The 54,650-nt window shown below is 62.7% G+C and carries 60 protein-coding genes, 1 other RNA gene and 2 pseudogenes (1 of these 63 only partly in view); 34 read left to right on the top strand and 29 right to left on the bottom strand.

From position 1 onward, the window contains the following. The 6 genes from E5X88_RS08040 to E5X88_RS08015 all read left to right on the top strand — a co-directional run. Positions 1-614, top strand: the 3' portion of a protein-coding gene (locus tag E5X88_RS08040; protein WP_292160045.1) for an ABC transporter ATP-binding protein. 115 nt of this gene lie to the left of the window's left edge; 614 of the gene's 729 nt are visible here — the last part of the coding sequence; its start codon lies off the left edge, out of view; its stop codon occupies positions 612-614. Positions 615-631: 17 nt separating this feature from the next. Further along, a complete protein-coding gene (locus E5X88_RS08035) occupies positions 632-979 on the top strand; it encodes a DUF6867 family protein (protein WP_126035568.1) in 348 nt (115 codons plus the stop codon). 139 nt (positions 980-1,118) lie between these two features. Further along, a complete protein-coding gene (locus E5X88_RS08030; protein WP_292160044.1) occupies positions 1,119-2,237 on the top strand; it encodes a branched-chain amino acid ABC transporter substrate-binding protein in 1,119 nt (372 codons plus the stop codon). A 176-nt stretch (positions 2,238-2,413) separates the two neighbouring features. Continuing rightward, a complete protein-coding gene (pyc, locus tag E5X88_RS08025; RefSeq protein WP_292160042.1) occupies positions 2,414-5,872 on the top strand; it encodes a pyruvate carboxylase in 3,459 nt (1,152 codons plus the stop codon). Positions 5,873-6,034: 162 nt separating this feature from the next. Next, entirely contained in the window at positions 6,035-6,295 is a 261-nt protein-coding gene (locus tag E5X88_RS08020) for a DUF2312 domain-containing protein (RefSeq protein WP_023719653.1), read from the top strand. Positions 6,296-6,345: 50 nt separating this feature from the next. Further along, positions 6,346-6,801, top strand: coding sequence for a hypothetical protein (locus E5X88_RS08015; RefSeq protein ID WP_292160040.1), 456 nt, complete (start codon positions 6,346-6,348; stop codon positions 6,799-6,801). A 22-nt stretch (positions 6,802-6,823) separates the two neighbouring features. Here E5X88_RS08015 and E5X88_RS08010 read toward each other — a convergent pair whose 3' ends face one another. After that, positions 6,824-7,333: an arsenate reductase ArsC gene (locus E5X88_RS08010; protein ID WP_292160038.1), complete on the bottom strand. Its 510-nt coding sequence runs from the start codon at positions 7,331-7,333 to the stop codon at positions 6,824-6,826. Between the two features lie 217 nt (positions 7,334-7,550). Between E5X88_RS08010 and E5X88_RS08005 the strand changes: the two genes are divergently transcribed. Beyond that, on the top strand, positions 7,551-7,895 hold the full coding sequence (locus E5X88_RS08005; RefSeq protein WP_292160036.1) for a hypothetical protein: 345 nt from the start codon (positions 7,551-7,553) through the stop codon (positions 7,893-7,895). Positions 7,896-7,956: 61 nt separating this feature from the next. Here E5X88_RS08005 and msrB read toward each other — a convergent pair whose 3' ends face one another. From msrB to E5X88_RS07970, 7 genes are all read right to left on the bottom strand, one after another. Further along, positions 7,957-8,361, bottom strand: coding sequence for a peptide-methionine (R)-S-oxide reductase MsrB (gene msrB / locus E5X88_RS08000; RefSeq protein WP_292160034.1), 405 nt, complete (start codon positions 8,359-8,361; stop codon positions 7,957-7,959). A gap of 110 nt (positions 8,362-8,471) precedes the next feature. After that, positions 8,472-9,269: an MBL fold metallo-hydrolase gene (locus tag E5X88_RS07995; protein WP_292160032.1), complete on the bottom strand. Its 798-nt coding sequence runs from the start codon at positions 9,267-9,269 to the stop codon at positions 8,472-8,474. Between the two features lie 32 nt (positions 9,270-9,301). Continuing rightward, positions 9,302-10,492: a VWA domain-containing protein gene (locus E5X88_RS07990; protein ID WP_292160030.1), complete on the bottom strand. Its 1,191-nt coding sequence runs from the start codon at positions 10,490-10,492 to the stop codon at positions 9,302-9,304. 10 nt (positions 10,493-10,502) lie between these two features. Beyond that, positions 10,503-10,907 carry a type II toxin-antitoxin system HicB family antitoxin gene (locus tag E5X88_RS07985; RefSeq protein ID WP_292160028.1) on the bottom strand — a complete coding sequence of 135 codons (405 nt, stop codon included), beginning with the start codon at positions 10,905-10,907 and terminating at the stop codon, positions 10,503-10,505. 11 nt (positions 10,908-10,918) lie between these two features. Continuing rightward, complete coding sequence (locus E5X88_RS07980; protein ID WP_292160026.1) at positions 10,919-11,113, bottom strand: type II toxin-antitoxin system HicA family toxin; 195 nt, start codon at positions 11,111-11,113, stop codon at positions 10,919-10,921. A gap of 63 nt (positions 11,114-11,176) precedes the next feature. Continuing rightward, positions 11,177-11,623 carry a GNAT family N-acetyltransferase gene (locus E5X88_RS07975; RefSeq protein ID WP_292160024.1) on the bottom strand — a complete coding sequence of 149 codons (447 nt, stop codon included), beginning with the start codon at positions 11,621-11,623 and terminating at the stop codon, positions 11,177-11,179. A gap of 113 nt (positions 11,624-11,736) precedes the next feature. After that, the gene (locus E5X88_RS07970; protein ID WP_292160021.1) at positions 11,737-12,576 is read right to left on the bottom strand and encodes a MoxR family ATPase; all 840 of its coding nucleotides are present in this window, start codon (positions 12,574-12,576) and stop codon (positions 11,737-11,739) included. Positions 12,577-12,727: 151 nt separating this feature from the next. On the opposite strand from E5X88_RS07970, the gene ssrS reads away from it, so the two are divergent. The 4 genes from ssrS to E5X88_RS07950 all read left to right on the top strand — a co-directional run bounded on the left by ssrS (position 12,728) and on the right by E5X88_RS07950 (position 15,316). Further along, positions 12,728-12,883: non-coding RNA, 6S RNA (gene ssrS, locus E5X88_RS07965), on the top strand. A gap of 99 nt (positions 12,884-12,982) precedes the next feature. Further along, positions 12,983-13,570, top strand: a complete 588-nt coding sequence (locus E5X88_RS07960; protein ID WP_292160019.1) for a 5-formyltetrahydrofolate cyclo-ligase — start codon at positions 12,983-12,985, stop codon at positions 13,568-13,570. An 82-nt stretch (positions 13,571-13,652) separates the two neighbouring features. After that, positions 13,653-14,477, top strand: coding sequence for a YmdB family metallophosphoesterase (locus tag E5X88_RS07955; RefSeq protein ID WP_292160016.1), 825 nt, complete (start codon positions 13,653-13,655; stop codon positions 14,475-14,477). A 71-nt stretch (positions 14,478-14,548) separates the two neighbouring features. Then, a complete protein-coding gene (locus E5X88_RS07950) occupies positions 14,549-15,316 on the top strand; it encodes a TerC family protein (protein WP_292160014.1) in 768 nt (255 codons plus the stop codon). A gap of 29 nt (positions 15,317-15,345) precedes the next feature. Here the strand turns inward: E5X88_RS07950 and E5X88_RS07945 are convergent, their stop codons facing one another. The 4 genes from E5X88_RS07945 to E5X88_RS07930 form a co-directional block, all read right to left on the bottom strand. Continuing rightward, entirely contained in the window at positions 15,346-15,813 is a 468-nt protein-coding gene (locus E5X88_RS07945; protein ID WP_292160012.1) for an SRPBCC family protein, read from the bottom strand. A gap of 26 nt (positions 15,814-15,839) precedes the next feature. Continuing rightward, positions 15,840-16,202, bottom strand: a complete 363-nt coding sequence (locus tag E5X88_RS07940; protein ID WP_292160010.1) for a hypothetical protein — start codon at positions 16,200-16,202, stop codon at positions 15,840-15,842. Positions 16,203-16,264: 62 nt separating this feature from the next. After that, positions 16,265-16,660 carry a VOC family protein gene (locus E5X88_RS07935; RefSeq protein ID WP_292160007.1) on the bottom strand — a complete coding sequence of 132 codons (396 nt, stop codon included), beginning with the start codon at positions 16,658-16,660 and terminating at the stop codon, positions 16,265-16,267. 25 nt (positions 16,661-16,685) lie between these two features. Beyond that, entirely contained in the window at positions 16,686-17,168 is a 483-nt protein-coding gene (locus tag E5X88_RS07930; RefSeq protein WP_292160005.1) for an SRPBCC domain-containing protein, read from the bottom strand. 51 nt (positions 17,169-17,219) lie between these two features. Here E5X88_RS07930 and E5X88_RS07925 point away from each other — a divergent pair, with 51 nt between their 5' ends. The 3 genes from E5X88_RS07925 (at position 17,220) to E5X88_RS07915 (ending at position 18,916) form a co-directional block, all read left to right on the top strand. After that, positions 17,220-17,543, top strand: a complete 324-nt coding sequence (locus tag E5X88_RS07925) for a helix-turn-helix domain-containing protein (RefSeq protein ID WP_292160003.1) — start codon at positions 17,220-17,222, stop codon at positions 17,541-17,543. 237 nt (positions 17,544-17,780) lie between these two features. Beyond that, complete coding sequence (locus tag E5X88_RS07920; RefSeq protein WP_292160001.1) at positions 17,781-18,530, top strand: YebC/PmpR family DNA-binding transcriptional regulator; 750 nt, start codon at positions 17,781-17,783, stop codon at positions 18,528-18,530. A gap of 59 nt (positions 18,531-18,589) precedes the next feature. Next, positions 18,590-18,916, top strand: coding sequence for a SelT/SelW/SelH family protein (locus tag E5X88_RS07915; protein WP_292159999.1), 327 nt, complete (start codon positions 18,590-18,592; stop codon positions 18,914-18,916). A gap of 38 nt (positions 18,917-18,954) precedes the next feature. Here E5X88_RS07915 and E5X88_RS07910 read toward each other — a convergent pair whose 3' ends face one another. Both E5X88_RS07910 and E5X88_RS07905 read right to left on the bottom strand, forming a co-directional pair. Further along, positions 18,955-19,428: a DUF1772 domain-containing protein gene (locus E5X88_RS07910; protein WP_292159997.1), complete on the bottom strand. Its 474-nt coding sequence runs from the start codon at positions 19,426-19,428 to the stop codon at positions 18,955-18,957. 1 nt (position 19,429) lies between these two features. Beyond that, positions 19,430-20,263, bottom strand: coding sequence for an NAD(P)H-binding protein (locus E5X88_RS07905; protein WP_292159995.1), 834 nt, complete (start codon positions 20,261-20,263; stop codon positions 19,430-19,432). Between the two features lie 112 nt (positions 20,264-20,375). Between E5X88_RS07905 and E5X88_RS07900 the strand changes: the two genes are divergently transcribed. Beyond that, complete coding sequence (locus tag E5X88_RS07900) at positions 20,376-21,017, top strand: TetR/AcrR family transcriptional regulator (protein ID WP_292159993.1); 642 nt, start codon at positions 20,376-20,378, stop codon at positions 21,015-21,017. 130 nt (positions 21,018-21,147) lie between these two features. On the opposite strand, the gene rpmE is transcribed toward E5X88_RS07900, so the two are convergent. Then, positions 21,148-21,369, bottom strand: coding sequence for a 50S ribosomal protein L31 (gene rpmE, locus E5X88_RS07895; RefSeq protein WP_006327661.1), 222 nt, complete (start codon positions 21,367-21,369; stop codon positions 21,148-21,150). Positions 21,370-21,572: 203 nt separating this feature from the next. Between rpmE and E5X88_RS07890 the strand changes: the two genes are divergently transcribed. After that, positions 21,573-23,375 carry an ABC transporter transmembrane domain-containing protein gene (locus E5X88_RS07890; RefSeq protein WP_292159991.1) on the top strand — a complete coding sequence of 601 codons (1,803 nt, stop codon included), beginning with the start codon at positions 21,573-21,575 and terminating at the stop codon, positions 23,373-23,375. A 16-nt stretch (positions 23,376-23,391) separates the two neighbouring features. Here E5X88_RS07890 and E5X88_RS07885 read toward each other — a convergent pair whose 3' ends face one another. Together E5X88_RS07885 and E5X88_RS07880 are read right to left on the bottom strand one after the other, a co-directional pair. Then, on the bottom strand, positions 23,392-25,386 hold the full coding sequence (locus E5X88_RS07885) for a DUF3857 domain-containing protein (protein ID WP_292159989.1): 1,995 nt from the start codon (positions 25,384-25,386) through the stop codon (positions 23,392-23,394). A 161-nt stretch (positions 25,387-25,547) separates the two neighbouring features. Continuing rightward, entirely contained in the window at positions 25,548-27,032 is a 1,485-nt protein-coding gene (locus tag E5X88_RS07880; RefSeq protein ID WP_292159987.1) for a carboxypeptidase M32, read from the bottom strand. Positions 27,033-27,240: 208 nt separating this feature from the next. Between E5X88_RS07880 and E5X88_RS07875 the strand changes: the two genes are divergently transcribed. Then, positions 27,241-27,594 (top strand): DUF1304 domain-containing protein, encoded by a 354-nt coding sequence (locus tag E5X88_RS07875; protein ID WP_292159985.1) that lies wholly within the window; start codon positions 27,241-27,243, stop codon positions 27,592-27,594. Between the two features lie 78 nt (positions 27,595-27,672). On the opposite strand, the gene E5X88_RS07870 is transcribed toward E5X88_RS07875, so the two are convergent. The 9 genes from E5X88_RS07870 to E5X88_RS07830 all read right to left on the bottom strand — a co-directional run bounded on the left by E5X88_RS07870 (position 27,673) and on the right by E5X88_RS07830 (position 35,666). After that, complete coding sequence (locus E5X88_RS07870) at positions 27,673-28,104, bottom strand: hypothetical protein (RefSeq protein WP_292159983.1); 432 nt, start codon at positions 28,102-28,104, stop codon at positions 27,673-27,675. Between the two features lie 269 nt (positions 28,105-28,373). Further along, positions 28,374-29,405 (bottom strand): peptidoglycan -binding protein, encoded by a 1,032-nt coding sequence (locus tag E5X88_RS07865; protein ID WP_292159981.1) that lies wholly within the window; start codon positions 29,403-29,405, stop codon positions 28,374-28,376. 1 nt (position 29,406) lies between these two features. Continuing rightward, a complete protein-coding gene (locus E5X88_RS07860) occupies positions 29,407-30,432 on the bottom strand; it encodes a MotA/TolQ/ExbB proton channel family protein (RefSeq protein WP_292159979.1) in 1,026 nt (341 codons plus the stop codon). 113 nt (positions 30,433-30,545) lie between these two features. After that, a complete protein-coding gene (locus E5X88_RS07855) occupies positions 30,546-31,235 on the bottom strand; it encodes a hemolysin III family protein (protein ID WP_292159977.1) in 690 nt (229 codons plus the stop codon). A 98-nt stretch (positions 31,236-31,333) separates the two neighbouring features. After that, complete coding sequence (locus tag E5X88_RS07850; RefSeq protein ID WP_292159975.1) at positions 31,334-32,134, bottom strand: inositol monophosphatase family protein; 801 nt, start codon at positions 32,132-32,134, stop codon at positions 31,334-31,336. Positions 32,135-32,174: 40 nt separating this feature from the next. Further along, positions 32,175-32,741, bottom strand: a complete 567-nt coding sequence (gene efp, locus E5X88_RS07845) for an elongation factor P (RefSeq protein ID WP_145711109.1) — start codon at positions 32,739-32,741, stop codon at positions 32,175-32,177. 169 nt (positions 32,742-32,910) lie between these two features. Further along, complete coding sequence (locus E5X88_RS07840; RefSeq protein ID WP_292159971.1) at positions 32,911-33,942, bottom strand: tetratricopeptide repeat protein; 1,032 nt, start codon at positions 33,940-33,942, stop codon at positions 32,911-32,913. Between the two features lies 1 nt (position 33,943). Further along, the gene (locus E5X88_RS07835; protein ID WP_292159968.1) at positions 33,944-34,591 is read right to left on the bottom strand and encodes a thiamine phosphate synthase; all 648 of its coding nucleotides are present in this window, start codon (positions 34,589-34,591) and stop codon (positions 33,944-33,946) included. A gap of 133 nt (positions 34,592-34,724) precedes the next feature. Then, complete coding sequence (locus tag E5X88_RS07830) at positions 34,725-35,666, bottom strand: DMT family transporter (RefSeq protein ID WP_292159967.1); 942 nt, start codon at positions 35,664-35,666, stop codon at positions 34,725-34,727. Between the two features lie 133 nt (positions 35,667-35,799). Here E5X88_RS07830 and E5X88_RS07825 point away from each other — a divergent pair, with 133 nt between their 5' ends. Together E5X88_RS07825 and E5X88_RS07820 are read left to right on the top strand one after the other, a co-directional pair. Then, positions 35,800-36,249 carry an Lrp/AsnC family transcriptional regulator gene (locus E5X88_RS07825; RefSeq protein WP_292159965.1) on the top strand — a complete coding sequence of 150 codons (450 nt, stop codon included), beginning with the start codon at positions 35,800-35,802 and terminating at the stop codon, positions 36,247-36,249. Positions 36,250-36,340: 91 nt separating this feature from the next. Then, positions 36,341-37,111, top strand: coding sequence for a sulfite exporter TauE/SafE family protein (locus E5X88_RS07820; protein WP_292159963.1), 771 nt, complete (start codon positions 36,341-36,343; stop codon positions 37,109-37,111). Positions 37,112-37,272: 161 nt separating this feature from the next. Here the strand turns inward: E5X88_RS07820 and E5X88_RS07815 are convergent, their stop codons facing one another. Further along, entirely contained in the window at positions 37,273-37,824 is a 552-nt protein-coding gene (locus tag E5X88_RS07815; protein WP_292159960.1) for a DUF2269 family protein, read from the bottom strand. A 350-nt stretch (positions 37,825-38,174) separates the two neighbouring features. Here E5X88_RS07815 and E5X88_RS07810 point away from each other — a divergent pair, with 350 nt between their 5' ends. The 5 genes from E5X88_RS07810 (at position 38,175) to ruvB (ending at position 41,786) form a co-directional block, all read left to right on the top strand. Then, positions 38,175-38,579, top strand: coding sequence for a hypothetical protein (locus E5X88_RS07810; protein WP_292159958.1), 405 nt, complete (start codon positions 38,175-38,177; stop codon positions 38,577-38,579). 364 nt (positions 38,580-38,943) lie between these two features. After that, on the top strand, positions 38,944-39,474 hold the full coding sequence (locus E5X88_RS07805; RefSeq protein ID WP_292159955.1) for a DUF1465 family protein: 531 nt from the start codon (positions 38,944-38,946) through the stop codon (positions 39,472-39,474). Positions 39,475-39,561: 87 nt separating this feature from the next. Then, a complete protein-coding gene (gene ruvC, locus E5X88_RS07800) occupies positions 39,562-40,071 on the top strand; it encodes a crossover junction endodeoxyribonuclease RuvC (protein WP_292159953.1) in 510 nt (169 codons plus the stop codon). 10 nt (positions 40,072-40,081) lie between these two features. Further along, positions 40,082-40,702, top strand: coding sequence for a Holliday junction branch migration protein RuvA (ruvA, locus tag E5X88_RS07795; protein ID WP_292159951.1), 621 nt, complete (start codon positions 40,082-40,084; stop codon positions 40,700-40,702). 43 nt (positions 40,703-40,745) lie between these two features. After that, positions 40,746-41,786: a Holliday junction branch migration DNA helicase RuvB gene (gene ruvB, locus E5X88_RS07790; RefSeq protein ID WP_292159948.1), complete on the top strand. Its 1,041-nt coding sequence runs from the start codon at positions 40,746-40,748 to the stop codon at positions 41,784-41,786. Between the two features lie 10 nt (positions 41,787-41,796). Here ruvB and E5X88_RS07785 read toward each other — a convergent pair whose 3' ends face one another. Then, entirely contained in the window at positions 41,797-43,059 is a 1,263-nt protein-coding gene (locus E5X88_RS07785) for a cellulase family glycosylhydrolase (protein ID WP_292159945.1), read from the bottom strand. A 133-nt stretch (positions 43,060-43,192) separates the two neighbouring features. Here E5X88_RS07785 and ybgC point away from each other — a divergent pair, with 133 nt between their 5' ends. The 10 genes and pseudogenes from ybgC (at position 43,193) to ftsH (ending at position 53,655) form a co-directional block, all read left to right on the top strand. Continuing rightward, positions 43,193-43,666, top strand: a complete 474-nt coding sequence (ybgC, locus tag E5X88_RS07780) for a tol-pal system-associated acyl-CoA thioesterase (protein WP_292159942.1) — start codon at positions 43,193-43,195, stop codon at positions 43,664-43,666. Between the two features lie 306 nt (positions 43,667-43,972). Further along, the gene (gene tolQ, locus E5X88_RS07775) at positions 43,973-44,683 is read left to right on the top strand and encodes a protein TolQ (protein WP_292159940.1); all 711 of its coding nucleotides are present in this window, start codon (positions 43,973-43,975) and stop codon (positions 44,681-44,683) included. A gap of 11 nt (positions 44,684-44,694) precedes the next feature. Next, positions 44,695-45,147, top strand: a complete 453-nt coding sequence (gene tolR, locus E5X88_RS07770; RefSeq protein ID WP_292159937.1) for a protein TolR — start codon at positions 44,695-44,697, stop codon at positions 45,145-45,147. Positions 45,148-45,154: 7 nt separating this feature from the next. After that, positions 45,155-46,312 carry a TonB family protein gene (locus E5X88_RS07765; RefSeq protein ID WP_292159934.1) on the top strand — a complete coding sequence of 386 codons (1,158 nt, stop codon included), beginning with the start codon at positions 45,155-45,157 and terminating at the stop codon, positions 46,310-46,312. A 40-nt stretch (positions 46,313-46,352) separates the two neighbouring features. Further along, on the top strand, positions 46,353-47,663 hold the full coding sequence (gene tolB / locus E5X88_RS07760) for a Tol-Pal system beta propeller repeat protein TolB (protein ID WP_292159931.1): 1,311 nt from the start codon (positions 46,353-46,355) through the stop codon (positions 47,661-47,663). A 36-nt stretch (positions 47,664-47,699) separates the two neighbouring features. Beyond that, positions 47,700-48,331: pseudogene (locus E5X88_RS07755) on the top strand (four helix bundle protein). Between the two features lie 69 nt (positions 48,332-48,400). Continuing rightward, positions 48,401-48,907: a peptidoglycan-associated lipoprotein Pal gene (gene pal, locus E5X88_RS07750; protein WP_292159926.1), complete on the top strand. Its 507-nt coding sequence runs from the start codon at positions 48,401-48,403 to the stop codon at positions 48,905-48,907. 201 nt (positions 48,908-49,108) lie between these two features. Beyond that, positions 49,109-50,209, top strand: coding sequence for a tol-pal system protein YbgF (ybgF, locus tag E5X88_RS07745; RefSeq protein ID WP_292159923.1), 1,101 nt, complete (start codon positions 49,109-49,111; stop codon positions 50,207-50,209). Continuing rightward, positions 50,206-51,603 (top strand): tRNA lysidine(34) synthetase TilS, encoded by a 1,398-nt coding sequence (gene tilS / locus E5X88_RS07740; protein WP_292160091.1) that lies wholly within the window; start codon positions 50,206-50,208, stop codon positions 51,601-51,603. Before ybgF ends, tilS begins: the two co-directional genes overlap by 4 nt. Positions 51,604-51,726: 123 nt before the next feature. Beyond that, positions 51,727-53,655: an ATP-dependent zinc metalloprotease FtsH gene (ftsH, locus tag E5X88_RS07735; RefSeq protein WP_292159920.1), complete on the top strand. Its 1,929-nt coding sequence runs from the start codon at positions 51,727-51,729 to the stop codon at positions 53,653-53,655. A 432-nt stretch (positions 53,656-54,087) separates the two neighbouring features. On the opposite strand, the pseudogene E5X88_RS07730 reads toward ftsH, so the two are convergent. Further along, positions 54,088-54,630, bottom strand: a pseudogene (locus tag E5X88_RS07730) (hypothetical protein); the annotation flags it as partial. Positions 54,631-54,650 lie beyond the last annotated feature (20 nt).

Here is a 54,650-nt window from a genome sequence, read left to right as displayed (position 1 = left end):
GCGCCAATGGCGCTGGCAAGTCGACGCTGATGATGACCATTTTTGGTGCTCCGCGGGCGCGGGCGGGCACAATTACCTTCGCCGGCACTGACATCACCCAGTTGCCAACCCATGAGATCGCGCGCATGCGCATCGCCCAGTCGCCGGAGGGCCGGCGCATCTTCCCGCGCATGACGGTGATGGAAAACCTGCAGATGGGCGCCAGCCTCGACAACCTCAAGCATTACGACGAGGACGTCGAGAAGGTGTTCACGCTGTTTCCGCGCCTGAAGGAACGCATTGCCCAGCGTGGCGGCACGCTGTCGGGCGGCGAGCAGCAGATGCTGTCGATCGGACGGGCGCTGATGGCGCGGCCGAAACTGCTCCTGCTCGACGAGCCGTCGCTGGGCTTGGCGCCGCTGATCGTCAAGCAGATCTTCGACGCCATCCGCGAACTGAACCGCACGCAGGGGCTGACCGTGTTCCTGGTCGAGCAGAACGCCTTCGGCGCGCTGAAGCTCGCCACGCGCGGCTATGTCATGGTCAACGGCAATGTGACGATGAGCGGCACCGGCAAGGAGCTGCTCGCCGATCCGGAAGTGCGCGCCGCCTATCTTGAAGGCGGTCATCACTGAGTTCAGGAGTCTTCATCATGCAGGGCATTCTCTACGAGGAACCCTCGGTCTGGCAGTTCTTCTTCGTCACCTGCCTGCTTGGCGGCTGGGCGGCATGGATGACGGGCAAGGCCTGCGCCCAGACATGGCGCAGTTTCCTCCAGCTGTTCGCCTATATGCTCGGCCTTGGCATCGCCGTAAGGTTCATCCATCACGCGCTGTTCGGCGGCACGATGTTCTCGCTGCAGTACTACATCGTCGACACGATAGTCCTGATGATATTGGGCTTCATCGGCTATCAATACACGCGCACCAACCAGATGGTGACACAGTATAACTGGCTCTACGAAAGAGCATCGCTTTTGAGCTGGAAACCAAAAGGTTGATGTTCACCATTAACGCCGTTTCAAGGATGAATTGGCGTGACAAGTGCCTGAAAATCGGCAAAGTACGCTTTCTGCGAGTAAAAGTGGGCATCGCATGAAAGCATCATCCACGCCCACTCTGTAAATGGGAGCGTTTTACATGAGAAAGTCACTTTTGTCCGCCGTCGCCCTGACCGCGCTTGTCGCGTTCAGCGGCAGCGCGTGGGCTGACATCCTGGTCGGCGTTGCCGGTCCGATCACCGGTCCGAACGCCGCCTTCGGCGCGCAGTTGCAGAAGGGCGCCGAGGCGGCCGTCGCCGACATCAATGCGGCCGGCGGCATCAACGGCGAGCAGATCAAGCTCACGGTCGGCGACGACGTCTCCGATCCGAAGCAGGGCATTTCGGTCGCCAACAAGTTCGTCGGCGACGGCGTCAAGTTCGTGGTCGGCCACTTCAACTCGGGCGTTTCGATCCCGGCGTCGGAAGTCTACGCGGAAAACGGTATCCTCGAGATCACGCCGGCCGCGACCAACCCGCAGTTCACCGAGCGCGGCCTGTGGAACACGTTCCGTACCTGCGGACGCGACGACCAGCAGGGCAGCATCGCCGGCGCCTATCTCGCGTCGAACTTCAAGGATGCCAAGATCGCGGTGATCCACGACAAGACGACCTACGGTCAGGGTCTTGCCGACGAGACCAAGAAGGCGATGAACGCTGCCGGCGTGACGGAAGTCATGTACGAAGGCGTCAATGTCGGCGACAAGGACTTCTCGGCGCTGATCGCCAAGATGAAGGAAGCCGGCGTTTCCATCATCTATTGGGGCGGTCTGCACACTGAAGCCGGTCTGATCATCCGCCAGGTGGCTGACCAGGGCCTCAAGGCTACGCTGGTTTCCGGCGACGGCATCGTGTCGAACGAATTGGCTTCGATCGCGGGTGACGCGGTTGCTGGCACGCTGAACACGTTCGGCCCGGATCCGCGGCTGATCCCGGCGAACAAGGAACTCGTCGAGAAGTTCCGTGCGCAGGGCTTCGAGCCGGAGGCCTACACGCTCTACTCCTACGCCGCCATGCAAGCCATCGCGGCAGCAGCGACGGCCGCCAAGTCGAACGATCCGCAGGAAGTTGCCAAGGCTCTCAAGGCCAACGGCCCGTTCAAGACCGTGCTGGGCGATCTTTCCTATGACGAGAAGGGCGATCCGACGCTGCCCGGCTACGTCATGTATGAATGGAAGAAGGGCGACGACGGCAAGTACACCTACGTTCAGAAGATGTAAGCCTGTCGACGACGACAATTCCGGAATGCCCGGCGCCTTGCGCCGGGCATTTTTCATTTGACGACAAAGAATCGATTTAAATCGGTTTAAGCTCTGCCCGATTTTGTTTGCGCTGCAGCATTTTCGCGTTAATCATGGCGCCAGTTCCCTTCCCATCAGCGTCCGGAGCCTTGTCCTTGGCAATCACGAAGATCCTTGTCGCCAACCGGTCCGAAATCGCCATCCGCGTCTTCCGCGCGGCTAACGAACTCGGCCTCAAAACCGTTGCGATTTGGGCCGAGGAGGACAAATACTCGCTGCACCGCTTCAAGGCCGACGAAAGCTACCAGGTCGGGCGCGGGCCGCACCTGACCAGGGATATGGGGCCGATCGAAAGCTATCTGTCGATCGAGGAAGTGATCCGCGTCGCCAGGCTTTCGGGCGCCGATGCCATCCATCCGGGCTACGGGCTGTTGTCGGAAAGCCCTGAATTCGCCGAAGCCTGCGCCCAGGCCGGCATCATTTTCATCGGACCCAAGCCGGATACGATGCGCAGGCTCGGCAACAAGGTCGCCGCGCGTAACCTGGCGATCGAGGTTGGCGTGCCGGTAGTTCCCGCCACCGAGCCGTTGCCGGACGACATGGAGGCGGTGAAGGCACTCGCCAAGACGATCGGCTATCCGGTGATGCTGAAGGCATCGTGGGGCGGCGGCGGCCGCGGCATGCGCGCCATCCGCTCGGAAGCCGATCTCGCCCGCGAGGTGACGGAGGGCAAGCGCGAGGCGAAGGCCGCCTTCGGCAAGGACGAGGTCTATCTCGAAAAGCTGATCGAGCGCGCCCGCCATGTCGAGGTGCAGGTGCTGGGCGACACGCACGGCAATGCCGTGCACCTGTTCGAGCGCGACTGCTCCATCCAGCGCCGCAACCAGAAGGTGGTGGAGCGCGCGCCGGCGCCATATCTCGAAATGTCGCTGCGCGAGGAACTCTGCGGTTATGCGCTGAAGATCGCCCGCAGGACGAGCTATATCGGCGCCGGCACGGTCGAGTTCCTGCAGGATGCCGACACCGGCAAATTCTACTTCATCGAGGTCAACCCGCGCATCCAGGTCGAGCACACCGTCACCGAGCAGGTGACCGGCATCGACATCGTCAAGGCGCAGATCCACATCCTCGATGGTTTCGCCATCGGCACGCCGGAATCGGGCGTGCCGGCGCAGAAGGACATCCGGCTAAACGGCCACGCGTTGCAGTGCCGCATCACCACCGAGGATCCGGAGCAGAATTTCATCCCGGATTACGGTCGCATCACCGCCTACCGCGGCGCGACCGGTTTCGGCATCCGCCTCGACGGCGGCACCGCCTATTCGGGCGCGGTCATCACCCGCTTCTACGACCCGCTGCTGGAGAAGATCACCGCCTGGGCGCCGACGCCGCACGAGGCGATCCAGCGCATGAACCGGGCGCTGCGCGAGTTCCGCATCCGCGGCGTGGCGACCAACCTCACCTTCCTCGAGGCGATCATCAATCACCCGAGCTTCGCCGACAATTCCTACACGACCAAGTTCATCGACACGACGCCGGAACTGTTTGCGAGCGTGAAGCGGCAGGACCGGGCGACCAAGCTGCTCAACTATTTGGCCGATGTCAGTGTCAACGGCCATCCCGAGACGCGCGGCCGGCCGCAGCCGAAGGCCGATGCGGCGGCACCCATGGTGCCCTATCTCAACGGCAATATGCCCAATGGCAGCAAGCAGAAGCTCGACGCGCTGGGGCCGGAGAAATTCGCCGCCTGGATGCGCGCGCAGAGGGAGGTGTTGGTCACCGACACGACGATGCGCGACGGGCATCAATCCCTGCTCGCGACGCGCGTACGCACATACGACATCGCCGGCATTGCCGGCACCTATGCGCGTGCGCTGCCGCAGCTTTTGTCGCTCGAATGCTGGGGCGGCGCGACCTTCGACGTCGCCATGCGCTTCCTCACCGAAGATCCATGGGAGCGGCTGGCGCTGGTACGCGAGGCGGCGCCCAATTTGTTGCTGCAAATGCTTTTGCGCGGCGCCAACGGCGTCGGCTACACCAACTATCCCGACAATGTCGTCCAGCACTTCGTCAAACAGGCAGCAAGCGGCGGCATCGACCTGTTCCGCGTCTTCGACTGTCTGAACTGGGTCGACAATATGCGCGTCGCCATGGACGCGGTCGGCGCCGAGGGCAAGCTGATCGAAGCGGCGATCTGCTACACTGGCGACATACTTGACCCGGCCCGAGCCAAATACGATCTCAAATACTATGTCGCGCTGGCCAAGGAGTTGCAGGCGGCCGGCGCCCATATCATCGCGGTCAAGGACATGGCTGGCCTCCTGAAACCCGCGGCGGCACGAGTGCTGTTCAAGGCTCTGCGCGAGGCGACCGATCTGCCGATCCACTTCCATACGCACGACACGTCAGGCCTGTCGGCGGCGACGGTGCTGGCGGCGGTGGACAGCGGCGTCGACGCCATCGACGCGGCGATGGACTCCTTGTCGGGCAACACCTCGCAGCCTTGCCTGGGCTCGATCGTCGAGGCGCTGAAGGGCACCGAACGGGATCCGGGCCTCGACCCGCAATGGATCAGGAACATCTCGTTCTACTGGGAGGCGGTGCGCAACCAGTATGCCGCCTTCGAGAGCGACCTGAAGGGGCCGGCCTCGGAAGTCTATCTGCACGAAATGCCGGGTGGGCAGTTCACCAACCTCAAGGAACAGGCGCGCTCGCTCGGGCTGGAGACGCGCTGGCATGAAGTGGCGCAGACCTATCACGACGTCAATCTGATGTTCGGTGACATCGTCAAGGTAACGCCGTCGTCCAAAGTTGTCGGCGATATGGCCTTGATGATGGTGAGTCAGGACCTGACCGTTGCCGATGTCGAAAACCCGGCCAAGGATATCGCCTTCCCGGACTCGGTCGTGTCGATGCTGCGCGGCGATCTCGGCCAGTCGCCCGGTGGTTGGCCGGAGGCACTGCAGAAGAAGGTGCTTAAGGGCGACAGGCCAATCACGGACCGGCCCGGTTCTCTGCTGAAAGCGGCCAATCTCAAGGCCAGCCGCAAGGAGATCGAAGACAAGCTGGAGCGCAAGCTCAGCGAATTCGAATTTGCCTCGTGGTTGATGTACCCGAAGGTGTTTTCCGACTTTACCGCAGCGCAGGAGACCTACGGGCCGGTCAGCGTGCTGCCGACGCCGACCTATTTCTACGGCATGAAGCCGGAAGACGAGATCTTTGTCGACATCGAGAAGGGCAAGACACTGGTGGTGCGGTGCCTAGCCATCGGCGATGTCGACGAGAAGGGCATGGTCACCGTGTTCTTCGAGCTCAACGGCCAGCCGCGCCGGGTCAAGGTGCCGGACCGCGCGCACGGCGCTTCCGCCGCCAAGGCGCGGCGCAAGGCCGAGCCGGGCAACGACGCGCATGTCGGCGCACCGATGCCGGGCGTGGTCTCGGCGCTTGCCGTCGTCGCCGGCCAGGCGGTCAAGGCCGGCGACGTGCTGCTGTCGATCGAGGCGATGAAGATGGAGACGGCGTTGCATGCCGAGCGCGACGGTACAATCGCCGAAGTGCTGGTCAAGACCGGCGACCAGATCGACGCCAAGGATCTGCTGATCGCATTCGGGTGAGACAGGACTATCGCCCGGGCAGAGTTGTCTGGGTCTGGCGGCAGCCCTTCATGCCGCATCGATAACAGCTTGACCCGCCGCCCCTGGTCGGGCATCGAACCGCTGCAAATTCGCCGCGACAGATCGCCTGAGTCGCGGCGCGAAAACGACGCGGAGAAAAAAATGGCCGACGACATCACCGAGACCAGCCAGACCGTTGCCGCCGGCCAGCTGCGAGCCTTCATCGAGCGCATCGAGCGGCTCGAGGAAGAGAAGAAGACGATCGCCGACGACATCAAGGAGGTGTTCGCCGAGGCCAAGGGCACCGGCTTCGACACCAAGGCGATGCGGTCGATCATCCGGCTGCGCAAGAAGGACCAGGCCGAACGGCAGGAGGAGGAAAGCATCCTCGACCTCTACAAGGCTGCTCTCGGCATGGTGTAGGGGTAACCGCCCTCGGCGCTGATCACGGTTGCCGGAGATGGAATCGAACCATGAGCGAGTTCGACTTTGGCGTCCGCCGCGCCTCTGAATTCCGCCAACGCGGCTTCTGGACGCTGTTCGCGGAACGGCATCCGGAAGAAAGGGCTCGGATGGCGCGGCGCGGACCCTGGTTCTGGCAGCGCGGGCTGCCCGACTTCGCATTGGTCCTTTCCATGTATGTTGCGCCGGCGCAGAACCATGTCGGCGTCTTCTTCGGCCGCAACGAGAAGTTCGGTGCCACTGAAGCCTGGTCACGGTTGAAACCGTTCCAGCCGGCAATCGAAGACAGGTTGAAGCTCAGGCCGGAACAGAGTTGCGAGGGCCTCGGCATCAATTCGATGTGGCGGGTGAACTGTTTTGCCGAGGACAATTGGCCTGCTATGGCCGACTGGCTGGTGACGGAAGCACTGCGTTTCGAACGCGCCGTTGCCGAGGTTCTGGGCGAGGGTGGCGAAGCCGGTTTGTGAATCGCGTCGCATCGGCTTGAGGCTAGTTCGGCTTCGGCGCGTCGCGTCCAATCGCGTCGAGATGGTGCTGCAGCGCCAGATGGTCGAGCGCATCCATCGGCAGATTGACGAACAGCGAGATGCGGTTGTTGAGCATGCGATAGGCATCGGCAAAGGCAAGGTGCAGTTCGGCTTCGGTGCCGTCTGCCTTGGACGGGTCGGGTATCGACCAGAGCGCGGTCATCGGATGACCCGGCCAGATCGGACAGGGTTCATTCGCGGTGCTGTCGCAAAGCGTGAAGACGAAGTTCATTTCCGGCGCGTCGGGCTCGGCGAACTCGTCCCAGCCTTTCGAACGGGCGAAGCTCGTATCGTAGCTGAGACTTTCAAGCAGTTGCAGTGCGTAGGGGTTGACCTCGCCCTTCGGCTGCGAACCGGCGGAAAAGGCCTTGAACCTGCCGGCGCCGATCCGACTGAGAATCGCTTCCCCCATGATGGATCGCGCCGAATTGGCATTGCAAAGAAACAGCACGTTGTAGACATTATCGCTCATCTCAAGATCTCCCTGGCAGGCGACTGGATGATGGGGCGGCAGATTCCGGCACGGTGTCTTCGCCGAGATGCCGACAATGGGTCGACGTAGAAAGGTTTCACGACCGTTTGATGACAATCTGTCAGATCATACGCTTGCGTGCCCATGATCGACCAGTGTTGACAGGCTTGCTGCTTTGGACCTCTCTGCGGCTGTCGAACGAGAGAAGGCCGCATCGATGAGTGCGCCAAAAACCTTCGAAGGCGAAGACGGCAAGGCAGGCCGTGCGGTGGGTTTCTTCCGCTCGCGCTGGCGAGGCACGGCCCCGCTCGACCGGCTGTTCTGGCGCGATCTGGTCCTTGTCGGCACGGCTATCAACATCGCGCTGTCTGTGCTGGCGCTCATCCTGCTCGGGCTGAAGCTGCCGCTCGCTCTCGTTCTGGCGGTGCATCTCGCGCCGGTGCCGTACAACTTCTTCCTGACTTTCGCGGTGTGGCGGACCGCCGAGAAATTCCCCAGCGTCAAGGCTTCGCTGATGACGTTGGGGGCTGTGCTGTGGCTGATACTGGTGGTGGTGGTCTGACAGGACTATGCCGCCGGCAAAGGGTGGCCGAAGCCGTCCTTTGCCAACGTCGAATTCCAGTTCAGGCGGCTGGCTCGAATTTCAGCGCGACGCCGTTGATGCAATAGCGCAGGCCGGTCGGCGGCGGGCCGTCCTCGAAGACATGGCCGAGATGGCTGCCGCAGCGGGCACAGTGGCATTCGGTACGAACCATGCCGTAGCTGCGGTCGACGGTCGTTTCGATCGAACCGGGCACCGGGTCGTTGAAGCTCGGCCAGCCGGTACCGCTCTCGAACTTCAGCTTCGATTCGAACAAGGGCTGGTCGCAACCGACGCACGAAAAGGTGCCGGCGCGCTTCTCGTGGAGCAAGGCGCAGCTGCCCGGCCGCTCGGTGCCGTGGTTGCGCATCACCGCATATTGCTCTGGCGTCAGCCGGGCGCGCCATTCGGCATCGGTGCGGGTGACGGGGTAGGTATGGCTATCCATCTTTTTGCCTCTTAGCTCATGTCGCTATTGGGTTGCCTTCCCAAGTTCGCCTAAAATAGGCGTTTGTTACGGCGTTTGCCCGTATTTCCATTCCTGCCGCGAAGAATTCCTCAGGCGATCGCCGCGAGATACCGCGCAACAGACGCTGCAAATGCTGTTTTTGCTTCGCCGATGACGTTCTGGTTCCACCATGCGCCATAGATATGGTCGAACTCGAAAGGCTCCACTGCCGATGCGATACGGAGTACCTTCGCTGCATTGAGCGGAATGTAGTTGGGGTAGCTGTACATGAAGCTGACATGGCGGCGGGTCGGCGTCACCTGCAAGATGTCGCCGGCCAGTATGGCGTCGCCGCCGTCGCGCTTCCAGTGCAGCACCTGGCCGCCGGCAAAGTGGCCGCCGCAACGGATAAGTGTCAGCGAGGGGTTCAGGACGCGCGTCTCGCCCTCCCAACTGATAACAGCCGGATGCGGCCGCATGATCCACTGACGATCGTCGGCGTGCAGATAGATCGGCACGCCGCCAAACGCTTCGCTCCACTCGATCATCGCCGAATAATAGTGGCAGTGCGAGATGGCGATCCCGGCCAGGCCGCCCCGTCGGTTGATTTCGGCCACCGCCTCGTCGCTGACCATCGAGATGCAGTCCCACAGCACATTGCCGTGCGGCGTTTGCGCCAGCAAAGCCCGCTGACCGATGGCAAAGCGCGGCTCGATGCCGAAGGCGAGCACGCCGGCATCGTCTTTCATCACGATCCGATGTCCGGCGGCGAGCTCTTCCGGCGTGATCCAGGCCTGGCCCTCCCAGCGCACATATTGCCGCTCGTCCTCGCAGATCGGGCAATGGTTCGGCGGCGTCGCTGCCGCCGCGAACTGAACGCCACACTGCAGGCAAAGGAAACAGGTCATCGGCCTTCCTGTCTTGCGTGCCGCAGATCCATTCAGTGCTTCCTTGAAAGTTGCCTGGTCGCGGCTTCGAGCCCGGCGAGCGTCAGCGGAAACATGCGGCCGCCAAAGATATCGCGGATCATGGCGATCGAATGGGTGAAACCCCAATGGTTTTCGTTTTCCGGGTTGAGCCATACCGCGTTCGGCCATTGCTGCAGCAGGCGGCCGAGCCAGACGATGCCGGCCTCAGGATTCCAGTGCTCGACCGAACCGCCGGGATGGGCAATCTCATAAGGGCTCATCGAGGCATCGCCGACGACGATCACCTTGTAGTCCGGGCCGTATTTGTGAAGGAGATCGAAGGTCGGAATCACCTCGGCATGGCGGCGGCGGTTATCCTTCCACACGCCCTCGTAGAGGCAGTTGTGGAAGTAGAAATATTCGAGCTGGCGGAATTCGGCGCGGGCCGCCGAAAACAGCTCCTCGACGCTTCTGATGTGGTCGTCCATCGAGCCGCCGACATCGAAGAACATCAGAAGCTTCACGGCATTGCGCCGCTCAGGTCGCGTCTGCACGTCGAGATAGCCATGTTCGGCAGTGGCGTGGATGGTGCCGGGCAGGTCGAACTCCTCCTCGGCGCCTTCGCGCACCCAGCGGCGCAAGCGCTTCAGCGCGATCTTGATGTTGCGGGTGCCGAGCTCGACGGCATCGTCGAAATTCCTGAATTCGCGCTTGTCCCAGACTTTCACCGCGCGGCGGTTGCGGCTTTCATGCTGACCGATGCGCACGCCTTCGGGATTGTAGCCATAGGCGCCGAAGGGCGATGTGCCGCCGGTGCCTATCCATTTCGACCCGCCTTGGTGGCGCCCCTTCTGTTCCTCCAGCCGTTTCTTCAGCGTCTCCATCAGCTTCTCGAAACCGCCCAGCGCTTCGACCAGCTTTTTCTCCTCATCGGTCAGGTGCTTTTCGGCAAGCCGGCGCAGCCACTCCTCCGGAATGTTCTCGACATCGACCGCGTTTTCGCCAGCCAGCGCCTCGACGCCTTTGAAGATATGCGCAAAGACCTGGTCGAAGCGGTCGATGTGACGCTCGTCCTTCACCAGGGCGGCGCGGGCCAGGTAGTAAAAGCCCTCGACATCGTAGTCGACCAGCCCCGCCTCCAGTCCTTCCAGCAGCGACAGATATTCCCGGAGCGAGACCGGAACCCGCGCCGCCTTCAGTTCGAGGAAGAAGGGGATGAACATCGTCCGACTTTTATCTGTGCCCTTCGATCTTCTCACGAGCGGCGCTGGCGATGAAGGCAGAACGCGTGAGGCCGCGTCGGCTTGCTTCGGCATCGATTGCCGCCAAGAGACCTGCGTCGAGCGACAGATTGGCTCGGACAGGCCGCCCGGAATCAATCAGCACGGGGATCATCACGGCAGATTCGCCGGCAGCGCTATCGATTTCGCCCAGTCGGAGCAGATCTGTCACCGTGCGCGAGCCGGGCAAGGGCAAGTGCTTCGCCATTCGTGCCTCGGCCCATTCGCGAACGGCGGACGTCGCATCGGCTATCGCCTCCTCGGGGCTTGCGCCACCGCCGTGACATCCGGGAAGATCGGGCACCCGCACCCCCCAGACATCATCTGCGCCGTCAAGAATTCCCACATAGTGCGTCATGCGATTCGTCCTTAAATCCATCCGGCAAGCCGGGCGATCGACCGCGCGACACCCAGAGATTGTTCGCGATGCCGCGGCACGATGATCATGATCTCCGGCCTCTCCGGATGCTCATACTTCTCATGCTTGCCGCCGCCTACTTTCACCCAGCCCTCGCGCAAAAGCCTCGTGACGACCTTGCGTGTATTGGTCTCGATCAGCGGCACCAGCACTCCTGATGGTGCGCAATATATTGCGCAAATGTGTTTATTTCAATTGTCGGCGTTTCGTCACATCAAATCATACTCGATGAAGCCGGTTCGCCGCGCCACGTGGTCGTAGAGCTTGCGCGCGGTGGTGTTGGTTTCGTGCGTCATCCAGTAGACGTTCTTGACGCCGATCTTGCCGGCTTCCTGCTTCACCGCCTCGATCAGCGCGGCGCCGACTCCCTTGCCGCGCACGTCCGGGTCGGCGAACAGGTCCTGCAGATAGCAGTTGTTCACCTGCGACCAGCAGGAGCGATGGTAGAGATAGTGCGTAAGGCCAACCGCCCTGCCGTCGAGGGTCGCGATGAAGCCTTTCGGCTCGAACTCGCCCGCCATGAACAGCCGCTTCCAGGTGACGGCGTAGACGTCCTCCGGCAGCTTGGTTTCGTAGAAGGTGAGGTAATCGGTCCACAGACGCTGCCAGTCAGCATGGTCGGATTGCGCAAGTGGGCGGACAGTGATCTCGGTCATTTCATTTCCTCCGAAGCTTCGGGCGCAAGCTGCCTCGGTGCTTGGGTGGCGGCAACGGTCCAGCAAGGGGAAAGCGCTGTCCGATCCCGTTCGCTCGCTGCCCGGGCCGCTTCTCACCCCTGCCTTCTCGCCATGAAGGCCAGGCGCTCGAACAGATGCACGTCCTGTTCGTTCTTCAGCAGCGCGCCATGCAGCTTGGGCAGTGCGTTCTTCGGGTCGGCGCGCAAATCCTCGGGCGCGATGTCGTCGGCAACCAGCAACCGGATCCAATCCAGTGCCTCGGAGGTCGACGGCTTCTTCTTCAGGCCCGGCACGTCGCGGATCTCGTAGAACTGGGTGAGTGCGGCACGCACCAGGTTCTGCTTGATGCCGGGGTAATGCACGTCGACGATCCTGTGCAGGGTCTCGGCGTCGGGAAAACGGATGTAGTGGAAGAAGCAGCGGCGCAGGAAGGCGTCCGGCAGCTCCTTCTCGTTGTTGGAGGTGATGATGACGATCGGCCGCACAGCGGCGCGGACCGTCTCGCCGGTCTCGTAGACGAAGAACTCCATCCTATCGAGTTCCTGCAACAGATCGTTGGGGAATTCGATATCGGCCTTGTCGATCTCGTCGATCAGAAGCACCACCTTCTTGCCGGCGGCGAAGGCGTCCCACAGCTTGCCGCGCTTGATGTAGTTTCTGATGTCGTTGAAGCGCTCGTCGCCGAGCTGGCTGTCGCGCAGCCGCGAGACGGCGTCATACTCGTAGAGGCCCTGCTGCGCCCTCGTCGTCGACTTGACGTGCCATTCGATCAGCTCGAGGCCGAGCGCTGCCGACACTTGTCTCGCCAGCTCGGTCTTGCCGGTGCCGGGCTCGCCCTTGACCAGCAATGGCCGCTCCAGCGCGATCGCCGCATTGACCGCGACCATCAGATCCTTGTCGGCGACGTAGGCCGCCGTGCCTTCGAAACGCATTTTTTCTCCTTGGTTCATCTGGAAAACCCTAAGGAGGCGGCTTGGCCTGCGCAAGGGTGGGGTGACGCACGGGTGGGGTGACGCACGAATAAAGCCGCCGAACATGGCCGTCTCTCTGGCGCTTGGTCGGCCATCGGCCTATATTGGGTGTGACGGTCTGCGCTTCCCGGCAGGAGAACATTTTCCCCGGGGCCTTAATGATCCCTAGGGAGCTGTCCCTGGGAAGACCCGTGGGTTTTCTCATACGGCGCCCACCTACTTTGTAGGTTCCCGGGATCGCTCTCTCCACCGGTTGTGTGGATCGTCACTCGATGCAAAGGGTCCACCCACGCTTTCGGTGGATCATGCGGTGGAAAACGTCGCTCCCAAAGCTCCAATCAGATCTGACCTTTTCTACCCTGGCTAAATGACCTCTCCCAAAGACCTGAAGAAAAATTTGCGACGCGAAGCACTAGGCCGCCGCAACGCGCTCGATCCGTTCTGGCGAGTGGAGGCGGCGCTCGAAATGGCCGAGACGGCGCGGGATGGCATTGCCGTCGATCCGGGCCAGATCGTCTCCGGCTTCTGGCCGATGCGCTCGGAGGTCGACGTCCGGCCGCTGATGTTCGCCTTGCGCGAAAATGGAGCAAGGCTTTGCCTGCCGGCCATTCTCGACAAGACCACCATCGTCTTTCGCGAACTCGTGCGCGGCGCACCGATGGTCGACATGGGGTTCGGCACCGTCGGGCCGCATGAGGAGGCGGAGGTGCTCGATCCCCAGGTGATGCTGGTGCCGCTCGCCGCTTTCGACGCGCGCGGCCACCGCATCGGCTACGGCGCGGGCTACTACGACCGTGCGATCGCGCGGCTGGTCGACAAGGGGCAGCCGCCCCGGCTGATCGGCATTGCTTTCGACTGCCAGGAGGTGACGCTGGTGCCGGACGAGCCGCATGACGTGGTCATCCCGGAAATACTCACCGAGAGCGGGTTGCGCCGGTTCGCGCCAAAATTGTAGATAAATTCCTGGAGGCATGATCTTTTCCGAAAGTCATGCAGCTTTCTTGCTTCGCTGACCTTCGGTTCGGAATCATACTCAGATGAGACTCCTCTTCCTCGGCGACATGGTCGGCAAAACGGGACGCACGGCGGTGTGGGAACAACTGCCCGGTCTTATCTCGGATTTCAAACTCGACTTCGTCATCGTCAATGGCGAGAACGCCGCCGGCGGCTTCGGCATCACGGAAGAGATCTTTCGCGAGACGATTTCGGCGGGCGCCGATGTCGTCACCACCGGCAACCATGTCTGGGACCAGCGCGACGCGCTGGCTTTTGCGCCGCGCGAGGAACGGTTCCTGCGTCCGTCCAATTTCCCCAAGGGCACGCCGGGGCGCGGCTCCGGCGTCTACATCGCCAGGAATGGCGCGCGGGTTCTGGTCGCCAACATCATGGGCCGGGTGTTCATGCATCCCGAGCTCGACGATCCGTTCCAGGCAGGCGAGCGCGAGCTTGCCGCCTGTCCGCTCGGCGAGCAGGCCGATGCGGTGGTCATCGATTTCCATGCCGAGGCGACCTCTGAAAAAATGTGCTTTGCCCATTTCGTCGACGGCCGCGCCAGCCTCGTCGTCGGCACCCACACGCACCAGCCGACCGGCGACCACCAGATACTCAACGGCGGCACCGGCTATATTTCCGACGCCGGCATGTGTGGCGACTATGATTCCTCGCTCGGCATGGACAAGGAGGAACCGCTCAACCGGTTCCTGTCGAAGGTGCCGAAAGGCCGCTTCGAGGCGGCGACCGGCCCGGCGACATTGTGCGGCGTCGGCGTCGACATTTCGGACCGCAGCGGCCTGACCGAGCGGATTGCGCCGTTTCGCCGCGGACCGCGGCTCGAGGAAACGGCGCCATCCTTCTGGTCGTGACATTGATATGATCGCCTGCGATACCTAACTGCCGGCGACACTGCTCTAGATCGTAAGAGGGGACGACCTCCATGCAGCTCATCGAATTCCTGGCGCCGCATTTCGCCTTTGTTTCCGACCCAACCGCATGGGTCGCGTTGCTGACGCTGATTGTGCTGGAGGTCGTGCTCGGCATCGACAATCTGATCTTTATCTCGATCCTGACCAACAAGCTGCCGGAGGCACAAAGGGCCCGCGCGCGTCGGCTCGGCATTTCTGCCGCGCTGATCATGCGGCTGGTCCTGCTTGCCACCATCTCGATCATCGTCCAATTGACGACGCCGGTGTTCACGGCTTTCGACCATGGCTTCTCCTGGCGCGATCTTATCCTGATCGCGGGCGGCCTGTTCCTCGTCTGGAAGGCGACCAAGGAGATCCACCACACGGTCGATCTCGAGGATCACCAGGACACGATGCTGGGCGACACGCTGCAGCTTTCGCTGGCTGGCGCCATCTTCCAGATCCTGCTGCTCGACCTCGTCTTCTCGATCGATTCGATCATCACCGCGGTCGGAATGACCGACGAGATCGCCATCATGTACATCGCGGTGATCGTGGCGGTCAGCGTGATGATGCTGGCGGCCGGGCCGCTCGCCGATTTCATCGCCAAGAACCCCAGCATCGTCATGCTGGCGCTGAGCTTCCTGCTGATGATCGGCATGACGCTGATCGCCGACGGCATGGGCTTCCATGTGCCCAAGGGCTACATCTATGCCGCCATGGGGTTCTCGGCGCTGGTCGAGGGTCTCAACATGCTGGCAAGGCGCCGGAGGAAGGCGAAGGCTGGTGCCAGGCACTGAGGTTGCGCGCTTGGGGGCGTCGTTGCGTTCTAGCTTGCCGGCACGCCTTTCGGGTGACGGTCGCCGATCAGGCCAAGCGTCAGGCCTTGCTCCAGCCACGCCTTGGCGCCGGCGAGCACGAGGGTGAAGCCGCCGGTCGAGTCGATCGCTTGCTTGACCTGCTCGTCGGCGTTGCCGACGAAACCGAAATTGCGGACCTCGAGAAAGGTCGCATCGCCCGGCATCTCGGTGAAGGTCCAGACCACCGTGGTCGGCGGATCGCTCCACTGCATGACGATCTTTTTGTTCCTGACGATCTCGCTTACACCGACCGTCGTCGAGACGTCGTACATGCGCCATTCCCAGCGGACTTGCTTGCCGCTGTCCAGCCGACCGCTGCCGTGCGTGAAGCAGAATTTCGTGGTGATGGCCGGATCGACGATGGCCTCGAACACTTCGGCGACCGGCCGCCGGATCAGCATGCCGGCTTCGGCTGTCGGGTTTTCGCGGATCTCCATGGGATGCTCCTTTCTGGCTTTGGCACTCACCAGGCGTCGGGCTCGCGCACCATGTGGATGATATTGGCCGGATTGGTGATCCAGCCGCCGCGGAAGCCCTCGCCCAAGGGCTCGATGGCGTCGCAGCGCACAACGCCGGCCTTGGCGAAATGATCCGCGGCCAAGAGGAAATCCTCGGTGATAAGCTCCAGCCACACCTCTGCCTGGCTCATCATCGGCGCCTCATCAATCCACAACCGGTTAGGGCCAAGTTCGAAGCCGATTGCCGGCGCCTTGGCGGTGAATGGCTTCAGGCCGACGACATCGCGGTAGAAGGCGATCGTCTCCTGGTATTGGTGCGGGGGCACTTTCATGGCGATATTGATACCGCCGGTGATCTTCGCGGTCATTGCTGGCTCCACGATGCTGCGTTCAGGTGTTGTCTTCGTCAGCCGTTTCGGTCCGCGTCTCGCTATGCCAGATTGATCTGCCAGGAGACTCCGAACCTGTCGTTCAGCCATGCGAAACGGCGGCTGAAGCCATAATTGTCGGGCGGCATCAGGAACCCGCCGTCCTTTGCCATTGTCTCGACAATGCGGTTCAGCTCCTCCTCGGAGGAACAGTCCACATAGAGCGAGACCGACGGCGTGAACGTGAAGGCATGGTGCACGGGGCTGTTGTAGACCATCACGTCCAAGCCGCCACCGATGGACAAGCGCGCCAGCTTGACCGTTCCTTGCGGGCCGTCTTCGCCGGGGCCGTAACGTGTGACGTCAAGGACGCTGCTGCCGGGAATGGTCTCGCAATAAAGGGCCATTGCCTCCTCGGCCTTGCCCTCGAACATTAGGAATGGCGTTACTTTCGTCATCGCGGGCGATCTCCCTAACGGTCGCTCAAATATTGGTCTCGTTGGCCGGCTCGCCCTTCATCTCGCTGCGATAGTAGCCGTCACGCAGGTTGATGCCGTATTCGACATAGGCCTTCATGCAGGCCAGCATCTGCGACCAGCCCTCGCAATTGAGGTAGGACTTCTTCAGGCCGACCGCGTCCTCGTGCCAGCCGGTCTCGGCGATGGTGACGAAGGTGCCGCCGTCGTCCAGCGGCTCGAAATTCATCTCGATGCGCGTCTTGTAAGCCGGCTTGCCGTCGGCGTCGGTAGCGTCCCAGCGCAGCACGATGCGGCTGTCTTTCTCCACCTCGTCGACCTCGACCGGGACCTTGCCCCACCAGACGACGCCGGCGCCCGCCACCAGCGGCGCGCTGGCGCCGCCGATCGTGGTGAAATAGCCGCTAAGCTTCCTGGGATTGACGACTGCGTCGAAGACCTCGGCGACGGGTTTGCCGATGCGGCCCGAAACCCTGAATCCAAGAGACATATCCACAGCTCCTTCCTTGATTGGGCCGACAATATGTTATAAAAACATAACATGTCAAGCCGATCGCAAGACGACAATGTTTTCAAGGCGCTGGCGCATCCGCGCCGGCGCGCTTTGCTGGATGAGCTGAAGGGTGCACCGAAGACCACCGGCATGCTGTGCGATGCGTTCCCCGACATGGACCGCTGCACTGTCATGCTGCATCTGAAGGTGCTGGAAGAGGCCGATCTGGTCGTGGCGCGGCGCGAGGGGCGCGAGCGTTGGAACCATCTCAATGCGCTGCCGATCAAGCAGATCCACGACCGTTGGATCAGCGAATACGCCACCCATGCGATCAGCATTCTCGACCAACTGAAATCCGATCTGGAAGGGTAAGGGATCACGGCGATCCCTAGGGAATCGCGCCACAGACCCTCGCGCCCCGCAACAATACGGCGCGGCTGGACGAATTGAGCCGATTTATCTATAAGCCGGCCATTCCGACAGAGAGCGCCGTGCGTCCATCCGGAGGCACCAGGGACGTTCTGAAATTTTGAATTCGAGCATTTTGGCAAAAGGCGAGGTGACTACCTCGCCGCAGGATGCTCTAGCCGAGAAGACGACAGGGGTGCCATGGCTGGCCATTCACAGTTCAAGAATATCATGCACCGCAAGGGCCGCCAGGACGCGGTGCGGTCGAAAATGTTTTCCAAGCTGGCGCGCGAAATCACCGTCGCGGCCAAGACCGGCGCGCCAGATCCATCGATGAACCCGCGCCTGCGCCTTGCCGTCCAGAACGCCAAGGCGGTGTCGATGCCGAAGGACAACATCCAGCGCGCCATCAACAAGGCGTCGATGGGTGATGCCGAGAACTACGAAGCGGTGCGCTATGAGGGTTACGGACCGGGCGGCGTTGCGCTGATCGTCGAGGCGCTGACCGACAACCGCAACCGCTCGGCGTCGAATGTGCGTGCCGCCTTCACCAAGGCCGGCGGGGCGATGGGAGAAACCGGCTCGGTGTCGTTCATGTGGGACCGTGTCGGCGAGATCGTCTATCCGGCCTCAGTCGGCAGCGCCGAGAAGGTCATGGACGCGGCGATCGAGGCCGGCGCAGACGATGTCCAGTCGGACGAGGAAGGCCATACGATCTATTGCGCCTTCGAGAACCTGGGCGAGGTGTCGAAGGCGCTCGAAGACGCGCTCGGCGAGGCGGAGTCAGTGAAGCTGATCTGGAAGCCGCAAACCAACATTGCGGTCGACGAGGAACGAGCACAGTCGCTGATGAAGCTGGTCGCCACCCTCGAGGATGACGACGACGTGCAGAGCGTCTACGCCAATTTCGAAGTCGACGACGAAACCATGGCGAAGCTCAGCGCGGCATGAGCAGAGCTTAGCCCGGCATGAGCGGAGCTCAGCCAGACATGAGCGGAGTTCAATCTGACATGGCTGAAAAGCCGCTACCCACCATCCGCATCACCTATTGCACGCAATGCCTCTGGCTGCTGCGGGCCGGCTGGATGGCGCAGGAGCTGCTGTCGACCTTCGGAACGGATCTGGGCGAGGTCACGCTGGTGCCCGGCACCGGCGGCATCTTCACCATTTCGTGCAATGACACGCTGGTCTGGGACCGCAAGCGTGATGGCGGCTTTCCGGATGCCGCAAAGCTCAAGCAGCTGGTTCGCGACGTCATCGATCCGGACCGCGATCTCGGCCATGCCGACCGCAAGGGCCATAAGTCAAAAGATCCCACGTCGAAAGACCTTGCCTGAGGCAGGGTCTTTTCACATTTCTGCGCCTGCATTCACCGTCATGCCATGATGAAGCAGCCTAGCGCGGCGATGGCGGTGATGGTGCGGACATGGTTCCACATCACCCAATCCCTGAGATAGGTGGCCCATACCGCGGCGCCGTTGGTGCTGGACGGATCGACGGCGGCCAGCGCGTTGTTGAGCGGCACGTTGAAGATCATCGTCACGATCGGGTTGCCGACGATATAGATTAGGGCGCCGGCGAGAAGCCAGAACGAACCCGGCTGGTTCCAGCCGATGACAGCGCCGACGGCGAGGATCAGGCAGACCAGTCCGGTGCCAAAAAGCGCGGTCATGAACAGCGGCGTAATGACGGTGATGTTGATCGAATTCATTGCGGCGATGCCGCCGGCGGCAGGCAGACGGGCAAGCGCCGGCATGACAAAATTGGAGAATGCGAAGAAGACGCCGCCGACAACGCCTGAGCCGATCGCGGCGATGAAGGTGAGGGTGGGGAGCAGTTTCATGATCATGTCAGTCACTCCAGATGCCGGTAGTGGCGGTTTCGGTTGCGTAGGTGGAAAAGTCCTTTGGGGCTCGGCCGAGAACGCGCTCGACGCCGTCGGTCAGCGTCTCGTTGCGGCCGTCGAGCACTTCCGTGAACAGCTCGTTGAGCAGCCAGGCGAACTCGGCCGGCAGCTCGTACGCGGCTACAGCCGCGGTAAATTCCGCATGCGAAATCCTGATAAAGCCGATGTCGCGGCCGGCGGCCTTGCCGATCTCGGCGACTGCCTCGGCGAAGCTCAGCAGCCGTGGCCCGGTCAGCTCGTAAAGCTGGCCGATATGGCCTTGCCGGGTAAGCACCGTCACGGCGGCGTCGGCAATGTCGTCGGCATCGACGAACGGTTCTCCAACAGGGCCGACGGGCAAAGCCACCTCACCGGCGAGCAGCGGATCGAGCAAAAAACTCTCGCTGAAGTTCTGGGCGAACCAGGCGCAGCGCAGGATCGTCCAGTCGGCGCCTGAGGCTTTCAGCATCTCTTCGGCGCGTTGCGCTTCGGTTTCGCCACGCCCCGACAGCAGCACCAGCCGGCGCACACCGCGATCCACGGCAAGGTTGGCGAAGGCGCCGACCGCTTCGGCAGCACCGGGCACGGCGAGATCGGGATAGTAGCTGATGTAAACGGCACCGACGCCATCGAGCGCGGGTTCCCAGGTCGTGTTGTTTTCCCAGTCGAAGGGCGGCGTGCCCGAGCGGGAGCCGATCCGTACCGGCAGGCCCTGCGCCGTCAGCCTGTCCGCGAGACGACGACCGGTCTTGCCGGTGCCGCCAAGGATCAGAGTCGGTTTCCTTGCTGTGTCGATCATGGCGATTCTCCTTTGCCCGTAAACATGAGCAATCCTCACATTTGCAAAACGTGATAAACCCTCGTATTTTGTGAGTCAAGCCAATTTGTTGATTGTTCGTCTGGAGACAGTGATGGAAGGCTCGACCGTACCGGTTTCACAGGATGGCCAGATCGCATCGCCGCGCCGGGCACCGAGCCAGCAGCGCAGCCGCGAGCGGGTCGAACGGATGCTGGCCGCCGCCTCCGCGCTGATCGCCGAGCAAGGCAGCGATGCCATGCGGATGGGCGAAGTGGCGGAACGGGCCGGGGTGTCGATCGGCTCGCTCTACCAGTTCTTTCCGGATAAGCGGGCGATCATCTGGGCCCTGGCCGAGCGCTACACCGCCGAAAGCCAGGCCTGCATCGCGGCAGCTCTTGCACAGGTCAGCGACGCCGAAGGGCTGCGGCGGGCGTTTTCGGATCTGGTGGATATCTACTACGGACTGTTCCTGGCGGAGCCGGTGATGCGCGACATCTGGTCGGGCACCCAGGCCGACAAGGCGCTGCGCGAACTCGAGCTCGCCGACAGCCGGGCCAACGCCGAATTCCTCACCGCGGTGCTGAAGCGGCTGCGGCCTGCCGCCGATCCGGCGGCGCTGGAAACGACGGCGCTTCTCATCTGGCAGATGGGCGAGGCCACCATGCGGCTGGCGATCTCCGTTGGGCGGCAGGAGGGTGACGACCTGGTCGCCGCTTACAAGCGCATGGCGTTGCGCGAACTGGTCGGCCAGTAGGGCCCGCATTTCGGCAACAAAAAACCCGCCACGAGGGCGGGTTCTTGATCTGCGATAAACCGGTGCGGCTTATTTTTATCTGTGCGTGTCGTTATCCCAAAACCGCTTCGCACTTTTGGGCGACATGCACTTAGAGGCCGAAACCTTCGAAACGCTTCTTGAACTTCGACAGGCGGCCGCCGCGGTCGAGCAGGGTCTGCTGGCCGCCGGTCCAGGCCGGATGGGTGGTCGGGTCGATGTCGAGGTTCATCGTGTCGCCCTCCTTGCCCCAGGTCGAGCGGGTCATGTATTCGGTGCCGTCGGTCATGACGACCTTGATGGTGTGGTAGTCGGGATGGATGTCGGTCTTCATTGTGCTATTCCTGGTTCGCTGGCGCTGCTGACGGGCACAAAGCCTGCGTCGATGCGCCCCTTTTTAAAACTCGAAGCCGCAGCTATTGAGGAGCCACGGCTTCTAAAACGGTCGGCGAGCCTATACATCAGCCGGAATTGAATCACAAGGCCGCGGCAAGCGCATATTGAGGCGCATGCCCAGAAGAGCCAGAGGGAACGGTCATGGCGCACACCAGTGGCGATGCAGACGCGCGCAGGCGTTCGCTCAAGCCGCTGCGACGCCTGTTCCCCTACATCACCCGCTACCGGAAAATGGTCATTGGCGCAGTCATCTCGCTGACCGTCGCGGCGGCGACGACGCTGGCTTTGCCGCTCGCCGTGCGGCGGATGATCGACCACGGCTTTTCCGCTTCCGATTCCAGTTTCATCGCCGAGTACTTCGCCATGCTGGTGGTGATGGCTGCCTTGCTCGCCGCGGCGTCGGCCAGCCGCTATTATTTCGTCATCACGCTGGGCGAGCGCGTCGTCGCCGACATCCGCAGCGATGTGTTCCGCCATGTCACGACGCTGTCGCCGTCCTTCTTCGACACTGCCCAGTCGGGCGAGATCGTGTCGCGGCTCGCCGCCGATACGACGCAGGTGAAATCGGCGGTCGGTGCCACCGCATCGGTGGCGCTGCGCAACGTCATCCTCGGTCTCGGCGCCGTGGCGATGATGGTTTTCACCAGCCCGAAACTGTCGGGCCTCGTCATTGCCGCCATCCCGGTGATCGTGCTGCCGCTGGTCGCCTTCGGCCGCTCGGTGCGCCGCAAATCACGGCTGGCGCAGGACACGCTGGCCGACGCCACGGCCTACGCCAGCGAGCAGATCGGCGCGGTGCGCACGTTGCAGGCCTTCACCAACGAGAAGCTGGTCACCGGGCATTTTTCATCCGCCGTGGAAGCCGCGTTCGACGCGGCGCGATCGTCGATCTTTGCCCGATCCTTCCTCACCTTCTTCGCCATCTTCATGATCTTTTCCTCGGTGGTGGCGGTGCTGTGGTTCGGCTCGCGCGACGTGCTCGACGGGACGCTGTCGCCAGGCACGCTCGGCCAATTCCTGCTCTATTCGGTGTTCGCCGCCGGCGCGCTCGGCGCGCTGTCGGAAGTGTGGGGCGAGCTTTCCCAGGCGGCGGGTGCCGCCGAACGGCTGACCGAGATCCTGGCCGAGAAGCCCGCGATCCAGGCCCCCGCGCATCCAAAGCTGCTGCCGGCGACGGTCAAAGGCGCAATAAGCTTCGACGACGTGTCCTTCTCCTACCCGGCTGGGCCCGACCGCGCCGCCGTCCACGGCCTGAGTTTCCAGGTCAAGCCCGGCGAGACGGTGGCCATCGTCGGCCCGTCGGGCGCGGGCAAGAGCACCGTCTTTTCGCTGCTTCTGCGCTTCTACGACCCCGAGACGGGCAAGATCATGATCGACGGCGTCGATGTCCGCGAGGCCGACCCTGTCGCCATACGAGAGCGCATCGCCATCGTGCCGCAGGATGTCACCATCTTCGCGGCCAGTGCGCGCGACAATATCGGCTTCGGCCGGCCCGGCGCCAGCGACGCCGAGATCGAGGCTGCGGCCAAGGATGCGCTTGCCGACGAATTCATCCTGAAGCTCGAAAAAGGCTATGACAGCCAGGTCGGCGAGCGCGGCGTGACGCTGTCCGGCGGTCAGCGCCAGCGTGTGGCGATTGCCCGCGCCATCTTGCGCGATGCGCCGATCCTTCTGCTCGACGAGGCGACCTCGGCACTCGACGCCGAAAGCGAGACGCTGGTGCAGACGGCGCTGGAACGGCTGATGCAGGACCGCACCACCATCGTCATCGCCCACCGGCTGGCCACCGTGCTGAAGGCCGACCGGATCCTCGTCATGGATGGCGGCAGCATCGTCGAGGAAGGCACGCACCAGAGCCTCGTCACCAAGGGCGGCATCTATGCAAGGCTGGCCAAGCTGCAATTCGAAACCGGGGCAAATGCTTTCAGGGGTGCGGCGGAATAGGCCCCCTTCACCGGTTTCAGTTCGCTTCGGCGTCGGAATAGGCGAAATTGTAGGTCCAAGCCGAGTTGTCGCTCATCTTCTTGAGGGATTTTAAATAGGGCCCGATGTTCTTGGCGGGAACCTGATCATCGATAGTCTTGAGAAACCAGTCGACCTGAAATTCGGTGGGGGTGCTCGTCCAACGAGCCTTGAATGCAACGTAGGGCGTGATCACGTCGTCATTGTCCTCGGGGCCAACGAACTGCGCCTTCAGATTTCTGACGGTGGACCGGTGTCGTCTGAAGATCGGGCTGCCTAGCCAGATTGGCGCGCTCCTTTCGAGGAGGTCGGGCTCCGGCAGATACCGGATGCCGACATCCGATTTCAGAGCAAATTCCTCGGAGAGGTTATCGGCGTCGAGATCGTCTGCCGACAGATCGTAGGATTCGATTACCGAAACCAGGTTCTTGTCGCGGCTGTCGCTCGTCACCAACGGTCCCAGGCTTTTCATTCCAGGATACTGGCGATTGTAATATTTGAGATAGTCGTCCGCGATCTTTGTCGCCGATCGCGAGACAAGCCTATAGCGCATGCTATCGGCATCTGTGCCCCAATAGGTAGTGGTAACCGTCAGTTTGAGCGGCTCGCCTTTACGTTTGGGAAAATCGAACACCTCGCTCACAAAGATGGTCGGCTGGTAGAGCTCCTTTCGGTCTATCTTTTCCATCTCCGCGGTGTCGGCGACAACGGGCAGCGCAAAGCCATAGTCTGGCGGTACAAGATCGTCCGCTCTGCCCCCCTGCATATAGTTAGTCGCGTCGATCCAATACGTCTGACTGTCGATAACGGCCTTTACGATGACGTGGTCAAACGCGCTAATCGTCGGAAGGATAGTGGCGAGAGCAAGCCCTTCATCGATATCCGTGAGAGCCACGTCCGCATGGATCCCCAGTCGCCGCAGGCTGGAGGCGAGAAGCAGCGCCTTGTCCTTGCAATCTCCGAAGCCGCTTGCCACCACTGTCGTCGGGCTGCGCGGGATATAGGAACCACGACCCATCGACAGGCTGACATACCGGATGCTGTCCTGGACCAACCGCATTGCCTCGATCATCCTGTCTTCGGGCGCATCGTATTTGGCGGCAATCGCATCGAGCTTCGATGCGAAATCTGCCGGCAGCTCCTGGTCGAGCCGGTAATGGGGAAGGACCGTGTCGACGATATCTTGCCATTTCGACGTCGAGGAGATTTCGATGGACGGATATACGAGAAAGTCCGGTGGCAGATATTGCTGCGATTTCACCGGAATCGGATTGGCGCTTTGCCAAAGATAGGTCGTCGCTTCTCCGCCAGACTGGACATCCGGGCGTATGTCCGTCCTGACCTGTCGGAAATTCAGGGGCTGCACAGTTGGCCACGTCACTTTTTCGCGGATCAGAGCGATCGGTTCGTCCCAAGCCACGGCAACGGAATGGAAAAGAAGATCCGTGCCGATGATCGGCGTTCTGACCGTGGTCTTGCCATAGTCGACGATGTCTCCGACCCGGACATCGTTGATGTTCACGTACGCGGTAAGCCAACCGTCGAAGAGGCCCTTCTCCGCATCCTTCTCGCGCCGGAACACGTCGAAATCAGCATCGGAAAGGTGCTGGACCACCACGCCGTCACGAATGATGTCGATCCAGTTCACGGTGACGTCGGACGTCGCAGGATCGAATTCAAAACTTATGCTGGCGCCGCGTTCCAGGCCTGTGCGGTCGACGATCTTGTAGGCGTAGCGGTCGAAGATCTCCAATCCGCCCGGGCGCTTGCGGATCTGATAATCCGACAGCAGGTTGGATATGCCGTTCTTGATCTGGCTGTCGAATTGCGGATCGGCTTTTGGCAGTCCGACCCGCTCGATCCAACTGCCGAGGCTGCCCTTGTGCACGTTCGTACCGGCCATGGCCGGCCAGCAGACCGTGCAGATAACAATCAATACAGAAAGTCTTGCGACCACTGTTGTCGCGGCCTGAAAGTGTCTTGCCCGCCCCATGCCCTGCACGTCCCGCCAGATACAGTCGAATGCCACTAGTGATAGAAAAGTAAATTGCGTCCTGCAAGGCAGAGTGGCTCCGCCGGGATCGAGAATGATGGACCGTTTGGTACCTTCGAGAATAACGATGATCGGCCGGCGTACGGTTGGGGGGTGCGGCCCTAGGCGCCATACCGCTTCTTCAGGTGCTCGGTGAAATGCGCGGCGTTGAGCTTTTCGCCGGTGGCGCGCTCGAGCAGGTCGGGCGTCGACCAGCGCGAGCCTTGCGACCAGATCCTTTCGCGGCGCCAGTCGTTGATCGCCGCGAAATCTCCCTTGGCGAGGTCTTCGTTGGCGGCAGGATGGTCTTGCGTCAGCGCCGCCCATTGCTGTGCCGCCATCATGGCGCCCAGCGTGTAGGATGGGAAATAGCCGAAGGCGGCACCCGGCCAGTGCACGTCCTGCATCGGCCCGTCGGCCGGGTTGTCTGACGTCGACAGGCCGAGATAGTCGCACATCTTGGCGTCCCAGGCCTCGGGCAAGTCGGCGGCCTCCAGCCGTCCTGATACCAGTTCCTGCTCAAGCTCATAGCGCAGGATGACGTGCAGCGGATAGGTCACCTCGTCGGCGTCGACGCGGATCAGGCCGCGCTCGACCCGGTGCACATGCGGCAGGATGTCGTCGATCGACCAGGTCTCGCCGAGGTGCCTTTCGACCACCGGCAGCGCCCAGCGCCAGAATTCTGGGTTGCGACCGATCTGCTTTTCGACGAACAGGCTCTGGCTTTCGTGCACGGCCATGCCGCGCGCCTTGCCGAGCGGCCAGTGCGCCCACGTCTTCGGCAGGTTCTGTTCGTAAAGCGCGTGGCCGGTCTCGTGCAGCACGCCCATCAGCGCCGACAGGAAGTCGGAGGTCTTGTAGCGGGTGGTGATGCGCACGTCGCTCGGCACGCCGCCGCAAAATGGATGATGCGACACGGAAAGCGAGCCGTGGGTAAGATCGAAGCCGACCGCCGCCATCATGGCGAGGCCAAGCTCGCGCTGCTTGTCAATCGCATAGCTGCCCGAAAGCGGCTTCAGCGGATGTTTTGCCAACCGCGCCTCCTGCACGGCCAGCGCCTCCGGCACGAAATCCCTGAGGAAGGTCTTCAGCTCGGCGAAGACCGGCGTGATGTCGGCGGCACGGTTGCCGGGATCATATTGCTCCATCAGTGCGTCATAGGGGTCGAGGCCGAGCACATCGGCGCGAAGGGCTGCCTCCTCGCGCACCAGCGCCACGACGCCTTCGAGCGCCGGCAAGAAACCTGCCCAGTCGTTTTTCGCGCGCAGGTCGCGCCAGAGCTGCTCGGAGCGCATGCGCGCGGTCGTTTGGCGTTCGACGAATTCGACCGGCAGGCAGGTCAGGTTGGTGTATTGCCGCCGGAATTCCTTGAGCGCCGCCTGCTGGTCGTCGTTCAGCGTTTCCTGTTCGGCCGCCGCGATCCAGTCGGCGATCTCCGGCGCGGTCGCTCGGGCGTGGTGCATGCCGGCCAGGGCAGACATCGCCTCGGCGCGCTTCTCGCCGCCGCCGACGGCCATATGGGTCGCCTCGTCGGCGCCGAGAATGGCGAGCGCATGTTCCAGCGCTTCGAGCTTGTGGCCGAGGTCGTCGAGTTTCTGAAAGGACATGGCGGGTTCCGCTGAATTCGAACGGCGGGAAAAGATACCAATGCGCTGGCATTGGCAACCCTGAAAGCCGTCTGCTGATGAGCGCTTCGAGCGCTGGCCGGATGCGCGACGCGATGCGTCTTGTGAAGGCGATGGGCATCTTGCGGAGGTGATGGCGTGCGTGGTCAATATCGCCTGGCGGCGCAAGGCCGCCACGGAGAGACGAAGCATGATCGCCAATGTGCTGGTCGGGTTGGTGGCCCTGATCCACCTCTACATCGTCTATCTGGAGATGGTGCTGTGGGACACGCCGCGCGGCCACAAGGCGTTCAAGCTGACGCCGGAATTCGCCAGCGCATCGAAAGTGCTTGCCGCCAACCAGGGGCTCTACAATGGCTTTCTCGCCGCCGGGCTGATCTGGGGGCTTTACGTCGGCGAGGCCGGTTTCCAGATCAAGGTCTTCTTCCTGCTCTGCGTCGCCATCGCCGGCCTCTACGGCGCGGCGACGGTCGGCAGGAAGATCCTGTTCATCCAGACCGTGCCGGCAGTGCTGGCGCTGATCGCGCTCGGGTTTGGTTGGTGACCGGCCAGCGATCAAAGAAGGACGCCAGCGGGGCACAGGCCCCGAGGCGTCAGACAGTCCCTTCCTTGCCTTGAATGGTCAGCCGTTTGGATAATGGCCGCCATCGGCCCCATCGCCGATCAGGAAACCCGTGCCGCTGTCAGCCCGTCGCGTCTGGTCGACATTGTCGAGCCGGCGTAGCAACTGCTGATATTGCGGGGCCGGTATTCGGCCATGATCCGCCGCCGCCGTCCTTGCGGCGGCCTGACTGATATGGGCGGCCCGCATGTGCAGCCTTTGCGCCTCGGCCGCCGTGATTGTGTTCGCCTGCCTGGCGTCCGCTATGCCTTTGTCCACGCCGCGTATTTGATCGATAAGGCCTTTCTCGCGCGGACCGTAGAAGGTGGTCGGTGTCGCTTCGTCGAGCGCGCCCTTGTGATGTCCGGCGGCGTAGGCGCTGGCAAAGGGAACAGCGATGAGAAGCGCGGTGAGGGTTGCAGTCCTGAGAGTCTTGGGAGCGAAAGAGCGCATGATTGCGTCTCCTTTTAATGGAGAAGGCGGGCGCTTGTTAATGGAGAAGGCGGGCGCTTGGGTCGTCCTGCCTCAGACCTCGGGCCGTCAGGTTCCGTCGCGTCGCGATGAAGGTTCACCGCCGGCGGTTCTCGGCCCCCAGAGAGGCTAGAAGCGGGCCGCGGCAAAGTGTAATTAAAAAAAGATAATCTTTTCAGGCCTTGCCGACAGCGCGACGGTGCCCTAACTCGCGCCGTCGCTGCGAGCCAAGCCTGTTCGGGGGGGCGGGCTCAGCGCTCGGTCAGTTTCAGCTCGATACGGCGGTTCTTGTTGCGCGCGTCTTCGGTGTCGGCGGGGTCGAGCGGCTGGAATTCGCCGAAGCCGGCCGCCACCAGCCGGTTGGCCGGTACGCCATTCTCGATCAGGAACTTCACCACCGAGGTCGAGCGCGCCGTCGACAGTTCCCAATTGTCGTGATAACGGCCGGTGCCCGACAGCGGCTTGTCGTCGGTGTGGCCGTCGACGCGCAGCACCCAGTTGATCTCCGGCGGGATCTCCTTCTGCAAGTCGATGATGGCGTCGGCGAGCTTCTTCATCTCGACCTTGCCGGCGTCGTTGATCACCTCGGAGCCAGTCGGGAAAAGCACTTCCGACTGGAAGACGAAGCGGTCGCCGACGATGCGGATGTTCTCGCGGTCGGCGAGGATTTCGCGTAAGCGGCCGAAGAAGTCGGACCGATAGCGGTTCAGTTCCTGCACGCGTTGCGCCAGCGCGACGTTCAGGCGGCGGCCGAGATCGGCGATCTTGGTGTTGGACTCGCGATCGCGCGCTTCGGACACGTTGAGCGCTTCTTCGAGCGCTCCGATCTGTCTGCGCAGTGCCGCGATCTGCTGGTTGAGGATTTCGACCTGGCTCAGCGCCTGCTGGCTGATCTGGCGCTGGTTGTCGAGCTCGCCAGAAAGTGCCGTGGCGCGCCGGTTGGCTGCGTCGCCAGCACCGGCGCCTTGCGCCAGCAATTGCTCGAGCCGGCTCTTTTCCGCCTCTGACGCCGACAGCGACGCCTGTAAATTGGCGAGCGAATCTTCCCTGTCCTGCGTTGTCGAGCGTTCCAGCGCCAGAAGCTGGGTCAGTTCGTTGATCTGCAAGTTGAGGCGGTTGAGCACCGTGTCCTTGCCGGAGATTTCGCGGCCGAGCAGGAACTGCGCCAGCACGAAGACCGTGAGCAGGAACATGATCGCGAGCAGCAGCGTCGACAGCGCGTCGACGAAGCCCGGCCAGTAGTCGATGCGGCGATCGGCACGCCGGCTCCTGGCGAGAGCCATGCTAATGAACTCCAGGCTTCTTCAGGGCGTCGGCGATCTTCTCCAGCGTGCTGCGCATCGCCTTCTGCTCGTCCGATTGGGCCTCGACCCAGTCGCGCATGATCTGCTGCTCCGAGCGCATGTTCTTGACCAGGCCCGAAATGCCGTCGGCAAGATTGGCCATGGCGGTGGCGACGCGCGGATTGGCGCCGCCGCCATTCTCCTGCAAGCTGCGCAGTTTTTCCGACAGGACGCGGATCTCGTCGGAGGATTCGGCCTTGACCGGTTCGGCGACGACGATGTCGGACGACAGGTCGGTGACCGAGGACAGCCAGTTTTCGAGTTCGGTGTAGAAGCGCGTCTGGGCGCGGCCAGCCTGCAGGTCGAGGAAGCCGAGCACCAGGGAACCGGATAGGCCGAACAGCGAGGACGAGAAGGCGGTGCCCATGCCGGCCAGCGGCGCGGAAAGCCCCTGTTTCAGCGATTCGAGCACGGCGGCGGCATCGCCGGTGCCCGGATCGAGCGACTCGATGGTTTCGCGGATCGAGCCGATCGTGTTGAGCAGGCCCCAGAAAGTGCCGAGCAGGCCAAGGAAGACCAGCAGCCCGACAAGATAGCGCGAGGTGTCGCGGCTTTCGTCGAGGCGGGTGGCGATCGAATCGAGCATGGTGCGCATCGAACTGGTCGAGAAGGCGATCGTCGACGAGCGGCCGATCATTGCCTTCATCGGCGCCAGCAGCACCGGTTCGGTGGTTTCGGAGCCGGCCCGAAAGGAGTTGACCCAGCGCACTTCGCGAAACAGCCGGCCGACCTGCACGAAGGCCAGCAGGATGCCAACCACAAGCACGCCGATGATCAGGCCGTTGAGACCGGGATTGGTGGCGAAGGCGGTCGAGATCTGACGGGTCAGGATGGCGGCGATGAAGGCGACGATCATCAGGAAGATGACCATGGTCAGGAGAAAGACCTGCGGGCTCGACAATTTGTGCGGATCGTACATCAGAACGTCGGAGCGTCTGTCCGTGCCGAAGGATTTGAAAAAAGCCATCCGTGCCCCGTTTCCGATGCCGCTGCCGCCAAATCACGTTTGACGGCGACTCTAAACGCAATTGTGACGAAATTGAATGGCGCTTGGCAATATTGCCAACCGGTTCATCGGTGTCAGAGCCGGTTGATGACCAGGCAGTCGACCATGGCGGCCAAATGCAGGCTGGCGCCGGTGACGACAAAGCCGTGCCACAGCGCATTGTGGAAGCGCAGGCCCTTCCAGGCAAAGAAGATGACGCCGCAGGAGTAGACGATGCCACCGGCAACGATCAGCGCGATCGATGTCGTCGGCAGCGTCTGGACGAGCGGCTCGACCAGGACGATGCCGCTCCAGCCGATGGCGAGATAGAAGACGATCGCCAGCCTGTCGAAGCGGCCGGGAAGCAGCACCTTGATGGCGATGCCGATCGCTGCGGCAACCCACACCAGGACGATCATCGAGACGGCCAGCGGCGAGCCGTCGAGCTGGGCCAGGAAGGGCGTGTAGGTCGCAGCGATCAGCAGATAGATCGCGGCGTGGTCGAAGCGTCGCAAAATCCACTTGGCCGGCGACACCGGCCACAGATTGTAGGCCAGCGACACCGACAGCACGGTGAGCAGCGAAACCACGTAGAAGGCAGCGGCGACATATTCGCCGGGGCCGGCATGGGGGGCGGCCAGCGCCAGCAGGGCCGAGCCGGCGGCAATGGCGAGCACGATGCCCACTGCATGGACGATGCCGTCGGCAATCATTTCGGCGCGCGAATAATGCCAGCGTCCCATGAAGGGGATCTCGATCAGGGATTCGGGCCTGATGTTCGTCATGAATGATCCTGCATCCCCCTTATCTGGGCGGATACCGAACAGTATTTCAAGCTTTGGTTGCGGTTTTGCGACTGCGGCGGTTCAGCGCGCCAAGTTGATCAGCGCGGCGGCACCGGCTTTTTCACCGTCTTCAGCAGTGCGCGCTGGATGATCTCGTTGCCGGCGACGACCGAGCCGCCATCGAGCATGTTCTGTCCGCCGGCGAAGTCGGACACGAAACCGCCCGCCTCGCGGATCAGCAGGATGCCGGCGGCGATGTCCCAGGCCGACAGACCGGTTTCCCAGAACCCGTCCATGCGGCCGGCAGCGACGTAGGCGAGATCGAGCGAAGCCGAGCCGAGGCGTCGCACGCCCGAGACCTCGGCCATCACATTGCGCAGCTCGACAAGGAAATTGCCGTGCTGGCCACGCCCGAGATGCGGCACGCCGCAGCCGATCACCGCGTCGATCAGCTTGCTGCGGCCGGCGACGCGCAGCCGGCGGTCGTTCATGAAGGCGCCGCCGCCGCGCTCGGCGGTGTAGAGCTCGTCCATCGCCGGGTTGTAGATGACGCCGGCGACGATCTGACCCTGGCGCTCCAGCGCGATCGAGATGGCAAAAAGCGGAATGCCGTGCAGGAAATTGGTGGTGCCGTCGAGCGGATCGACGATCCAGCGGTGCTGGCCGTCGTCGCCTTCGATCACGCCGCGCTCCTCCATCAGGAAGGCGTAGCCCGGCCGCGCCTTCGACAGTTCGGTGAAGAGGATGTCCTCGGCCTTGCGGTCAGCCTGGCTGACATAGTCGCCCGGCCCCTTCATCGAGACCTGCAGGTTCTGCACTTCGCCGAAATCGCGCGACAGCGAGCGGCCGGCCTTCATGGCGGCCTGGACCATGACATTGAGAATCGCGGAACGCGCCATTGTGTTCTTCCTGCTGCGCTTCTTCCTGCTGCCGGGCGCTTTAGTCGGCGCGGCGCACGTAAGTGATTTCGTTGGTGTCGACGACGATGCGCTCGCCCGAACCGATGAAGGGCGGCACCAGCACGCGGATGCCGTTCTCCAGTATCGCCGGCTTGTAGGACGAGGCGGCGGTCTGGCCCTTCACCACCGGGTCGGCCTCGGTGATGGTCAGCGTCACCTGGTCGGGCAGCGAAATGCCGATCGGCCTTTCGTCGTAAAGCTGGACCGTCACCATCATGCCGTCCTGCAGGAAGGCGGCGCGGTCGCCGACGAAATCCTTTTGCAATTCAAGCTGCTCGTAGCTTTCGGTATCCATGAACACCAGCGCTTCGCCCTGCTCGTAGAGGAAAGAGAAATCTTTCATCTCCAGCCGGATCTGTTCGACGGTTTCGGCGGAACGGAAACGCTCATTGAGCTTGGTGCCGTTGATCAGGTTCTTCAGCTCGACCTGGTTGTAGGCGCCGCCCTTGCCGGGCTTGACAGTGTTGGTCCTGACCGCCACCCAAAGGCCGCCGTCGTGCTCGATGACGTTGCCGGGACGGATTTCGTTGCCATTGATCTTGGCCATGATGATGCAATCCGGAATGAGATTTTCGCGATGAAAGCGATTTGGCGCCTCCAAGACCACAAATCGCCAGGAGAGGCAAGGGAGTGGGCAGGAGGGGGAGTGCGCTCGGGGCATTCCCTCGTCAGCATCTAACCCGCGTCGCTGTCAGATATTCACCGTCCGTGGCGCGTTACGGCAAGAGGTTGGCCTTCTGTAGCGCCTGCTTCGTCTGCTCGTCGGTCAGGCCCTGCAGAAAATCGTCCATCTGCAAGTCGATGAGCCCGGCGCGCCGGGCGACGACGTACCAGGCGCCGGCAAGGATCGGATCCGGATCGGTGCCGATGCCGCCCATGTAAAGCTTGGCGAGGCGGTTCTGGGCGGCGACATTGCCGCCCTCGGCGGCTTGCTTCATCCAGCCGAAGCCAGACTTCAGGTCGCGGGCGCCGCCACGTCCCTCGATCATCCAGGCGGCGAGATCGATCTGTGCCGTGTCGTAATTCTGCCGTGCTGCCTGCGCCAGCAAGCCCCGGGCCTGGGCATCGTCACGCGGCGTGCCGCCGACGCCATTGGCATAGATCTGCGCCATCGCATATTGCGCGTCGGCAAGGCCGGTCGCGGCGGCGCGCTGATAGTAGGACACGGCCTTTGCGATGCCGGCATCGCCCGGATCCTGCTGGACCAGCAGTTGCGCGAAGTTGAATTGCGCCAGACGGTTACCGGCCTCGGCGGCGGCCTGCATCAGCGCGTAGGCCGCCTTTTCGTCCTTCTTGACGTAGCGGCCGTCGAGCAGCATCAGCGCATATTGGAATTGCGCTTCCGGTATGCCCTGCTCGGCGGCAAGCGCGTACCACTTTGCCGCCTCCGCCGCGTTGACCGGCATGCCAAGACCGCGCGACAAGATCTCGGCGACCAGTGTCTGCGCCGCTGGATCACCGTTCTGGGCGCGGACCAAAGCGAGGTTGTAGGCCGTCTTGTAAAGGCCGCGCTGGAAGGCGCCATAGGCGGAATCCGAAGGCTTTGCACCGAAGCGGTCGGGATTGATGGCGTCGGCCGACGGCAGCGGGGCGGTGGTGGCGGGCTGCGGCAGCGGCGTGGCGATCGGCTTGTCCGTCTGTGTGTCGGTGTCGGGCTTGGGCTGTGGCAGCGGGACGGTCTCCGCGACGGCGGCCTGCACCGTGAGCGCCGCAAGGAATACACCGAAAAGGATTGTCCGCGCCGGCACGTCAGTCCTCGAAACGCGGCGCGGTTTCGTCGAGCAGCGCATTGGCGCTGGCGACTGCCATCCTTGGGTCGACGCCGTCGGCGAAGACGGCGCTGGACAACGCCACGAATTCGGCGCCGGTGGCAGCCACCGCTTCCACCGAGGCGAGGTCGGATCCGGCCATCACGATGCAAGGAATCTGGATCACATCCGCCCACCATTGTCCCAGCGACAGGTTGCGTGGGTGCGGCTCCGGCTTGTTGTCGTAGCCGAAGCGGCCGAAGAAGATGTAGTCGGGCCTGACTTCGCCGAGCTCCAGCGCATCGTCGCGGGTCTTGGCGCCGCCGGTGCCGACCATGATCTTTCCCTGGAAGCGCTCGATCGTCTCGGCGAGTTCGGCCTTGCCGACCTCGACATGGATGCCGTCGGCCTGGACGCGGCCGGCTATGCGGGTGTCGCCGGCAATGACGACAGCGACGCCTGCCGCTTGCGCCGCCGGCACGATCTGCTCGGCGAAGGCCTGGAAGGAGGCCTCGTCCATGCCGTTCTCGGGCAGGATGAGCGAGGCGACGTCGCCGCCCTCGAACGCCGCGCCGATGCGCTCTGCCGACACGCCGGGCGGCGCGATCAGCACGATGCGGCAGCGATTTGGAGGCGTTGCGTCGTTCATTGGTTTTCGATCCCGGTTTTCGCCTATGCCGGGCGAAGATGGTTGCATTGCGGCATAGAGCAAAGTGCCTGCCTTGAACAGGCGGGCGGGCAGGATCATTGGCGCATGATTGTCGTCCGGCGACGTTCTTCCCTCACTTGATTGCCTGAGTGCTCTCGGCTGGCGGCTTCGATTTCCACAGCGTCCAGCCGAGATTCATGCCGGCGGCCGCGACCAGGATGGCGGCGGCGCCGACGATCTGGGCCGGATGCAGCCGGTGGCCGAAGGCAACGACATCGACCAGGATCGCAACCACGGGGTAGATGAAGGACAGCGACCCCTGCAGATGCGTCGGCAGTTTCTGAATGGCGCCGTACATCAGAATGTACATCAGACCGGTATGGACGACGCCAAGCGTCGCCAGCATGCTCCAGCTCCACGCATCGGCGGGAAGGTGGGAAAGGTTGGCGAAGGGTGCCAGCATGACGACACCGACGCAGACCTGGATCAGGGCGATCAGGTGCGGTGGCGTACCTTTGAGCTTCTTCGTGACGATGGCGGTGACAGCCCAGAAGAAAGCCGCACCCAGCGCCATCGCGATGCCGGTAAAATAATCCGTGCCGACATTGCCTGTATTGGGGCCTGTATTGGGGCCTGCATTAGAGCCTGCATCAGGCGAGGCCTGCACGATCAACAGCATGCCGGCGAAGGCGATGCCAAGCCAGGTCAGCTTTGTCATGGTCAGCCGCTCTGAGAAGAAGAGCGCGCCAAAGCCGACCAGCATGAAGGGCTGCGTGTTGTAGACAGCCGTGGCGATCGAGATCGAGGCGCGGGAAAACGAGCTGAACAGCAGCAGCCAGTTGATGACGATGGCCGCACCGCCGAGAGCCGCGATTGCCACGACGCGAAGCGACAGCCTGCCGCGCAGCAGTCCCAAGGCGGCGCAGATGATCAGCAGCGTTACCGCGCCGAAGGCGCAGCGCCAGAACACCACGTCCATGATGGGCTGGCCCGAAAGGACGACGAACCAGCCGATCGTGCCGAGGATCGCCATCGCGGCCGTCATTTCGATGGTGCCGCGTGCCATGTTGTCCATGAGATGTCCCTGTGATCCGTTGAGGCTTGACAATCTCATGTGGCTCCAACGCTTTCTATAATTTTCGAAAGGTGATATCGGTGTTTCGCCTAATTAAGTGAGGAAATATTCGTTTTTGCTTGAGGACCGTAAAATGCTGGACGAGCTGGACAAAAAGCTTCTCGACATCCTGATCCGGGATTCACGAACCTCGCTGAAGGAGTTGGCCCAAAAGGTCGGGCTATCGTCGCCAAGTGTTTCGGAACGGCTTCGACGTCTCGAGGATCGCGGCGTTATCAGGGCTTTCACCATCGAGATCGATCCCCAAGCGCTCGGCTACACCTTGCAGGCGATCGTTCGTATCCGGCCCTTGCCGGGCAAGCTGCATATCGTCCAGAAGCTGATCGAGGAGACCCCGGAGTTTGGCGAATGCGACAAGGTGACGGGCGACGACTGCTTTGTTGCCCGGCTGTTCGTGCGTTCGATCGGCGATCTCGACAAGCTTCTCGACCGTATCGCCGACAAGGCCGAAACCAGCACCGCCATCATCAAGGCGCAGCCGATCCAGAGGCGCCCGCCACCGCTCGACATGCCAAGCATGTGACCCGGTGGCAACGGGTACATATTTTGCGGTCGCGGCGTGACCGTTTCTGGTCTATTCCAGAGCCAGACCTTCCCTCCAGCCTCCTTTCCCCATGTCAGGCCTTCTCCTCGATCCGTGGTTCTATGCCGCCGCCATTCCAGCCGTCATCCTGGTCGGTCTGTCCAAGGGCGGCTTTGGCGGTGCGGTCGGCTTCGTCGGCGTGCCGCTGATGGCGCTTGCCATGCCGCCGGTGCAGGCCGCCGCCATCCTGCTGCCGATTCTGTGCCTGATGGACATCGTCTCGGTGTGGACATGGCGGGGTGTCTACGACCGCAAGATGCTTACGGACATGATGCCGGGGGCGGTGATCGGCATCGGCCTCGGCTGGCTGACCGCGGCGCTGGTGACACAGGAAATGGTGCGGCTGATCGTCGGCGCCGTGGCCATTATCTTCGTGCTTCGCTGGGTCTATCTACAGATGCGGCACGGTGCGAACCACGCTGCCGAGCCCAACCGCGCGGCTGCCGCCTTCTGGGGGACGGTCGCCGGCTTCACCAGCTTCGTCGCCCATGTCGGCGGCCCGCCCTTTCAGGTCTATGCGCTGCCGATCCGGCTCGATCCGAAAGTACTGTCGGGCACCGCCGCAATCTTTTTTGCCGCCACCAACGCATTGAAGCTCATCCCCTATTTTGCGCTGGGACAGTTCGACACCACCAATCTGGCCGCGTCAGCGGTTCTGCTACCGCTGGCGCCGCTCTCGACCGTCGCCGGCGCCTGGCTGGTGCGGCGGATGCGGCCGGAACTGTTCTATCCATTCACCTACGCGACCGTGGCGGTCGTCGCGGTCAAGCTTCTGTGGGACGGGATCGCCGGCCTCCTATAGATCGCCGCCCATTGAAGCTGCCGGCGGTCGAGCCGCTTGAGCATTCTGCAGCCAAGTGGAATCACCTGGCGTCGTCAGAAATACGGCTAAAACAAATAGATAGAGCGGGGGCGCTCAGTTCAATTTGAACGCATTCCGCTCTATCGGCTGCGCCGCAGACTTCAGGCGGCACTCGGCACCAGCCGGCGCGCCCCGCCGAGGGCGAGAGCAATCCCGGTGGTCAGGACCAGCGCCATGCAGCCCAGGATGGTGACATCGTTCAGCGTCGGCTTCAGCACCATGTCGGCGATGATCACGAGCATCACCGAATAGTCGAGGCGTGCAGCGCTGAGGATGCGCTGGCCCTGGGCCAGGGCCGCCGGCGTCACGCCGTCCTTGGCGATCATCCCCGCCATGCGGTCGGCGGTCGGCTTGAAGACGAACATGCCGATGCAGAAGGTCGTTGCATAGCCGGCAAGGCCGATCAGGATCCACAGGTCGGAGAAGCCGACCCAGAACCCGCACATGATGAGGCCGAAGGCAAGCGTCAGCATCGACATCGGCGCGAAGAACCTGTTGCCCAACTCTCCGGTGGCGCGCATGGCCTGCAGCATGCCTTCTATGTTTCCGGCGCGGTCGGCGCGTACGGCAAGCACCATCAGCGTGAAGCCGCCGCCGACCCAGAGGATCGCCGAGACGATGTGCAGAAATTTGACGATCGAGTACCAGTCCATGTTTTTCCCTCCTGGATGTTTCTTGATGATCGTGAGCGGCGCAGGTTTGCTCCGTCTCGCTGCGAGGAGCGGGCGTTTAGCGCGGCGCCTGTTTCGGAACGATGTCGCGTGGGAGGCAGGTTTGTTTCGGCGTCCTGCGAAACGCGGCCGGAATGGAACCGTTAAGCGATTGCACGAGTGTGCCGCGCTGTTTGCTGCTACTGCTGCAGGGCCGGGAGGGGTCGGCCGCGATGCGGCATCGTCCAGAAACATTGCCGATGCTAATGCGCCGATGCCGGGGATCCGGTGGCGGATCAACCGCCTAAACTCAACCCATTCCCAAAGCGGGAAATGGCAATTCGGGGGATATGATGCAAAAGGTAGCACGAAATTTCTTCACGCTGGCCGTCATCTACGCACTGTGCGGGATGGCGCTCGGCCTTCAGATGGCGATCAGCAAAGACCATGGGCAGATGCCGACCCACGCCCATATCATGGTGGCCGGATGGCTGATGTCGGCGGTGTTTGCCTTCTTCTACCATTTGTTTCCGGCAATCGGGCAAAAGACGCTCGCCACCGTCCATTTCTGGTTGACGGCAATCAGTGGCATCGGCCTGTTGATCGGCCTTTACATCATGCTTGCCGGCAACCCGGCGATCGAGCCGCTGGTGGCAGTGTCCTCGATGAGCTTTTACGCGGGATTGCTGCTGTTCGCCTACATCACGCTGCCGGTGGTGTGGAAAGCCGAGCGGCTTCCTGAGCCCCAAAAGGCCTGAGCACTGTGCTGTTACGGCACAGGCGGGCGACACTTGATCAAAAAATATCCGCGCCGTTAAGGCTTCATTAAGCTTTACAGGCGTTTACTATGCGCATCCAGTGATCTGGATTCTTACCGAGTGGTTGGAGCCACTTTGTTTGACGCCTCCCTGTTAAACTCCTGAGAGCCGCCTTATCCGCGGCTCTTTTTTTGTCCGCGATCCGGGTTGCACGGCGCCTGCGCCGCCGTTAACCGTTTGTTAAACATGTGCTTGCCTTCACCGCCTCCGAAGCGCATTTTCAAGCTTCAGTCATATAGGCTACAGGCATGACGGCGATGCCGCCGAATCAGCCGGCTGTAAGGCAAGTGCAGGGGCGTAATCGATGAACGAGTCTTCGAAGGGAAGCGCGAAAACCATCAAGCTGGCGGAGCGCCGGGTTTTCTCCCAATCCTTCAAGCCGCTCTACCAGGAAGGCATGGGCCTGGTCGAACAGGCGGCCGAATATCTGGACGGCAAGGGCAGGGTCGAGGCGAAGAAACTGTCCAGGCTGGCCGCGACGCTTTATGCGGCTGAGTCGATGCGGTTGACCACGAGGCTGATGCAGGTCGCCTCGTGGCTGCTTTTGCAGCGCGCGGCGAATTCCGGCGAGATGACCCGCGATCAGGTTGCTTCCGAAAAATCCAAGGTGCGTCTCGATACCGCTTCCGCCAACAACGATGCCGCAGGCTGGGGCGAACTGCCCAAGGATTTTCTCGACCTCGTCGACCGCTCGCTGCGCCTGCAGGCGCTGGTGCGCCGCATGGACGAGGAAATCTATGGCAGCGCCGTGGCCGACGTGCCGCCATCCGGCCGCCGCGTCAATCCGGTTTCCGACCAGATCACACTGCTGAACACGGCTTTCGCCCGCGGCTGACAGGCCTGCCTGGGCCGTGGCGGGAGCCCGTTTCTGGTTTGTTCACATTTCGCTGGCATCGCTGCCCGCCAAGGGTAGACTTGGCGAATGGGGGAAGCGATTCGCATCATCGGCATCGATCCGGGGCTGAGGCGCACCGGCTGGGGCATCGTCGAAAGCCTCGGCAATTCGCTGCGCTTCGTTGCCTCCGGCACTGTGCGTTCCGACGACAAGGCGGCGCTGGCGACGCGCCTTTGCCAGTTGCATGATGGGCTCAGCGATATCATGCATGCGACTATGCCGCACGAGGCGGCGGTCGAGCAGACTTTCGTCAACAAGGATGCGGCAGCGACGCTGAAGCTTGGCCAGGCGCGCGGCATCGCCATGCTGGTGCCGGCGCGGGCGGGTCTGGTCGTTGCCGAATATGCGCCCAACGCCGTCAAGAAGGCGGTGATCGGCGTCGGCCATGGCGACAAGAAGCAGATCCACATGATGGTCAAGGTGTTGATGCCGAAGGCGACTTTCGACACTGACGATGCCGCCGACGCACTTGCCATTGCCATCTGCCACGCGCATCACCGGCAGAGTGTTGCCTATAGGATAGCGGCGCTGGCATGAAGGATCAGGCATGATCGGCAAGCTCAAAGGCACACTGGACGAGATCGACGAGGATTTCTGCATCATCGACGTGCACGGCGTCGGCTATGTCGCCCACTGCTCGGCGCGCACGCTTGCCGCTTTGCCGGCACCCGGCGAGGCGGTGGTGTTGTTCATCGAGACCTATGTGCGCGAGGACATGCTGCGGCTCTACGGTTTCCAGTCGGTGCTGGAGCGCGAGTGGTTCCGGCTGCTGATGAACAATGTGCAGGGCGTCGGCGCCAAGGTGGCGCTGGCCATCCTTTCGACGCTGGCGCCGGCCGATCTCGCCAACGCCATCGCGCTGCGTGATATCGCCATGGTCAGTCGCGCGCCGGGCGTCGGCAAGAAGGTGGCCGAGCGCATCGTCACCGAACTGAAGAACAAGGCGCCAGCCTATGCAGGCACTGCCTCCGGCACGATCGGCCTGAAGCAGGAGCTCGGCGAAGGCGTCGCCTCAGCGCCGATCACCGATGCCGTCTCGGCTCTAATCAATCTCGGCTATTCGCGCGATACCGCCGCCAATGCGGTGGCGGCGGCGCTGAAGAGCGCCGGCGAGGACGCGGACGCGTCGAAGCTGATCCGCTTTGGGCTGAAGGAACTGGCGCGGTGAGTCTGCGCTTGTCTCGTTCCCTGCCCTGTGCAAGGAAGGCGGCATGAGCCTTTCGCCACGCCTCATTGCTCCCGACAAGCGCGGCGAGGACGCCGAGCAGACCTTGCGGCCGCAGACGCTTGGCGACTTCGTCGGCCAGGCGGCGGTGCGGGCCAATCTCAAAGTGTTCATCGAAGCCGCCAAGGGTCGCAGTGAGGCGCTCGACCATGTGCTGTTCGTCGGCCCGCCCGGCCTCGGCAAGACGACGCTGGCACAGATCATGGCGCGCGAACTCGGCGTCAATTTCCGCTCGACCTCCGGTCCGGTCATCGCCAAGGCTGGCGATCTCGCGGCATTGCTCACCAATCTCGAAGACCGCGACGTGCTGTTCATCGACGAGATCCACCGGCTCAACCCGGCGGTCGAGGAAATCCTCTATCCGGCGATGGAGGATTTCCAGCTCGACCTGATCATCGGCGAGGGGCCGGCGGCGCGCTCGGTCAAGATCGACCTTGCCCGTTTCACCCTCGTCGCCGCCACCACCCGGCTCGGCCTTTTGACCAATCCGCTGCGCGACCGTTTCGGCATTCCTGTCCGTCTCAATTTCTACTCCGTCGAGGAACTGGAGCAGATCGTGCGCCGCGGCGCCCGCATCCTTGCCATGCCGCTCGGCGACGATGGCGCGCTTGAGATCGCGCGCCGCGCGCGCGGCACGCCGCGCATCGCCGGACGCCTGTTGCGCCGCGTGCGCGATTTCGCCTCCGTCGCCGGTGACGGTCATGTCGATCGGCAGATCGCCGACGAGGCGCTGACGCGGCTCGAGGTGGATGCGCTCGGCCTCGATGCGCTCGACCGCCGCTATTTGTCGATGATCGCGCGGAATTTTAGCGGCGGGCCGGTCGGCATCGAGACGATCGCGGCTGGGCTCTCCGAGCCGCGCGACGCCATCGAGGACATCATCGAACCTTATCTGATCCAGCAGGGCTTCATCCAGCGCACGCCGCGGGGCCGCGTGCTGACCGCCAATGCCTGGCGGCATCTCGGTCTCGACGCACCGAAGGACTTGGCACAGCAGCAAATCAGCCTGTTCCAGGAAGAGCAGTAAGTTCCCTGGCTTACGGTTTTGTTGCCGGCAGCCCCCTGACCACGTCCATCACATCCGGCTCGGCCTTCTCGCCATCAAACGCGTCAACGATGCCGAAGGCGCCGCCATAGCTCCAGACCGACCATGCGAAGCCATGGGCTTCGGCGCGCGCGATCATGTCGCTCACATAAGCGGCGCGGTATTCGGCCGGCATCACATAGGCGTTGCCGTATTCCTGGCGGATCATGCCGAATTCGCCGAGCGTGATGTTCTCCGGCCTGATCCCGTTGGCCTTTGCCCAGGCTTCGACCGTTAGGAACGGCGCATCCATCATCCCGCGCAGTCTCTCATCCGTATCCATGCTGGCCACCTGCTCGTCGAGATAGGCGAGCAGACCGCTCTGCCGCGTCCATGGCGCCTCGGCCTTGATTCTTGCGCGGATCGTATCGAGCGTAGCATCCAGTTGCGCGCGCGGGACGGAGCTGAGCGGATAGGGCAGGCCGGTCACGTAGGGGATGAAGTCGCCGGCCCAGGTCGCGCCCTGATGGGTCAGCAGGAACGGGTCGTAGGAATGAAAGGTCCAGATGATGTTGTCGTCCGGGATCGCCTTCGGATCGATCCTTGCCAGCGATGCCGCATTGGAATAGCAGGCGCCGGTCAGGATCAGGGTGAGCTTGGTGGCTGACGAACGCGCCGCCGCGAACAGTCTTTGCTGGCGCTCCGGCCAGAGGCCTGTGCCGTCGGTGTCGCAGTCGACGACCGGCTCATTCATCGGCTCGAAGGCGACTTTCTTGGGGTCCTCATCGGCCAGCGTGCGCGCCATCTTGCGCACCACCTCGACATAGGCTTCGAAGGTTTGCGGGTCGTCCATCACCTCGCCCATGCCGATCTTGCGGCTGCCGCCGCTGGGGATCAGATGCATGTCGACGACCACTTTCAGTCCGGCACGATTGATCATCCGCACCGAGTCCAGCACACTGGCATAGAGGTCGCCGCGCAGCGCCAGCGTCGCGCCGGACAGAAACGGCGACGGGTCGACCGGCATGCGCAGGAAATCGAAGCCGGCGCTCTTCAGCGCCTTGAGGTCGTCGTCGTTGAGGAACTTGCGCCATTCGGGATAGGGCAGGATTGCCTGCGGGTCGCCCCATTTGTCCTCGCCCGGCCATGTCGTCCATTGGTCGAGATTGAGGCCCCGCTTCATTGAAAAGCTCGCCGCCTGGCCCGGCAGCGCCAGCGCGGCCAGCACAAGCAGCGCCGCCATCAAGGTCTTGATCATCGCCGTCAACAGTGCCATCGGGTTCGTGCGCCAAGCTAATGCGTGTCGCCCAAAAGTGTGTAGCGGTTTTGGGACAACGACACGCACGGAAATAACCACCTAAAGCGCGTCGCGCTTCAGGTGCCCGGTCAGGCCCAAAAAGGAAAGCGCAATGGACGATCATAGTGAATCGGCGACGCTCTGCGCCGGGCTTTCCGGCGCGCTGACGGAATTCGGCCATCGGCTGATGGCGCGGGTCTACTATGCCGACACCGATTTCTCCGGCGTCGTCTATCACGCGCGCTATCTCGAATTCTTCGAGCGCGGCCGTTCCGACTATCTGCGACTTGCCGGCGTCCATCACACAGAGCTTGCCGAGGGCAAGCATGGCGAAAGAATAGTCTGGGTGGTGCGGCGCATGGAGATCGACTTCCGCGGATCCGCCCGCATGGACGACATCCTCACCATCGAGACGCGAACCGAGGACATTTCCGGTGCTCGCATCTTCATGGCGCAGCAGCTGAAGCGTGGCAGCGAGGTGCTGGTCGAGGCGCGGGTCGAGGCGGCCATCATCGGCGGGAACGGCCGGCCAAGACGTTTTCCGAAGGAATGGGTTGCGGCCTTCATGCCCAAGGCAAGTGGGTAAGGTCTCCTGGCGTCGCTGACTCGGTGCTGTCCGGTTCGATCGAGGGTGACGACTCGCCGGGCGGCTCGCCCGGGCCGCGGCAATGCGTCGCGCTGTGCGTCCTAACTCATCCTTAACCATAACGGTTCATGAAGAGATCGGTGAAGATTGGAGGAATCCAGCGCCTTCCTTTCACCAATATTTGCTCCGAAAAGGCCGCCAACGGTGCATTTTGGGGTTATTCTGCAAGCTTTGCGCGAACGGACCACAAGGGACGCCCATGGGCCAACCGCCAGCCATGCCCCGGAAAATCTTAAGGACGTAACCATGGAAAACATCGCACTCGCCGAACCGGGCGCGCATTTGTCGATTTGGGCACTGTTCATGCAGGCCGGCTGGGTGGTCAAGCTGGTCATGATCGGGCTGCTCTGTGCATCGATCTGGACCTGGGCGATCATCGTCGACAAGCTCGTCGCCTATGGCCGCATGCGGCTTGCGCTCAATCGCTTCGAACAGGTGTTCTGGTCGGGACAGTCGCTGGAAGAGCTCTACCGCACGCTCGCCGACCGCAAGACGTCAGGCATGGGCGCCATCTTCGTCGCCGCCATGCGCGAATGGAAGAAGAGCTTCGAGAAGGGCGCGAAATCGCCGCTTGGCCTGCAGACCCGCATCGACAAGGCGATGGACCTGGCGCTGACGCGCGAAATGGAAAAACTGGAAGGACGGCTTGGCTTTCTCGCCACCACCGGCTCGGCAGCGCCCTTCATCGGCCTGTTCGGCACCGTGATCGGCATCATGACCTCGTTCCAGGCGATCGCCGCATCCAAGAACACCAGCCTGTCGGTGGTCGCACCCGGCATTGCCGAAGCGCTGCTGGCAACCGCCATCGGCCTGCTCGCCGCCATCCCCGCCGTCATCGCCTACAACAAGCTGTCGTCGGACGCGAGCAAGATCGCCGTGCGCATGGAGGGATTCGCGGACGAGTTCTCCGCCATACTCTCGCGCCAAATCGATGAAAAAGTGGCGCCTAAGGCCTGAGGAGTAACTAGATGGGTATGTCCGTAGGTATGGCGGGACGCGGCGGGCGTGGCCACAGGCGGCGTGGCCGCCATCATGCGATGATATCGGAAATCAATGTCACGCCGATGGTCGACGTGATGCTGGTGCTGTTGATCATCTTCATGGTCGCGGCACCGATGCTGACGGTCGGCGTGCCGGTCGACCTGCCGGAAACGAAGGCCAAGGCGATGAACGCCGATACCCAGCCGATCACGATTACGATTGACGGCACGGGAAAGATTTTCCTGCAGGAGACCGAAATTCCGCAGGAAGAGCTGGTCGCCAAGCTGCAGGCGATTTCCAAGACCGGCTACGAAGAGCGTATCTTCATCAAGGGCGACAAGACTACCAACTATGGCACCGCGATGGTGGTGATGGGTCTCATCCAGGCCGCCGGCTACAAGAATATCGGCCTGCTTACACTGCAGCAACAGGATCAGTAACACCAAGATGAGGACGGGCCTCACCACATCGGTGATCTTGCATGCGGTCGTGATCGGCTTCGGCCTGTTCACACTGTCGGGGCCGGTTGCGCTTCCAGCCTCCGATGTCGAGTCGGTCGCAGTCGACATTGTGCCAATCGAAGCGACTGCCCAAATCCTGCAAGGCGACAAGAAGGCCGTGGTGCATGAAAAGCCGGCACCGGTGCCGACCCAGCGCCCGGATATCGTGGCGGACGCGCAGAAGGTCGGCGAGAACAGTGTCGATACGGAAAAGCCGATAACACCGGAAGCCAAGCCCAAGCCGGTCGATCTGGCCGAGGCGCCGCCGCCCGCGCCAACTCCGGTCGAGAAGCCGAAGCCCGAGGACGTGCCGAAACCGAAGGAGCAGCCCAAGCCTGTTCCGGCGACCGAGGTCGCACCGGTCCCGCAGCCGAAGGAAGAGGTGAAGCCCGAACCGGTCAAGCAGGCGGAGCCTAAGCCGACACCGGCCAAGGAGCCGGCGCCGGCCCCGCCACAGGACAAGACCGCCGCGATCGATCCGAAGCCGGAGGTCAAACCCGACGCCGTCGCCGAGGCCATTGCCCAGGAGCCGCCAACCGAGGAGACGCAGCTTCCGGATTCGGCGCCCGCGCCGCAGGCGCGGCCGAAGCCGCAGCCGGCCCAGGCCGAGAGCGCCAAGGCTCCGGAGCGCAAGAACGCCGACAAGCCGGTCAAGGAAGCATCGTCCAGGCCGAAATCGGATGACAAGCAATTCAACGCCGACGAGATTTCCGCGCTGCTCGACAAGCAGAAGCCATCCGGCGGCGGCGCCAAGCGCTCGACCCAGCAGGCGTCGCTCGGCGCCGACAAGAACCAGGGTCAGAAGCTTTCGAGAACGGAGATGGGGCTATTGGAAGATCAGCTCGGCGGTTGCTGGACCCTTCCGGTAGGGCTCGAGGGTTCGGAGAATTTCGTCGCTGTGATCCGGTTCAACCTGGACGCCTCCGGCAAGCTGGATGGCCGGCCGGCTGTCGAAAAATCGAGTGGAAGCCGCCAGTTCGACGAAAGTGCCGTGCGCGCGGTTCAGAAATGCGATGTCGCGGGCCTGCAGGTTCCCGCTGGCAAACAAGACATCTGGGCCGACGTTCGGGTCACTTTCGATCCGAGGGAGATGCTCGGCCTGTAGGCCCGGCGCCCGTAGAATCATTGAAGAGAAGCGAGAAGACATGAAATCCATCCTCAAGCCGCTCCTGATGATCACAGCGATGGCGCTGGGCATGACTGCCGCCGCCACCTTGCCGGCGCGGGCGCTCGTTGAGCTCAACGTCAACAAAGGCAATGTCGAGCCGCTGCCGATCGCCATCACCGATTTCCAGGGCGGCGATGCGCTGGGCGCGGAGATTTCCGGTATCGTCAGCGCAGACCTGAAACGCTCCGGCCTGTTCGCGCCGATCGACAAGAGCGCCTTCATCGAAAAGATCTCGAACCCGGATGCGACGCCGCGCTTCGAGGACTGGAAGGTGATCAATGCTCAAGCACTGGTGACCGGCAGCGTCAGCAAGGAGGCCGATGGGCGCGTCCGCGCCCAGTACAGGCTGTGGGACACCTTTGCCGGCCAGCAGATGTCCGGCGAGCAGTTCTTCGCCAACGACGCCAATACGAGGCGCGTCGCCCATATCATCGCCGACGCCATCTATGAGCGGCTGACCGGCGAGAAGGGATATTTCGACACGCGCGTCGTCTTCATCGACGAATCGGGCGCCAAAAACGCACGCAAGAAGCGCCTCGCCATCATGGACCAGGATGGCGCCAACGTCCGTTATCTGTCGGATGGCCGGTCGATCGTGCTGACCCCGCGTTTCTCGCCAAATCGGCAGGAAATCACCTACATGTCCTATGAAAGCGGCCAGCCGAGGGTCTATCTCTTGCAGATCGAGACCGGGCAGCGCGAATTGGTCGGCAACTTCCCCGGCATGACCTTTGCGCCGCGCTTTTCGCCCGACGGCCAGAAGGTGATCATGAGCCTGCTGCGCGAGGACGGCAATTCCAACATCTTCGCCATGGACCTGAGAAGCCGCTCGACGACCAGGCTCACCAATTCGACAGCGATCGACACCTCGCCGTCCTATTCGCCGGATGGCAGCAAGGTGGTGTTCACCTCCGACCGCGGCGGCCGCGCGCAGATCTACGTGATGGGCGCCGACGGTTCGGGCCAGACCCGCATCTCCTTCGGCGACGGTGTCTATTCGACGCCGGTGTGGTCGCCGCGCGGCGATCTCATCGCCTTCACCAAGCAGACCGCCGGCGAATTCCAGATCGGCGTCATGCGCATTGACGGTTCAGGCGAGCGCATCCTTTCGACAGGCTTCCAGCAGGAGGGGCCGACCTGGGCGCCCAACGGCCGGGTGCTGATGTTCTTCCGCGATTCAGCCGGCGGGCCGAAGCTCGTTTCGGTCGATCTCACCGGCCGCAACGAACAGCCGATCCCGACCGCGAATTTCGCGTCGGACCCGGCATGGTCGCCGCTGCTCGAATAGAGGAACTGAAGAATTGACGAGCTGAAGAATTGACGAATGGAGAGGGCAGGCAGCTACATTAAGCGCGCTAAGGATTTAGAGGTCTTTAAGCGTGCTTATGTGGTTTCTCTTGAGGTGCACAGAGCCACGCTTGCGTTCCCGAAAATGGAGCAATACGCGCTGGCCGATCAAATGCGTCGTTCCAGCAAAGGGATTTGCGCCAATTTGGCTGAGGGATTTGCCAAACAGACCCACTCGCACGTTTCATTTCGATGGCCATGGGGTCATGCAGTGAAGTGGAGACCTGGATTTCCTATGCGTTCGACCTTGAATACATCACACAAGCGCAACGCGACGAATGGCTGCAATCCTATACCTATATCTATGGAATGCTGGTGAATCTGAGAGAGAAGCTAAAGTGGCCTCTCTCTTCAGTTCTTCGATTCCTCAACTCTTCAATTCGCTCTTTTCCACGCCTTGGTCGCGTTTTGGCCGCATTTCCGCCTACGGTCCGCGCGCATTGTGGGCTTACAGCGCCGCGTGCCTTCCGAAGACGCGAAAAGGACATTGTAGCACTTTCGTTGGGCGCACGGATCCTCTCCAAAATCTGTTCCGATTTCGGGGGGCTATGCGTCGGGCAAAACGGCCGCGGACGGCGGCCGGAACCAATTTTTAACCGTGTTTCTTGAATGCCGGTTAACCCAAACGTGGTTACTGGAGGATCAATGAAATCACTCGAATTGCGAAGGAGAGGCGGCATGGGCCGTATCGCAGCACTTACCAGAAACCCGGTGATGATCGCGCTGGTGGCGTCGCTCGCCATCGCCGGTTGCGCTTCGAAGAAGACCCCGAACAGCGCCGCCGATCTCGGTCTCAGCGGCGCCGGGGCGGCAACGCCCGGATCGGCCCAGGACTTCACCGTCAACATCGGCGACCGCATCTTCTTCGACACGGATTCGTCCTCGATCCGCGCCGACGCGCAGACGACGCTTTCGCGCCAGGCGCAGTGGCTGAACCAGTACAGGCAGTATGCCATCGTCATCGAAGGCCATGCCGACGAGCGCGGCACACGCGAATACAATCTGGCGCTCGGCGCCCGCCGTGCGGCCGCCACCCGCGACTTCCTCGTCGCCAGGGGTGTTTCCGCCCAGCGCCTGAAGACCATTTCCTACGGCAAGGAGCGTCCGGTCGCTGTCTGCGACGACATCTCCTGCTGGTCGCAGAACCGTCGCGCTGTCACTACGCTCAGCGGCACCGGTTCTTGATCGGCAATTCCTGATCGGCAGAAATGCAACACATATAAGCGAAAGGCGGCCTCGGCCGCCTTTTTCATGTCCGGAGTCCGGATATGGGACTTGAAACAAAATTTGGCCGAAGTCCTGCGTCCTGCTAAGAGCCGAGACGCCTGACGGTCCATCCGGATCGGAAGGTGCGCAACAGGCCAACAACTTCACGGCGAGAGGCACATGCATTTCAGATCGGTCTTGAGCGGCACGCTTGCGCTGCTGCTCCTAACAAGCGTCGCCGCCCCGGCAAGCGGCACCGAGCAACCGTCGCAAGGCGGTTTTTCCTTCCATTTGCCGAAGATCAACTTGCCCGGCGTTTTCGGTGAAAAGCCTGGCGTTTTCGGTGAAACGAAGAAGCCGGATCAGGTTCAACTCGCGCAGGATGGCACCAGCGCGACGGCGCTTCAGGAACAGCTCCGGCAGATGAACGGCAAGATCGAGGAGCTCAACTTCCAGGTCCTGCAGATGCAGGAGCAGATCCGCAAGCAGCAGGAAGATAACGAGTTCCGCTTCCAGCAGCTGGAAGGCGGTTCGCAAGGCGCGCAGCAACCAGCCGAGCAGAAAAAGTCGGACGCCGCCACCGAGGCCGACAGCAGCGTCGCCGAGGCTCCGGCGACACACGCGCCGGCCGATGCGGGCACACCGCCCGACAGCGGCCAGAGCGGGGAGGTCATCGTCGAATCGCCGACAGGCGAACCCGGCACAGTCATCCAGGGTGCGCCGCCGAAGACGTTCGGTACCATCACCGTCGACAAGAACGGCAACGTTGTCGACTCCGGCGGCAACACGCAGGCCCATGCACCGGCGCAGAACACCGCCCCCGTCCCCGGCGACCAACCCACCGGGACGCAGGCCGGCAAGCCCGACGACACGGTGGTCGCGGCGCTGCCCGCCACCGACGACCCGGAGGAGCTTTACCGCAACTCCTACCAGTTCATTCTGTCGGGCGACTACAGTACCGCCGAACAGGGTTTTCGCGACCACATCGCCCGCTTCCCCAAGGACGCTAAGGCGGCGGACGCGCATTACTGGCTGGGTGAGTCGCTGCTCGGCCAGCAGAAATACCGCGACGCGGCCGAGACGTTCCTGGCGGCCAGCAAGGATTATCCGAAGGCCAAGAAGGCTCCCGACATGCTGCTGAAGCTCGGTGTGTCGCTGGTCGGATTGAACCAGCGCGATGTGGCCTGTGCCACTTTCGGCGAGATCGGCAAGCGCTATCCCAACGTTTCCGGGGCGCTCAAGGAACGCGTCAAGCAGGAAAGGGCGCTCGCGGCGTGCTGACGCTCGAAACCGAGACTGACATTTCGGATTTCTCGCAGATCGACTTTACCAACGGCGTTGTTGCAGCCGTATCCGGCGGCAGCGACTCGACCGCCCTTCTCCTTCTCCTCAAAGATCACCTAGACCGGATCGCGCCGGCAACGAAATTGCTGGCGGTGACGATCGATCACGATTTGCGGCCGGGCGCGGCAGCGGAAGCGCAAGCCGTGGCCAGGCTTTGCGCCGGGCGCGGCATTGCCCACCGCATCCTGGTCTGGTCCGGACGCAAGCCGTCGACCGGTCTGCCCGCTGCCGCGCGAGAGGCACGCTACCGGCTGCTGGCCGAGGCAGCGCGGGCGGAAGGCATCGGCCTAATCGTGACCGGCCACACTGCCGACGATCAGGCCGAGACTGTGCTGATGCGGCAAGTCCGCGACGATGGCGCCCGCGACGGGGGGCGAGGCCTTGCCGGTATGGCGCCCGCAACCCTTTACGACTGGCGGATCTGGATCGCACGGCCGTTTCTCGGCACACGGCGTGCCGCGCTGCGCGACGTCCTGCGGCGCGCAAATGTCGGCTGGGCCGAAGACCCGACCAATGAAGACGAGGCTTTCGAGCGGCCGCGCGTCCGCGCAGCACTTGCCGATGGCAATGGCGTGCAGCGCATGGAAGACGCGGTGGCGCTGGCCGCGCGGGCTGCGGTGGAGCGCGAACATCTCGGCCATCGCGCGGCGGCGCTGATCCGTGGCTTCGCCAGTAAGCCCGCCGACGGCCTTGTCCGGCTCGATCCGGGCTTTGCCACGGCCGGCGACGAGCCGGCGGCCGTCTATGCGCTGCGCATCATGCTGGCGACTGTCGGCGGCGTTGCCTTTCTGCCCGACCAGGCTCGCAGCGAAGCGCTGCTCGAACGGCTCAGGGTGGGGCTGTTTTGCGCCTCCCCATTTTGCGCCACATTGTCGCGGACGGTGGTCGATGCGCGGCGTGCCGGCATCTTCCTGCGTCGCGAAATCCGCAACCTGCCGCCCGCCGCTCTGGCCGCGGACGATGCCCTCTGGGACGGCCGCCGGAGGATCACATTGAGCGACAAGCCAGGTGCATTTTTGATCGCGCCGCTCGGCGCGGCCCATGCCGCAAAACGGGCAATTGCCGAAGACGGCACGCCGCCAAGCCTTGTGCGAGCCGCCCTGGCGGCCGAGCCGGCGTTGTGGCGCTCACACCCTGGCGAATACCCTGGCGAATGCCTTGGTCTGGTGCAGGACAGTACGGTCTCGTCACGAATGGCGGCATGCCCGGTTGTTGCGCCCTTTGCACGCTTCCTGCCGTCCTTCGATCTGGCACCGGCCAGAACTGTCGCTGCGCTGATTGGCGCGCCGCTCGTTCCGGCCATGCCTTTCCGCGGCCACACTGCCGGTTGATCATGGGCGAAAGCTTAACCGCGACATGCTGTTCTGCTTGGCAAGGGAGGGCGCCATCCCTATGTTAGACCCAAGTTTCCTCTCACGACGCGTGTCCGCCAGCGGACGCCAACGGGACAATTGATGAATCCGAATTATCGTAATCTCGCGCTCTGGGCGATCATAGCGGTTCTGCTCATCGCTCTCTTCAATCTGTTCCAGACGCCGCAGACGCGCGGAGCAGCGAGCGATGTCCCCTATTCGCAGTTCCTGCAGGACGTCGCGGCCGGCCGAGTCAAGACGGTCACTATCGCGGGCTCCCGCATCTCCGGTACCTATACCGACAGCGCGACCGGCTTCCAGACCTATTCGCCGGGAGATCCCTCGCTGGTTTCGAGGCTGCAGGACAAGAACGTCACCATTAACGCGCGTCCCGAATCCGATGGCTCCAATTCGCTGTTCGGCTATCTCATCTCTTGGCTGCCGATGATCCTGATCCTTGGCGTCTGGATATTCTTCATGCGCCAGATGCAGTCCGGCTCCGGCCGCGCCATGGGCTTCGGCAAGTCGAAGGCCAAGCTGCTCACCGAGGCGCATGGCCGCGTCACCTTCCAGGACGTCGCCGGCGTCGATGAAGCCAAGCAGGATCTGGAAGAAATCGTCGAGTTCCTGCGTGATCCGCAGAAGTTCCAGCGACTTGGCGGCAAGATCCCGCGCGGCGTGCTGCTCGTCGGCCCTCCCGGAACCGGCAAGACGCTGCTTGCCCGTTCGGTCGCCGGTGAGGCCAACGTGCCGTTCTTCACCATTTCCGGCTCGGACTTCGTCGAGATGTTCGTCGGCGTCGGCGCCAGCCGCGTCCGCGACATGTTCGACCAGGCCAAGAAGAATGCGCCCTGCATCATCTTCATCGACGAAATCGACGCGGTCGGCCGCCATCGTGGCGCCGGTCTTGGCGGCGGCAACGACGAGCGCGAGCAGACGTTGAACCAGTTGCTGGTCGAAATGGACGGCTTCGAATCCAACGAAAGCATCATCCTGATCGCCGCTACCAACAGGCCGGACGTGCTCGACCCGGCGCTGCTCAGGCCCGGCCGGTTCGACCGCCAGGTGGTGGTGCCGAACCCCGACATCGTCGGCCGCGAGAAGATCCTGAAGGTGCATGTGCGCAACGTCCCGCTGGCGCCCAATGTGGATCTCAAGGTGATCGCTCGCGGCACGCCGGGCTTTTCCGGCGCCGACCTGATGAACCTTGTCAACGAATCCGCCCTGATGGCGGCGCGGCGCAACAAGCGTCTTGTCACCATGGCCGAGTTCGAGGACGCCAAGGACAAGATCATGATGGGCGCCGAGCGACGCTCGTCGGCCATGACCCAGGCCGAGAAGGAACTGACCGCCTATCACGAAGCCGGCCACGCCATCCTGGCGCTGAACGTGCCATCGGCCGATCCGCTGCACAAGGCGACCATCATCCCGCGTGGGCGGGCGCTTGGCATGGTCATGCAGTTGCCGGAAGGCGACCGCTATTCGATGAGCTACAAATACATGATCTCGCGGCTCGCCATCATGATGGGTGGCCGCGTCGCCGAGGAGTTCAAGTTCGGCAAGGAGAACATCACCTCGGGCGCCTCCTCGGATATCGAGCAGGCGACCAAGCTGGCGCGGGCCATGGTCACGCGCTGGGGCTTCTCCGACAAGCTCGGCCACGTCGCCTATGGCGAAAATCAGGAGGAAGTGTTCCTCGGCCATTCGGTGGCGCGCACGCAGAACGTCTCGGAAGAGACGGCGCAGATCATCGACGCTGAAGTGCGCCGGCTGATCGACGAGGCCTATTCCACGGCGAAATCTATCCTGACGAAGAAGAAGAAGGAATGGATCGCGCTGGCGGAGGGACTTTTGGAATATGAGACGCTGTCCGGCGAGGAGATCAAGCAACTGATCGCCGGCCATAAGCCTGCCCGCGATCTCGGCGACGACACGCCGCCGAGCCGTGGCTCGGCCGTGCCGAAGTCCGGGAGCCGCCGCAAGAAAGGCCCCGAGCCCGAAGGCGGCATGGAGCCTCAGCCGTCAAGCTAGGACAAGGTTTCGCCCAGAAGATCGATTTGGAAAACGCCGCGGCTCTGACCGCGGCGTTTTCTTTTGGAGGTTGGCTGCCGATCGGCGTGGCTTGAAGTCTTGCAGAATGACGAGGAACGGTTCGCGAAGCGCATCCACGGTACCGGTGGCACGGACGTCAATAGTTCCTTTCAGGGCAAAATCGCAGACCTCCGAGATTGGCCGAAACATTTCTCCCTTCGTCCTCCACCGCTCCGCTTCACGTTCGCTCCGCCCTGGATGACGAAGGCGTGGTGGCATTTGGCTAATCGCAGTTGTTCGAGAGGGGGGCGAGGTCGGCAGTGACCTCCCATAAGCCTCTTCCAGTTAGTCAATCAGTCAACATCTGCCAAAAGAAGAACCCCACGGCCCGAAAGGCCGCGGGGTTCTTGATCGAGATCGAAGCTTGCGAAATCAGCTCTTCAGCCTGGCATTGCACAGGCTGTAGAAGCCGCCGCCCTTCTGGATCCACTTGAGGCCGCCCAGCGTGTTGGCGTCCTTGTTGGCGTAGTACTGGTCGAGGCAGGTGTGCAACCGCGCCTTGCCCGGGGTTTCGCTGCTGTACTTGTTGGAGATCGCCTTCGGAAACGTCACACCCTGGGGGGCGGTCACGGTCGGTGCTTGAGGGTCGCTGGTGTAGCTTGCCTCATCGGCAGCCGGCACGGTGTCGTCGTCGGATGCACCGGCGCCGCACTGGCTCTTGCGGAAGTCGTTCCATTTCATGCCGTTCAGCGTGTTACCGGCCTTGGCAGCCTGATACTTGGCGCTGCAGTCCGCCATGCTGAGGCCTTTGCCGGTGTCGGCGGTTGCTGTGTTGGTCGTCGGCGCGGCGGGTTCCGCTGCCGCGCTGGCGCCGGCGGCGCATTCGCTCTTGCGGAAGTCGTTCCACTTCATGCCGTTCAGCGTGCCGGCGGCCTTCGCGGCCTGATATTTGGTGCTGCATTCCTTCGCCGTCAGGCCTGGTGCCGCATCGTCGC

The organism is Mesorhizobium sp., from assembly GCF_004962245.1.
Classification (GTDB): Bacteria; Pseudomonadota; Alphaproteobacteria; order Rhizobiales; family Rhizobiaceae; genus Mesorhizobium.
The sequence above is the reverse complement of the archived record's forward strand: the minus strand, read 5'-3'. Positions and strand labels throughout refer to the sequence as shown.

Coding starts and splice junctions, on each gene's coding strand:
- E5X88_RS08035 (WP_126035568.1), top strand. CDS start 632: ATGCAGGGCATTCTCTACGAGGAACCCTCGGTCTGGCAGTTCTTCTTC.
- E5X88_RS08030 (WP_292160044.1), top strand. CDS start 1,119: ATGAGAAAGTCACTTTTGTCCGCCGTCGCCCTGACCGCGCTTGTCGCG.
- E5X88_RS08020 (WP_023719653.1), top strand. CDS start 6,035: ATGGCCGACGACATCACCGAGACCAGCCAGACCGTTGCCGCCGGCCAG.
- E5X88_RS08015 (WP_292160040.1), top strand. CDS start 6,346: ATGAGCGAGTTCGACTTTGGCGTCCGCCGCGCCTCTGAATTCCGCCAA.
- E5X88_RS08010 (WP_292160038.1), bottom strand. CDS start 7,333: ATGAGCGATAATGTCTACAACGTGCTGTTTCTTTGCAATGCCAATTCG.
- E5X88_RS08005 (WP_292160036.1), top strand. CDS start 7,551: ATGAGTGCGCCAAAAACCTTCGAAGGCGAAGACGGCAAGGCAGGCCGT.
- msrB (WP_292160034.1), bottom strand. CDS start 8,361: ATGGATAGCCATACCTACCCCGTCACCCGCACCGATGCCGAATGGCGC.
- E5X88_RS07995 (WP_292160032.1), bottom strand. CDS start 9,269: ATGACCTGTTTCCTTTGCCTGCAGTGTGGCGTTCAGTTCGCGGCGGCA.
- E5X88_RS07990 (WP_292160030.1), bottom strand. CDS start 10,492: ATGTTCATCCCCTTCTTCCTCGAACTGAAGGCGGCGCGGGTTCCGGTC.
- E5X88_RS07985 (WP_292160028.1), bottom strand. CDS start 10,907: ATGACGCACTATGTGGGAATTCTTGACGGCGCAGATGATGTCTGGGGG.
- E5X88_RS07975 (WP_292160024.1), bottom strand. CDS start 11,623: ATGACCGAGATCACTGTCCGCCCACTTGCGCAATCCGACCATGCTGAC.
- E5X88_RS07970 (WP_292160021.1), bottom strand. CDS start 12,576: ATGCGTTTCGAAGGCACGGCGGCCTACGTCGCCGACAAGGATCTGATG.
- E5X88_RS07960 (WP_292160019.1), top strand. CDS start 12,983: ATGACCTCTCCCAAAGACCTGAAGAAAAATTTGCGACGCGAAGCACTA.
- E5X88_RS07955 (WP_292160016.1), top strand. CDS start 13,653: ATGAGACTCCTCTTCCTCGGCGACATGGTCGGCAAAACGGGACGCACG.
- E5X88_RS07950 (WP_292160014.1), top strand. CDS start 14,549: ATGCAGCTCATCGAATTCCTGGCGCCGCATTTCGCCTTTGTTTCCGAC.
- E5X88_RS07945 (WP_292160012.1), bottom strand. CDS start 15,813: ATGGAGATCCGCGAAAACCCGACAGCCGAAGCCGGCATGCTGATCCGG.
- E5X88_RS07940 (WP_292160010.1), bottom strand. CDS start 16,202: ATGACCGCGAAGATCACCGGCGGTATCAATATCGCCATGAAAGTGCCC.
- E5X88_RS07935 (WP_292160007.1), bottom strand. CDS start 16,660: ATGACGAAAGTAACGCCATTCCTAATGTTCGAGGGCAAGGCCGAGGAG.
- E5X88_RS07930 (WP_292160005.1), bottom strand. CDS start 17,168: ATGTCTCTTGGATTCAGGGTTTCGGGCCGCATCGGCAAACCCGTCGCC.
- E5X88_RS07925 (WP_292160003.1), top strand. CDS start 17,220: ATGTCAAGCCGATCGCAAGACGACAATGTTTTCAAGGCGCTGGCGCAT.
- E5X88_RS07920 (WP_292160001.1), top strand. CDS start 17,781: ATGGCTGGCCATTCACAGTTCAAGAATATCATGCACCGCAAGGGCCGC.
- E5X88_RS07915 (WP_292159999.1), top strand. CDS start 18,590: ATGGCTGAAAAGCCGCTACCCACCATCCGCATCACCTATTGCACGCAA.
- E5X88_RS07910 (WP_292159997.1), bottom strand. CDS start 19,428: ATGATCATGAAACTGCTCCCCACCCTCACCTTCATCGCCGCGATCGGC.
- E5X88_RS07905 (WP_292159995.1), bottom strand. CDS start 20,263: ATGATCGACACAGCAAGGAAACCGACTCTGATCCTTGGCGGCACCGGC.
- E5X88_RS07900 (WP_292159993.1), top strand. CDS start 20,376: ATGGAAGGCTCGACCGTACCGGTTTCACAGGATGGCCAGATCGCATCG.
- rpmE (WP_006327661.1), bottom strand. CDS start 21,369: ATGAAGACCGACATCCATCCCGACTACCACACCATCAAGGTCGTCATG.
- E5X88_RS07890 (WP_292159991.1), top strand. CDS start 21,573: ATGGCGCACACCAGTGGCGATGCAGACGCGCGCAGGCGTTCGCTCAAG.
- E5X88_RS07885 (WP_292159989.1), bottom strand. CDS start 25,386: ATGGGGCGGGCAAGACACTTTCAGGCCGCGACAACAGTGGTCGCAAGA.
- E5X88_RS07880 (WP_292159987.1), bottom strand. CDS start 27,032: ATGTCCTTTCAGAAACTCGACGACCTCGGCCACAAGCTCGAAGCGCTG.
- E5X88_RS07875 (WP_292159985.1), top strand. CDS start 27,241: ATGATCGCCAATGTGCTGGTCGGGTTGGTGGCCCTGATCCACCTCTAC.
- E5X88_RS07870 (WP_292159983.1), bottom strand. CDS start 28,104: ATGCGCTCTTTCGCTCCCAAGACTCTCAGGACTGCAACCCTCACCGCG.
- E5X88_RS07865 (WP_292159981.1), bottom strand. CDS start 29,405: ATGGCTCTCGCCAGGAGCCGGCGTGCCGATCGCCGCATCGACTACTGG.
- E5X88_RS07860 (WP_292159979.1), bottom strand. CDS start 30,432: ATGGCTTTTTTCAAATCCTTCGGCACGGACAGACGCTCCGACGTTCTG.
- E5X88_RS07855 (WP_292159977.1), bottom strand. CDS start 31,235: ATGACGAACATCAGGCCCGAATCCCTGATCGAGATCCCCTTCATGGGA.
- E5X88_RS07850 (WP_292159975.1), bottom strand. CDS start 32,134: ATGGCGCGTTCCGCGATTCTCAATGTCATGGTCCAGGCCGCCATGAAG.
- efp (WP_145711109.1), bottom strand. CDS start 32,741: ATGGCCAAGATCAATGGCAACGAAATCCGTCCCGGCAACGTCATCGAG.
- E5X88_RS07835 (WP_292159968.1), bottom strand. CDS start 34,591: ATGAACGACGCAACGCCTCCAAATCGCTGCCGCATCGTGCTGATCGCG.
- E5X88_RS07830 (WP_292159967.1), bottom strand. CDS start 35,666: ATGGACAACATGGCACGCGGCACCATCGAAATGACGGCCGCGATGGCG.
- E5X88_RS07825 (WP_292159965.1), top strand. CDS start 35,800: ATGCTGGACGAGCTGGACAAAAAGCTTCTCGACATCCTGATCCGGGAT.
- E5X88_RS07820 (WP_292159963.1), top strand. CDS start 36,341: ATGTCAGGCCTTCTCCTCGATCCGTGGTTCTATGCCGCCGCCATTCCA.
- E5X88_RS07815 (WP_292159960.1), bottom strand. CDS start 37,824: ATGGACTGGTACTCGATCGTCAAATTTCTGCACATCGTCTCGGCGATC.
- E5X88_RS07810 (WP_292159958.1), top strand. CDS start 38,175: ATGCAAAAGGTAGCACGAAATTTCTTCACGCTGGCCGTCATCTACGCA.
- E5X88_RS07805 (WP_292159955.1), top strand. CDS start 38,944: ATGAACGAGTCTTCGAAGGGAAGCGCGAAAACCATCAAGCTGGCGGAG.
- ruvC (WP_292159953.1), top strand. CDS start 39,562: ATGGGGGAAGCGATTCGCATCATCGGCATCGATCCGGGGCTGAGGCGC.
- ruvA (WP_292159951.1), top strand. CDS start 40,082: ATGATCGGCAAGCTCAAAGGCACACTGGACGAGATCGACGAGGATTTC.
- ruvB (WP_292159948.1), top strand. CDS start 40,746: ATGAGCCTTTCGCCACGCCTCATTGCTCCCGACAAGCGCGGCGAGGAC.
- E5X88_RS07785 (WP_292159945.1), bottom strand. CDS start 43,059: ATGGCACTGTTGACGGCGATGATCAAGACCTTGATGGCGGCGCTGCTT.
- ybgC (WP_292159942.1), top strand. CDS start 43,193: ATGGACGATCATAGTGAATCGGCGACGCTCTGCGCCGGGCTTTCCGGC.
- tolQ (WP_292159940.1), top strand. CDS start 43,973: ATGGAAAACATCGCACTCGCCGAACCGGGCGCGCATTTGTCGATTTGG.
- tolR (WP_292159937.1), top strand. CDS start 44,695: ATGGGTATGTCCGTAGGTATGGCGGGACGCGGCGGGCGTGGCCACAGG.
- E5X88_RS07765 (WP_292159934.1), top strand. CDS start 45,155: ATGAGGACGGGCCTCACCACATCGGTGATCTTGCATGCGGTCGTGATC.
- tolB (WP_292159931.1), top strand. CDS start 46,353: ATGAAATCCATCCTCAAGCCGCTCCTGATGATCACAGCGATGGCGCTG.
- pal (WP_292159926.1), top strand. CDS start 48,401: ATGGGCCGTATCGCAGCACTTACCAGAAACCCGGTGATGATCGCGCTG.
- ybgF (WP_292159923.1), top strand. CDS start 49,109: ATGCATTTCAGATCGGTCTTGAGCGGCACGCTTGCGCTGCTGCTCCTA.
- ftsH (WP_292159920.1), top strand. CDS start 51,727: ATGAATCCGAATTATCGTAATCTCGCGCTCTGGGCGATCATAGCGGTT.